We start from the raw sequence: 56,750 nt of genomic DNA, 5'->3' as shown, positions 1-56,750 counted from the left end.
CTATTTCCCCGACACCAACGTACTGATCACCCGGTTCTTCACCGAGGACGGCGTCGGCGAGGTGCAGGACTTCATGCCGGTCACCTCCGACGGCGCGGCCGGCACGGGTGAGGCGGGCCGGCACCGGCTGATCCGGCGCGTGGTCTGCGTCCGCGGCACCGTACCCTTCCGCGTGCTGGTCGCCCCGCGGTTCGACTACGGCGCGGCCCCGCACACCCTGCGCACGATGGGCGGCACCATCGTCTTCGAGTCCGCCGAGCGGTCCCTGGCGCTGATCTCCACGGTCGACCTGGAGTACGACGACCGGGACGCGCGCGGCGACTTCAAGCTCGGCGAAGGCGAGTCGGCGGTGTTCGCCCTCGACCAGCTGGGCGACGCGGTGGCCCCCCGCGGCTGCGCCCACGCCGAGGCCGAGCACCAGTTCAACGCCACTGTCGCCTACTGGCGGAGCTGGCTGCACCAGTCCCGCTACCGGGGCCGCTGGCGCGAGATGGTGCACCGCTCCGCGCTGACCCTGAAGCTGCTCACCTACGCGCCCACCGGTGCCATCGTCGCCGCCCCCACCACCAGCCTGCCCGAGCAACTCGGCGGCGAGCGGAACTGGGACTACCGGTATGTGTGGGTGCGGGACGCCGCCTTCGCCGTGTACGCGCTGCTGCGGCTCGGCTTCACCGGCGAGGCGGAGGCGTTCATGCGCTTCCTGACCACGCACGTCAGTCCCTGCGACACGGACAGCTCCGCACCGCCGCTGCAGATCATGTACGGCATCGACGGCCGCCCCGACCTGCCCGAACGCGAGCTGCCGCACCTGGAGGGCCATCTGGGCTCCGCCCCGGTCCGCGTCGGCAACGCCGCCGCCGACCAGCTCCAGCTGGACATATACGGGGCCCTGATCGACTCCATCTACCTCTACGACAAATGGGCCCAGCCGATCTCCAGCTGCCAGTGGGACGACGTGTGCAAGCTGGTCGACTGGGTGTGCGCGCGCTGGGACCAGCCCGACGAGGGCGTGTGGGAGACCCGCGGCGGCCGCAAGAACTTCACGTACTCGCGGCTGATGTGCTGGGTGGCCATCGAGCGGGCCATCCGCCTCGCCAACCACCGCGGCCTGCCCGCCGAGCTGCCCCGCTGGCGGCAGGCCCGCGACGCGATCTACCGGCGGATCATGGACCGCGGCTGGTCGGAGCGGCGGCACGCCTTCGTGCAGTACGAGGGCGGCGACGTGCTGGACGCCTCGCTGCTGATGATGCCGCTCGCCAAGTTCGTCGCGCCCACCGATCCCAAGTGGCTGTCCACCCTGGACGCCCTCACCGAGGACCTGGTCTCCGACTCCCTGGTCTACCGCTACGACCCGCAGGCCAGCCCCGACGGACTGCGTGGCGACGAGGGCACCTTCTCCATCTGCTCCTTCTGGTACGTCGAGGCGCTGGTGCGGGCCGGCCGGCTCGACGAGGCCCGGCTGGCCTTCGAGAAGATGCTCACCTACGCCAACCACCTCGGCCTGTACGCGGAGGAGATCGGCCGTACCGGGGAGCAGCAGGGCAACTTCCCGCAGGCGTTCACCCACCTGTCCCTGATCAGCGCCGCGTTCAACCTCGACCGCGCCCTCGGCTGACGATCGGGTCGGTGTGTCCGCAGGTCGTACGGGTACCCGGAAGTCTCCGAAAGGGTAACGACGCAGGGTCGACAGAAGGAGGAGACCCCGTATGACCAGCTCCAGTGAGACAGGTGGCATCACCGGTACCCGCGACAAGAACTACGACCTCATCTGGTACGTCGAAGCGTGCCTGGACAACGCCCTGCGCCTGGAGACGTACATCCAGGACGCCGAACGCGACAACGACCGCGAGCTCATGGACCTGTTCCACAAGGCTCAGTCCGACAGCCGCAAGGGCGCCGAGATGGGCAAGCAGCTGCTGCGCGATCGGCTGAGCGCCTGATCGACTCCTCCGCTCAGGCGAACCGGGAACTCGGGACGGGCCCGGCGGAGCGTACGCACGCCCGGTCGCCGCGCAGCCAGGTGCCCTGGACGGCACCGGCGAACGCGGCGAACCGAGCGTCGTCGTCCGCCGGGCCCGCGCCGTCCCCCGGATCGGCGGCCGGGCCCGCGGCGGTCACCTCGGCGGCGATCTCCGCCGCTGGGCGGTCGTCGGCCGGGCCCAGCAGCTCGCGTGCGCCTGCAGCACCTGTCCGGGCGCGCGTTCGAAGAGCTGTCCGACGATCTCCGGGCCGCCGTCGCGCGCCGCCAGGCCGTCCAGGTCGTAGGCGACGACGACCGTGTTCGTCCGGCCGGGGCCGTGAACGGCTCGGCGGGCAGGTCCAGCACCTCGGTAGCTTCCAGCAGGGTGCGCAGTCGCAGCAGCCCGCGCAGACAGCCGCCGGGGGTTTCCTGCAGCCACGCATAGCGGCCGTGCATGTCCGCGTCGAAGCCGTACGGCGACACGGTGCCGAGGACCGTGCCGACGATCACGTACTGCCAGCCGCGCAGATCGGTCAGGTCCAGCGAGGACACCCGCTCGGCGTCGGCCGCCCGCTCCAGCTCCCGCAGCGCGAGCGGTGATCCGTCGCTGCGCCGCAGCGCCTCGCGGAGCGCGGGGACCGCCAGGCAGGACACGCCGCGTTCGACGCAGGCATGCCCGAAGTCGTAGAGGACCTAGGGGCGTTCGGGGTCGGCGGTGAGGGCCGGGCGCGTCCCCGGAATCCAGGCACTCCCAGGCCTTGAGGAGCTCGGGGGACTTCGGGCGGCGATTTCTGCGCCCGCACAGCTCTACGGCAGGGGCTGCTCCGCCCAGATGATCTTGCCGTCGGGGGCGTACCGGGTGCCCCAGCGCTCGGCGAGCTGCGCGACGAGGAACAGACCCCGGCCGCCCTCGTCGGTGGTCGCCGCGTACCGCAGATGCGGCGAGGTCGTGCTGCGGTCGGACACCTCGCAGATCAGTGTGCGGTCGCGCAGCAGCCGTACCCCGATCGGGCCGCGTCCGTAGCGGATGGCGTTGGTGACCAGCTCGCTCAGGATCAGCTCCGTCGTGAAGTCCAGCTCTGCCAGGTCCCAGTCGGTGAGCTTCCGGGTCACCGCGGACCGCACCTCGGAGACCGCCGCCGGGTCGGACGGCACCTGCCACTCGGCGACCCGGTCGGGGCCCAGCACCCGGGTCCGGGCCACGATCAGCGCCACGTCGTCGTCCGGCCGGGCCGGCAGCCGGTCCAGCACCGCGCGGCAGGTCTCCTCCGGCGAGCCGCCCGGCGTGCTGTGCAGGGCGCCGCTCAGCAGGGCGAGACCCGTGTCGATGTCCCGTTCCCGGTCCTCCACCAGACCGTCGGTGTACAGCACCAGCCGGCTGCCCTCCGTCAGGTCCAGTTCGGCCGCCTCGAACGGCAGCCCGCCCAGACCCAGTGGCGGCCCGGCCGGCACCTCCGGGAACTCCACCCGGCCGTCGGGGTCCACCAGGGCGGGCGGCGGATGACCGGCCCGGGCCACGCTGCAGCGCCGCGACACCGGGTCGTACACCGCGTACAGACAGGTCGCCCCGGCGATCGACGCGGAGCCGTCCGCGGCGGTCTCGTCCTGGTCGATCCGGCCCACCAACTCGTCCAGCAGACTGAGGAGTTCGTCGGGCGGCAGATCCAGCGCGGAGAAGTTGTGCACCGCCGTGCGCAGCCGGCCCATGGTGGCCGCCGCGTGCAGCCCGTGCCCCACCACGTCCCCCACCACCAGCGCCACCCGGGCACCGGACAGCGGCAGCACGTCGAACCAGTCGCCGCCCACCCCGGACTGCGCCGGCAGATAGCGGTAGGCGATCTCCAGCGCGCCCTGCTCCGGCAGCGAACGCGGCAGCAGACTGCGCTGGAGCGTGACCGCCATGCTGTGCTCGCGCGTGTACCGGCGGGCGTTGTCGATGGACACCGCGGCCCGCGCGACCAACTCCTCGGCGAGCGCCAGCTCCTCGGAGTCGAACGGCTGCGGCTTCTCCGAACGCCAGAAGTTCGCCACGCCCAGCACCAGGCTGCCCGCCCTGAGCGGCACGGTGATCAGCGAGTGGATGCCGAACGCCAGGACCTGGCCGGTGCGCTCGGGGTTCTGCGCCCGCCAGCCGGGCGCCTCGCGCAGGACGGGCTCCAGGACCGACTGCCCGGTGGTGAGGCTGCGCGCCTGCGGCGAGGTGGCCACGAACCGGATCCGTTCGTCGACCGGATACAGCGGGGAGTCCTTGCGGATGCCGGCGCAGGCGGCGCGCCGCAGCGCCGTGCCCGGCTTCGGCTCCTCGCCGTGCAGGACCGCGTCGAACAGGTCCACGGTCGCGAAGTCCGCGAACCGGGGCACCGCCAGCTCGGCCAGTTCCCCGGCGGTACGGCTCACGTCCAGGCTGGTGCCGATGCCCACCCCGGCGTCGTACAGCATGTTCAGCCGCTCGCGCGCCACCTCCGCCCGGCCGGACAGGGCGCGCAGCTCGGTGGAGTCGCGCAGCGTGGTGACACTGCCGGCCGGGCCGCCGCGGACGTCGGTGGGGCGCTGGTTGATGGCCAGCAGCCGGTCCTTGACCAGGTGCACCTCGTCCGTGGCCACCCGGCCCGAAGCCAGCAGCGCCGCCGTCTCGTCGTCGAGGCCCAGCTCCAGCACGCTGAGCCGCTCGGCGTCCTCGGGCAGGTCCAGCAGCCGGTGCGCCTCGTCGTTGGCGAGCAGCAGCCGGCCGCCGGCGCCGACGATCAGCACGCCCTCCCGGACCGCGTGCAGCACCGCGTCGTGGTGCTCGTACATCCTGGTCATCTCGTACGGGCCCAGGCCGTGGGTCTGGCGCCGCAGCCGTCTGCTGACCAGGGCCGTTCCCGCGGTGGCCAGCGCGAGCGCCGCCGCTGCCGCCGCGAGCAGCAGGGGCAGCTGCTGGTTGGCGGCCCCGCCCACGTGCGCGGTGGTGATCCCGGCCGACACCAGACCCACCACCTTGCCGGAGGCGTCCTTCACCGGCACCACCACCTGCACCAGTGGTCCTATGGTGCCGTTCACGTGCTCGACGACCGTGCCGCCGGCCACCGCCGGGGCGATGGTGCCGACGAACTTCTTGCCGATGCGGTCGGGTTTGGGATGCGTGTAGCGGATGCCGTCGGTGTTCATCACGACGACGAAGTCCACGCCGGTCGCCTTGCGCGTGGCCTCGGCCTTCGGCTGGAGGAGGGCCGTCGGGTGCGCGGAGCGCAGCGCGGCCGCCGTGCCCGGCGCGTTCGCGAACGACTGGGCGACGGAGAGGGAGCGGTTCTGTGCCTCCAGGTCGGTGTCGCGCCGCACCTGGAGCACCTGCGCCACCACCGCCGCGACGATCAGCAGCAGCACGATCACCACTTGGAGCACGAACACCTGTCCGGCGACGCTGCGCCCGGTCACCGCCGACCGCAGCGCCCCGGGCGCGCCGCCGTTCCCGCCCGGGCCCTGCGGCCGCGCGCTCTCCGAGGCGCGCGGGGACTCGGAAGGACGGGGCGGCCGAGTCGCGTTCCGGCCGGACAGTCGCACCATGTGCCCATGTCTACACTGCCCGGCCCCGTCCGGCGAGACTGTCACCCGAGGCGACCGCAGCCGATCGGAGTGGTGCGATTCGCTCACCGGTGGCGTACGGGGGTCGAACGGCGGGCGGCGAGCAGCAGCGCCACGTCGTCGGGGCGGTCCGTGGCGTGCCGGGCGGTGGCCGTGAGCCGGTCGGCGACCCCGGCCAGCGACCGTCCGCCCCGGCGCCCGGCGGCGGCTCCGGCCCTGGCGAGCGCCAGCCGCAGCGCCTCGATGCCGTCGTCGATGTCCGCGCCCGGCCGCTCCACCAGCCCGTCCGTGTACAGGGCGAAGATCGCGTCCGGCTCCAGCAGCAGCTCGGCCACCGGGTACCGGGCCCGCGGATCCACCCCGAGGACGACACCGCCGGGGACGTCCAGCAGCCGGGTCCGGCCCTCGGGCGAGCGCAGCAGCGGCGGCGGATGTCCCGCCCGGGCGATCCGGGCACGGCCGGTGGCGGGGTCCAGCCGCAGATAGCAGCAGCTGGCGAACTGACCGGGGTCGAGGTCGATCAGCAGGCGGTTGGTGCCGCTCAGCACCTCGTCCGGCGGACGGTCGCCCAGCGCGAACGCGCGCACCGCACTGCGCAGCTGCCCCATGGTGGCCGCCGCCTGCACCCCGTGCCCCTGCACATCACCGATCACCAGCGCGAGTCCGTCTCCCGCCTCGACCACGTCGTACCAGTCACCGCCCACGTCCATGCCCTGCGTGCCCGGCAGATACCTGCCCGCCGTCTCCACCCGTGGATGCGTCGACAGCCGGCGGGGCAGCAGGGCCTGCTGCAGCCCGCGGGCGAGGGCCGCCTCGCTGTCGTAGCGCTGTGCCCGTTCCATGGCGTGCGCGATCAGCCCGGCGAGCGCGGTGAGGACCGTGCGCTCCTCGGTGCTGAAGCTGCGGGTGCAGTCGAAACCGAGGATGCACGAGCCGACCGGCCGGCCGGAGGCGATCAGCGGCAGGAAGGCCCGCGCGCCCTCCGGCGCGTCCAGCGGGATGCCCGGGTAGGCGGCCGCCAGCTGCTGCATCGACTCGAAGAACAGCGGCCGGCCCGTGGTCAGGCACTCCACGCCCGGCAGCCGCGCGTCGAGGCCGATCCCCTCGAACGGATCCAGGAACCCCTGCGGGAAGCCGCTCTCCCAGGCGAGAAAGAAGTGCCGTTCCTGGAGCAGATAGATGGCGAGGCACCCGCCGCCGAACGCGGGCAGCAGCTCCCGCACGACCACCGCCGACACCTGCCGGGCGGTCACGGCGTCCGTCAGCGCGATGGCCAGGGTGATCGGCCGGTACAACGGCGCCATCGAGCCGCCGATCGTCACCGGGTCCTCCGGGACCTGCGCCTCGACGGCAGGCCCGACCGGTGGGTCCATGCGGCTGGCCGGGACGAGCGTGCAGCTCAGCAGGTCCTCGCCGCAGTGCACCGACACGGCGAGCCACTCGCCCGCACCGGGCTCGCCCCGTCTCCCGGCCGGGCGGCGCACATGGAAGTGCACGGGCCCCGGGGACAGCAGCGCACCGCGCAGATGGTCGTCGTACGGCGCACCGGCCAGCCACGGCATCGCCTCCCACAGGGGGCGCCCGAGCAGCCACTCCCGGCCCTGGCCGACGAGCCGGGCCGCGGCCTCGTTGACGTACACGACCATCCCCAGCCGGTCCAGGCAGAACACGCCCTGCGGCAGCAGGTCGGCCGCGCCGTCCGCGGAGGCGGCGGGCCCCGGAGCGACCACCACGCCGACGATCTGCTCCGCGGCCCCGCTCTCCGCCACGGGCCACAGGTCCAGCAGCCGCTGCGTGCCGTCCCGCGCCCGCAGCCACAGGGGTGCGGCGGGCGGTTTCCCGGCCGCGGTGGCGCGCAGCGCGGCCAGGACCAGGTGCGTGTCGTCCGGGGCCAGCGTGTCCGCGAGCGCCGTGTCCGTCCACTCGAAGTCCTTGAGGGGCAGGCCGAGAAGGGAGTGCAGCCGGTCGTCCGCGTACACCGCGCGGGTCACAGGATCCCAGCGGAACCGCGCCACGACGGGCCGCGCGGGACGGCTCGCGGGCGGCCGTACGCACAGCGGCTCACCGTCCCAGACCACCGCGCGAGGGTCGCCGTCGGCGAGGCCGAGCAGCTCGGCGCCCAGGCCTTCGGCGAGCCTGTCGAGCAGGTCCCGGTCCAGCAGCTCGTCCGCGGTGTCCGCCGTCGCCTGGCGCAGCACCATGAGCACGCCCAGCGGCTCGCTGCCGCCCGGCACCGGCACGTGCACCGACCCGAACGGGAAGGGCAGGCTCGCCGCGAACTGCGGATACCGGCGCACCGTCTCGGCGGCGTTCGCCAGCATCACGGGTACGCCGAGGCGGTAGGCGTCGGCGACGGGGAAGGGCCCGTCGACGTGGAGTCGCCACCAGGGCCGGAACAGCGGGCCGGGCAGTCCCGCGAGCGCCGCGAGGCGCAGCAGGCCCGGGGTGCCGGAACGCAGATACACGGCCGCCACCCGGCCGCCGGACGCACCGAGCGCGCCGGTCGAGGTCTCGGCCAGCAGCGCGGCAAGCCGGGTCCGCGTACGGACCGGCTGCTCGCCACCGCTCCCAGTCATCGCCCCTACCTCGTCCCGTGCGCCTTCGGGTGGATGACACAGCAAGAATGCGCCAGAAGGACCGTGCGACGCACCTGGGAGGGGCGGGGAAACAGGGAGTGTGCCGGGCGAGGCGGGGAGGGCGGTGTTCCGGTGCGTCATGCCGGGGCCGTGTACGGGCCCCGCTGACCGGGCCGCCCCGGGGCAGAGACAGCGCCTGCGCAGCGATCCGGGCCGCCGCCGAGCCCCGGTGGGACGACGTCACCCCGGCCGCGGGCATCGCCCGACAGCACGAGGACGCCGGCCCGCTCGGCCGACCGGTCGTGCCGGTCCCGGACGGCCCGCGGGGCCCGGCTCCGGGCTCCCGGTGTCCAGCGGACGCAGCTTCAGATGACCGTCCACCCGGGCGGCCGCCCTGGTCGGCGTCCGGCGGCCCGGACGCGGTCCGCGGCGTACTCGGCGCAGGCGAGGTCCTCCTCGGCCCGGCCGCCGACCCCGGTGACGACGAAGGTCACCGTCCCGGGCCGGGCGCGGCGCAGCACCTCGGCGGTCGCACCGGCCACCACGAAGCCCGCGCACGGCAGCAGCCCGGCGTCCGCCACGGCCGGCGCCCCGGCGGGGGTCCTCTGCACGACCGTACGGCCCCGCACGTCCGGCGAACGCAGCCGCCGCGCGGGCGAGTTGGCCCACCGGAACGCCCACGCGGCCACCGTGAACGCCCGCATCACTCCATGATCAGGCCTGCACCGGCCGTTCAGGACCCGTCCGGGCCGGGCGGCAGCGGCCGGGCGGCGCGCAGGCCGCGCAGCGCGAGCGGCAGGACGGCGATGTCGTCCAGGTAGACGGGGTCGGGCAGCAGGTCGGTGGGCAGCAGCAGATAGCCGACCGTGCCCCAGAACACCCAGCGCGGTCCCGTCGGGAGTCCGGCCCGCCGCAGCGCGCGCCGGGCGCGCACCAGCCGTAGCAGCACACCGAGGGCGACGGCGAGCAGCACCGCCGCGAGGACGGCGCCGGTCACCACCAGGGCGGTGGAGTCCATCCGGCCTGCCTCCGGGGTCCGACGGGACGGCTACGACGACCGGTCCGTGCCGTCGGCGGCCCCCGCGCCGCCGTTCTCCGCCGCGGGCCCGGCCGCCGGCGATGCGTCCGGTGCGCCGTCCGCCGGGCCCGCCGACGGCTTCTGCGCGGCGGGGGCCGACTGGCGCTGGCCCTTGGCGGTGATCCTCAGCCGGTCGAAGGTCCGGGTCAGCTGCTGCAGCGCACCCGGCGTCCGGGACGCGGGCCGCTGTGGCGGAAGGCTGGGCGCCGGGACGTCACGGTAGGCGGCGAGCGCCTCCAGAGCCTGCTCGGCGGCCTCCTTGTACAGGTCACGGGACTTGGTCATCGCCTCCAGCGCCTCCGCGTACCGGGCGACCAGCTGCCGTTCACGCTCCAGCTCCTCCTGGAGCGTCAACAGGGTCCAGTGCTCCCGCAGGTCGGTCAGCGCCTCCTCGACCTCCCGCGGCAGCGGCCGGGGCAGGGCGACGAAGTGCCGCAGGGCCGCGAAGAGTTCGGCGGGCTCGGAACCGTCCAGGAAGACGCTGCGCACGGTGTGCTCACGGCTGTCGTAGCCTCCCGGAGCCGGATCCGGGGGCAGCAGCACCGCGCCGCCGCGCGGCACCTCGACGCCGAGGGCCTTGAGCGCCCAGTTCACGGCACGGAACTGGTGCGGCGCGGCCCGGTGCTCCACCACCCGGTGCCGGAGGCCCGGCGGCAGCAGCCGCGTCAGCGGCAGCCTGCCCTGCTCGTCCGGGGTCATCGCCTCGTGCACGACGACATTGAGGCACCACGCCTCGCGCGCCGCTTCGCGCAGCCTGCGCCGCATCTCCTTGTCGTCCGCGGGCAGCGCGTTGACCTGCCGGAGGCGCAGCCCGGTCACGGTGGCGTGGTGGTCCCAGGAGCCGTCCTCGCCCGCCGCGCCCTCGGGCCAGAAGAGCGTCGCCGGGGAGGGCCATGCCTCGTCCCACGGGCGCTCCGCCTCCGCGACGAGCCGCCACTCCTGCCCCGGCCGCCGGTCCTCCTGCCTCACGAGGGTGAGCCGGGCCCGCACCGTCACCGTGCCGGCGACCCGCCAGCGCGCCTCGAACACGCGCCGGGCCGCGTCCTCGGGCACGGGGGGTTCGGCGAAGTCGTCGATGTCGCCGCTCTCCTTGTGCCGGCGCAGAGTGCGCCGGACGACCTCCTCGGGGGCGGGACCGGTGTGACGGCCACGGGCCGCCCAGAGGGTCTGCGGGACGGTGGCGCGGTCGGCGCTGGAGTTCGACATGAGCCAATCTGCTGATGGGGGCGGGTGCGCCTCCCAGTATCACCGCTCGGCGGGGCACCACGGCGTCAGGGGCCGGGTGGCGGCGTGGTGGCGGGGGCTGCACGCCCCCGCGCACGGGACGCGCGCCGTACACCCGGGGCGCTTGGGGCACGCCTCGGGCGGCCGTCGTTCACACGTGGTCGCGCCCCCCTGCGGTCCCCACAATGGTCCGGCGAACGGGGCCCGCCCGCCCATCCGCTCAGGGGCGGACCCCGTTCTTCGAGCGAGCGGACGCGGTTCTCGCACCGAGTCGGCGGCCCTGCTCGATATATATCGGCAGCCGATATATCATGGCGGCATGACAGCGAAGAGCATGACCCGGGCGGCGTTCTTCGTCCTCACCGCGCTCGCCGACCGGCCCCGGCATGGCTACGGCATCCTGCGGGAGGTGGCGGATCTGTCCGAGGGAGGGGTGCAGCTGCGGGTCGGCACGTTGTACGGCGTGCTGGACCGGCTCACCGCGGACGGCCTGATCGTGCTGGACCGCGAAGAGGTCCAGCAGGGCCGGCTGCGGCGCTACTACCGGCTCACCGACGACGGAGTGGCCGCCCTGGACGCGGAGGCCGAGCGGATGGCCGCCGGTGCCGGAGCGGCCAAGCGGCGCATCGCCGAGGGCCGCCGGGCCGGCGCCCCCGCCCGCCCCGCCGCCGGCCCGGCCGGGCTCGAACCCCCCACCGCACCCGGACTCGCGGGAGGCTTCGCATGACCACGCTGCTGGAGACCCGCTACCGCACCGTCCTGCGCCTGCTCCCCGCCTACTACCGGCGGGAACGGGAGGAGGAGATGGTCGAGACGTACCTGGAGGACCTCGACCGCGACACCCAGGACCAGAGCCGGCCCACGCTCGGCGAGGTGACGAGCATCGCCGCCCTGGCGGTGCGCAGCCGCCTCGGCGCCGCCGGGGCACCCCGGCGCTATGTCCTGCTCGGCTCGGGCACACGGCTCTTCGCGCTGGCCGCCGTGCTGCTCCTGGCGGCCTCCGCGGTCGTCGAGCCTGTGCTGCGGCTGACCTGGTTCTTCACTCGCGGCGGCGCCGAACGGCGGCTGTTCCTCGCGGACTTCACCGACCACGGGCTCCTCGCCGGGACGGTCGCCGTCGCCCAGTGGATCCTGCCGCTCGGCTGGACCGTCGCCTACTTCGCCCTCCTGCACGACCGCCGTCGCCTCGCCCGGATCGGCGCCCTGGTGGCCGCGGTGCCCAGCCTGTGGCCGCTGGTCCGCTCGCTGACGGGGGAGACGGTCGTCACGGAGCCGGCGTTCGTCGTGACGCTGGCCCTGCTCGCCTGGCTGCCCGCCGTCGCGCTGTGCGCCGCCCATCACCGTGACGCACCCCCGGCCCGGCTGCCCGCCGGCACCCCCGGTCTGGTCTTCATGGCGGCGTGCGTGGTGACGGGCGCGTCCCTGGTCCTCCTGCCCACCGCCGACGATCTGGTGTGGGGGCCCGCCAACTGCTTCCTCGTCGGCGCCCTGGCCCGCCTGCTGTGGAGCGCCCGCCGTGGGGCGAGCCTCGCTCCCGGCGACGCCCTCGCCCTCGCCGCGCTCGGTGCGCTCCTGCTGGCCGCGCGCGTCGCGGCCGTCCACCCGTGGCTCCGGGTGCCCGGGGCCGGCGTGTACACCGGCGGCGGTCTCGCCCAGACCGCCGCGCTCGCCCTGCTGACGGTGCTCCTCGCGGTGGCCGGCCGCCGCGAACTGGCGGCACGCTGAGCCGCGTCGGGGTCGTCCAGCGCCCGTAGGCGGGTGCCGTCCCACGGGGACACCGGCTGCGAAGGGCCCGCGTGGGCGGGGGACGGGGAGCCCGTCACCGGCACGCCCGGGCGGAACCGGTGGCCGTGGACGTGGCCGGGTCCGGGTCCGGGGCCACCGCACTCCTGCGCGGTACGGCGAGAGGCCGGCGCATCGGCGCGCCGGCCCCTCGCCGAGCCTTGCGGAGTCCCGGACCTACGCCCCGCTCTCCCGCAGCATGTCCTCGCGCTCGACGATCTTCTCGCGCTCACGGCCCTGCGGTTCGCCCAGGGCGCGCTCGGCGGCGTCCAGCTTGTACCAGCCCTCCCAGGTGGTGAACCGGACCTCGCGCTCGGTGAGGAAGGCGTCCACCGCCTCCGGGTCGGGCGAGGCCGGGGTGTGCAGCCGGCCGCCCGCGTAGTCGTCCAGCAGGTTGGCGACGGTCTCGTTGGCGTCGCCCTTGGTGTGGCCGATCAGACCGATGGGGCCGCGCCGGATCCAGCCGGTGACGTAGGTGGACTGGAGGTGGGCGCCGCCCTCCTCGACGACCCGGCCGCCCTCGTCCGGGACGGTGCCCGAGTCGATGTCCCAGGGGAGCTTGGGCAGCTTCTCGGAGAGGTAGCCGACCGCGCGGTAGACCGCGGTGACGTCCCAGTCCTTGAACTCGCCGGTGCCCTTGACGTTTCCGGTGCCGTCGAGGGCGGTGCGCTCGGTGCGCAGGCCGACGACCCTGCCGTCCTCGCCGAGGATCTCCGCCGGGGACTCGAAGAAGTGCAGGAACAGCTTGTGCGGCCGGTCGCCGGTGTCGCGGATCGCCCAGTTCTCCAGGGTCTTGGCGACCATGTCGGCCTGCTTGTTGCCGCGCCGGGTCGCGATGGAGCCCTCGTCGTAGTCGATGTCCTCGGGGTCGACGATGACCTCGATGTTCGGCGAGTGGTCCAGCTCGCGCAGCTCCATCGGGCTGAACTTGGCCTGGGCGGGGCCGCGCCGGCCGAAGACGTGGATCTCCACGGCCTTGTTGGCCTTCAGGCCGTCGTAGACGTTCGGCGGTATCTCGGTCGGTAGCAGCTCGTCCGCGGTCTTCGCGAGGATGCGGGCCACGTCCAGGGCCACGTTGCCCACGCCGAGGACGGCGACCTTCCCGGCCTCGAGCGGCCAGGTGCGCGGCACGTCGGGGTGGCCGTCGTACCAGGAGACGAAGTCGGCGGCGCCGTAGGAGCCGTCCAGGTCGATGCCCGGGATCGACAGCTCGCGGTCGGCCATCGCACCCGTGGAGAAGATCACCGCGTCGTAGAAGGCGCGCAGGTCGTCCAGGCTGATGTCGGTGGGGTAGTCGACGTTGCCGAACAGCCGGATCTGCGGCTTGTCGAGGACCTGGTGCAGGGCGGTGACGATGCCCTTGATGCGCGGGTGGTCGGGGGCGACGCCGTACCGGATCAGGCCGAACGGGGCGGGCATCCGCTCGAAGAGGTCGATGGAGACGCCGGGGTCGGCGGCCACCTCGGACTTGAGCAGGGCGTCGGCGGCGTAGATCCCGGCGGGGCCGGCTCCGACGATGGCTACCCGCAGGGGGCGCGGCATGATCAGGTTCCCTTCGCGTCTGAATGGGCGACTTGATCAGGAAGCCTAAACTAAGGCAGACCTAAGTTGGTACAGGGGTCCCGTCTATGACCCCATAAGTGGATCTTATGACTTGCCCAGCCTTGCCTTATGGTCCGGGGTGTTCCCCTTGGGCGGCCGGTGCCCGAGCCTGGCCCAGGGACTGAAGGAATCGGCCGGGAAGGCGGGGCGGGCATGGGCGGACGCGCAGGGGCGACCGTGGCGGTGACGGGCGGCAGCGGCTTCGTCGGCAGTCATCTGGTACGACGCCTGCTCCAGCGGGGCTACCGGGTCCACGCCACCGTACGCGACAGGGCCGACGCGGCGAAGGTCCGGCCGCTGTGGGAGATGCAGGAGACGTTTCCCGGTCGACTGGAGCTCTACGAGGCCGACTTGCTCACAGACGGCACCTTCGACGCGGCCTTCCGTGACTGCGCGGTCGTCTTCCACGTGGCCTCGCCGTTCCTGATGCCGGAACAGATCGAGGACGGCCGACGGGACGTCGTGGACCCGGCGCTGCTGGGCACCCGCAACGTCCTGGCGGCGATCGAGCGGGCCCCCGAGGTGCGGACGCTCGTGTTCACGTCCACCGTGGGAGCGATCTTCGGCGACTACGCCGACGTGCTCGCCATGGACGGCCAGGTCCTCTCCGAGCGGTACTTCAACACCACCAGCACCGCCGAGAACAACCCCTACCACTACGCCAAGACGCTGGCGGAGCGTGCCGCGTGGGAGGCCGGGGCGGCGCAGGACCGCTGGCGCATGGTGTCGGTCAACCCCGGGCTGGTCCTGGGGCCTTCGGTCACGCCCGCGTCCGACTCCGGCAGCCTCTTCCTGCTGGACGAGCTGTTCCAGGGCTCCTTCTGGTACGGCGCACCGGACTTCAGCTTCACCACGGCGGACGTCCGCGACGTGGCCGACGCGCACATCGCCGCCGCCGAGAACCCGGCCGCGCACGGGCGGTACATCGTGGCCGCCGAGACCATGACGTCGTTCCACGAGATGGCCCGCATCGTCCTCGCCCGCCACCCCCGCGACCTCCGGCTCCCGCGCACCAGGCTCCCGCACTGGCCGGTCCGCGTCCTGGGCCCCGCCTTCGGCCTCACCCAGGACTACATCCGCAGGCACCTCGGCATCCGTTTCCGCGTGGACAACAGCCGCAGCATCCACGAACTGGGCCTGACCTACCGCCCGTTGGAGGAGACCCTGCTCGACCACTACGAGAGCCGGCGCGCACACCGGCGCCGCGGCCGACCCGGCCACGGTCGTCCCGGCCACGGTCGTCCCGCTCGTCCCGGTCCGCAGGCCGCTCAGGCGGGCCGCACGATCCGGTGGATCGCCGACTCCCCGGCGCCGTAGACCGACTCCTCGCGTATCGACGCTCCCGGGCCCGGCGCGTGCACCATCATGCCGCCGCCGACATGGAGGCCCACGTGCCGGTCGTCGTCGAAGAAGAGGACCAGGTCGCCGGGCTCGATCCCGGCGAGGGTGACCGGCGCACCGGCGAGCGCCTGCTGGTACGCGGCCCGCGGCAACTGGACCCCGGCGGCCTTCCAGGCGGCCTGGGTGAGGCTGGAGCAGTCGTACGAGTCCGGCCCGGTCGCACCCCACACACACGGCTTGCCGATCTGCGCCCGCGCGAACGCGATGGCCTTGGCGGCCCGCACGGCCCGGGGCGACTCGGGGACGGCGGTGAGGGACGCGGTGTCGGTCACCGACGTCAGGGTGGTGGGCGAGGCGCCCCAGGCCGGCATCGCGGTGGCCGTCGCACCGGGTGACGCCTCGTACGGCTGCTGCCACTGGGCGGTCGCGGGGTCCGGGGAGGGGGGCTGCGCGGGTGGCGCCGGCGGTATGGCCGTAACCGATTCCGGCAGCATGGCCGCAACCGGCGCCGACGGTGCGGCCACGACGGTCTCCGGCGGTGCCACCGTCATGGGCGCGGCTTGAGCGGCCGCGGCGGCCGTGGTGAGGCGGGCGGTGTACCGGGTGATCAGATCGCTCGCCGCGGCCAGCTTGCGCTGGTTGTTCGCCTTGGACGCGGCGGGGGAGGGGCGGCTCGGAGCGGTGGGGCCGGGCAGTGCCCACGGGTCCTGAACCGGGGCGCCCTGGGCGGCGGACAGCGAGGTCACCGGGAGGACGGCGGTCTCGACGGGACCGGGGCCCGCTGGTGGCACCGTACCGAGACCGGCCGGTTGCACCGGCCCCAGGCCGGCCGGCTCCACCGGTCCGAGACCGGCCGGCCCCACCGGATCGAGGCCGGCCGGTATTCCGCCCGTATCCGGACCCGTCAGGGCTGCCGCGCCGGGTAGTGCCAGGCTGCTCCCCGCGCTCGCGCCGGCCGCACCTGTTCCGTCGAGGGCCGTCAACTCTGCTCCGCCGCCGGTCAGTTCGGGACGGCGTGGCGCGGGGAGTGCGGCGCGTCCGCTTTCGCGCGCCGCGAGGGCGAGACTCTCCGGATCCGTCGACCGGCCGGCCGCCAGCTCGGCCACCGTGCGCTCGATGGCGCGCTCCAGGGCGGGCCGTCGAGTGGACGGGCCCATGCCCAGGGCGCCCGGCGCGTCGCCCGGAAGGCCGCCACCCATCCGCTCCCAGGCGCGGCCCGGGGCCGCCGCAGGGCGGTCGGGCAGGCGGTCGGCGGGCAGCACCGCGGGGACGGTCGGGCCGAGCTTGGCGCGTGCCCCGTCGAACCACTGCCGGGTGATCGCGTCGAGCGCGGGATCCGATCGCCGCCCCGGGCGTTTGGCCAGCGGGACGCCCCGTGAGCGCGTCACCGAGGCCACGGCCCGGGTCACGTTGTAGTTCCCGGTCGCGTTCTCGGCCTGGTCGTATAGGGAGTCGACCCGCTGCCGAACCTCGTCCTGGGCCACCTCGTCGCGGCTCTCCGGCGCCATGGAAGACACGCTCCTTCCTTGCCTCACGGGGCGGTTGGGCCGTTGCGTCCGGCCGGTCGAGGGCCGGGCGGCCTCGCGTCAACCTAGCCAACGTGTGTACCTCGTGTGAAGGTTGAGGCGCGAAATGTCCGATACGTATTTGTGATGTTCGTGGTGACGTTCGAAGGGGAAGGGGCGAGTGCCGCGTTTTCCTGTGAGGTCCCGGTGAATCCGCGATTCCGTTGAACACATCCGTGCCGCCCTCCGTATGAGGCCGGGGAGCTCCATGCCCGACCGGCGCACACACCACACTGGGGACGACCTTGGCACGCAACAGGCGCAGACGCCCGACCCGCACACGACGCGCGACCTTCGCGGCGATCGCCCTGATGCTGGGCGGAGGCGGCCTTGTCGCGGCCAACGTCTACGCCTCGGCGACGGAGAGCTGGGGCGACGGATCCGGCACGAACGGAACCGGACACGTGCTGTCCGCGCGCATGACGACCATCGACTGCCCCGATGTCGGCAGCCGGCTGACCGCCGTGCCGGACGCGGCCCGTCCCGCGGTGGACCGCGAACTCGCCCTGCTGGACCGGCAGACGGCCGAGGCGTACCGGCAGCTCCAGCAGTCGGGGCAGGCCGGCGGGCAGAACTCCGGCCCGGTCGACGGCACCATCATGAACCCGCTGAAGGACCAGCGGGCCGCGGCGATCGGCCGGATCACCGACGCCATCGACCGGGCGGGGGAGCGCCCGCAAGGCCTGGACGACCTGGCCGCCTGCACCCTGCGCCCCGGCAGCGACGGCGCGGGCGACGGCAGCCAGTCCACCGCCCCCCAGCCCACCGCCGCCCCGACCTCGGCCGCCCAGCCGGGCGGCGCCGGGCAGGGCGGTAACGGACCCGTCGTCTCCGACTACGCGGACATCACCTCCGCACCACCCGCCGCGTCGAATCCGCCGCAGCAGGCCGACGCCTCGCGCGGAAGCTTCACCTCCGACTGCGGTGTCAACGCGAACGGCCTGTTCAACTCCGACAACGTCATCGTCGCCCCCGGTGTCTCCAACGGCGCCCACCACTTCCACGACTACGTCGGCAACCAGGGCAACAACGCCTTCGCGAGCGACGACGACCTGGCGAACGCCGGCACGAGCTGCGTGGACAAGGGCGACAAGTCCTCGTACTACTGGCCGGTGCTGCGCCTGCAGAACGGCACCCAGGAGCGGGACGCCGGATCCCCGGGCGGCGGCACGGAGGGCAACGCGGGCCGGATCGTCACGCCCCAGCAGGTCACCCTGACCTTCACCGGCAACCCGCTCGGCAAGGTCACCGCCATGCCCCGCCTGCTGCGCATCATCACCGGCGACGCCAAGGCCTTTGTCAACGGGCCAGGCAACGCCAACGCCTCCTGGAGCTGCACCGGTTACGAGAACCGGCAGCTGAAGGACAAGTACCCGCTGTGCCCGCCGGGCAGCGACGTGGTGCGCAGCTTCCGGTTCCAGAGCTGCTGGGACGGCCGCAACATCGACAGCGCCAACCACCGCACCCACGTGGCCTTCACCGCCCCCGAGGGCTCCTGCCCGGCCGGCTTCCGCCCCATTCCGCAGCTGGTGGAGCGGATCGTCTACGACGTCAAGGCGCCGAGCCTCCAGGACGGCGGCCGCACGGTTCCGCTCTTCGCGGTCGACTCCTTCCCCGAGCAACTGCACAAGCCCGTCACCGACCACGGCGACTTCATCAACGTCTTCGACGAGAACCTGATGAGCCAGATGGTCGACTGCATCAACTCCGGCCGCACCTGCGGCCCCGGCGGCGACAACCCGGGTACGACGGCGTCGCCCACGCCGGGTTCCGGCTCCGGTACGACGGCCGCCCCGGGCTCCGGTACGACGGACCAGCCCGGCGCCACCGCCGGCGCCACCTCCGCTCCGGCGCCCTCGGCCACACCGCCCGGCGCGCAACCGAGGACCGACGCGACGATCACACCGGACCGCCACACGACCACCCCGGACAACGGCACGGCCAAGCAGCACCGCCGCACCAGGCGCAACCACACCGCCAAGCAGGACGGTTCCACCGAACCGGCGCCGTCCACGGCCACGTCCGCCCCCGGGCTCACATCCTCGCCCACCCCGTCCGGGGCGGCCCAGCCCGAACCCAGCCGGTCCACGTCCGCCCAGGCCAGCCCCGCCGGGTCCGTCCCGCCCGCCACCGCACGGCCCCAACCGCAGGGCACGAAGGCCGCGCTCGCGGAGACCGGGACCCACCTGTGGCCCGCGGCGCTCGGCATGCTGCTCGCCATGTCGGGCCTGGTCATGCTGCTTCGCGCCCGGCGCCTGCGCTACTGACGGCGTCCGGCCGACGGCAACCGGCCGGGCGGCGGTGCTCAGGTCAACTCGAGTGTCCGCTTGGCGAGTTCGTACGCGGGCCGCATCGCCTCGTGCTCCTCGGTGTCCATCCCGCCGAGGTGCAGAGGTACTCCACCTCGACGCCGGTCAGGCCGCCGCTGGTTGTGAAGGAGTGGTACTTCTGCTTGCTGACGTCGTCCTCCGCGGCGACGAACTCCCGCAGCACGCTGCCCGCGTCGGCCTTCTGTGCCGTGCCGGTCCACACGCGCAGAAAGCCGATGTGGCCCGCCGGCTTGGCGTCGATCTCGCAGGCAGCGGTGACCGACCCCTGGCGCAGGAACGCGTCGGGGAGCGACCCGCGCACGTCGCCGGCGGAGCCCTTCGGCGCCTTCGACGGCTCCGCTTCGGCGTCGATCGCCTTGGCCTTCCAGTTCTTGGCGATGTCGAAACGGACGGGCAGTTCGCAGGCCGAACCGGCCGCGCCGACCGGACCACCGCTCGCCGCCGCCGTTTCCCCGGCCCCTTCGCTGCCGGCGGCCGGGGACGCGCTCGAGGCGTTCCTGCCGTCACTCTCCACCGACTTCGCGCACCCGCCGAGCAGCGTCGCGAGCGCCATCGCCGCGACCACCGCGCCCCGCAACTGTGACCGAGGGCACCGACAGCGCCGAGCGCGTTGTCCCGCGGGGACGGCCCGGACCCCGGTCAGCCGGAGTCGAGCGGCTTGCCGTAGACCGTGGTGCTGTGCCGGACCGTCATCCCCAGGCGCTCGTACAGCGAGAGCGCGCCGGTGCCGGAGTGCGTCCACAGGGTGCAGGCCGGCCTGCCGCGGCGGTGGAAGGTGCGGAACGCCTCGCACAACAGCGCGCGGGCGATGCCCCGGTCGCGGTGGTCGCGCCGTACCGCGACCCGCTCGACGTATCCCTCGTCGTGGCCCGGAACCTCCAGCGACAGCACGGCTCCGACCAGTTCGCCGCCGGCGAAGGCGAGTGGTGACGCCGCCGGCAGGAAGGTGGCGCGCTCGACGGTGTGCCGCGCCCACTCCGCGTAGCTCTTCCGCCGCGGCTGCCACTCGTCGAACGCGTCCTCCGTGAGCTGGTACGCGGCCCTTTCGTCGCCGTGCCGGAACGGTCGTACGGTGACGCCCGCCGGCGGATCGGGCACCTCGGGTTCGCCCGGCAGCGCGATCTCCAGCAGCCACTCCGTGACCAGCCGGGAGTACCCGCCGGCCCGCAGGAGCGCGGTCGCGGCGCCGTCGGCGTCGGGGACCGTCTGGGCGAGCCGGTCGCTGCCCGCTCGCCGGGCCCTGGTCTCGGTCCAGGCGAGCAGCGCGCCGCCGAGGCCCCGGCCCCGGTGACCGGGGTGCACATGCACCCTGGCCCGCCGCCCCTTCACCCAGCCATAGCCGGCCGGTGCCCCCGTGCCGTCGTGGACGAGCAGCGTGTCGTCCTCCGGCCGCAGACCGGGCAGGGTGAGCTCGGCGGTGATCCGGTCGGCGCCGGTCACGGCACGGCCGTGCAGCACGCGTTCGCATGCGGTGACCAGACCGTGGACCGCCTCCACATCGGCGGTGGTCGCCGGCCGCCACCGGTAACCGGCCGGCAGGCGCTCCGGGCGGAGGCCGGCCTCTGGTGCACCCGCGCTCGTCACGGCAGCCCCTCCGTCCTCTTCGTGCCCAGCCTCTACCCCGCCGCGCCGCCCGCCACGCCCGCCGTTTGCGAGGCGCCGCGGGGGCACGGCAGGGTGCGGGGTGTGCCTACCTTGCTGATCGTCCATCACACCCCGTCGCCCACCTGCCAAGCGCTGTTCGAGGCCGTCGTCTCCGGCGCCACGGCACCGGAGATCGAGGGCGTCCGCGTCGTCCGCCGGGCCGCACTGTCCGCGACCGCCTCCGACGTCCTGGAGGCCGACGGCTATCTGCTCGGTACACCGGCGAACCTCGGGTACATGTCCGGCGCGCTGAAGCATTTCTTCGACCAGATCTACTACCCCTGCCTGGACGAGACCCGGGGGCGGCCGTTCGGCTACTACGTCCACGGCGGCAACGACGTCACCGGCGCCGTCCGTGCCATCGAGGCCGTCACCACCGGCCTCGGCTGGCGCCGCGCGGCCGACGCGGTGACGGTCACCGGCGCGCCCGGCAAGGCCGACACGGAGGCGTGCTGGGAACTCGGGGCCACGGTCGCGGCGGGGCTGATGCCCGGGGCGTGAGGCGCCGAGTGAGCACGGGAGCCCCGCGGGCGGCCACCGCAGCGATCTTCGTACGGTCACGCGCGGTCACCGGCGTGGGTTCCGCTGCCTGGACGGATGAAGGTGCGGGCGTGGTGTCCCTGGCCGACGATGGGACCGGGATCGCGCCCCTCCGGTGCGGCTGAACCTTGTCATGTGTCGTACGTCGTAGAGCGAGGGAGCGTCGGATGCGAGCGGACGGCCACGCACCCGGACGGCCCGCGCCGGACGGCCGGGACGCCGGAGAACTGCTGCGCCGGTGCGCACGGGACGTGGTGGACGTCGCCGAGGGCATCCGTGCGGTGTCCGCGCGCACCGGCACCGCGCTGTGCGCGCCGCCCCTGACCGCCTCCGCGCGCCGCCGTCCCCGTACCGGCCTCGCCGCCCGGTGGGCGCTGCTGCGGGCCCTGACGCACACACAGGGGCTCGGCGGCCCGGCGATCACCGCGCCGAAGGGCATGGGCCAGGTGCTCGGCGCCGCCGGTGCGGTACTGGGCCGGGAGAGCCTGGCCGCGCTGGTCGCCGTCACCTCGCTGCGCCTGAGGATCGCCGCCGTGCTGGTCGACCACCCCGAGTTCGAACGCGACCCGGGCATGCGCCGGCTGCTGGAGGCCGTCACCGCCGACCGCGACCTGGAGGCCGTACGGGCGCTGCGCGCGCTGTTCCGGGACCGGGGTGCCCAGCGGGCCCTGTCCGGGCTGGCGCCGCTGATGGCCGAACTGGTCGCCATCCGGGCCCTGCTGGACGAGGACCCCAAGCACGACGAGACCGGCTGGGCGCTCGCGGCGGGGCGCGAGGTGCCCGCCGGTCCGCCGCACGATCCGCTGAAGGACACGGACCAGGGGCAGGGCGCGGCCGAGGCCGTCGACCTCACGGACCAGGAGAAGCAGTTCATCGCCACGGAGGGTTCGTTCCTCGGGTTTCTGCGCAACATCGAGGTGCTGTCCACCGACGGGCGGATCCTCGTGCAGAACGTGCGCGGTCCCGACGGTGTCGTCCGCTATGTCGTCCAGGTGCCCGGCATGGCGCCGGGCCGGCCGCGCAGCGACGCCCCGCAGGACTTCGTCGGCGCCTGGCGCAACCTGATCATGACCGACTCGCCCTACACCCGCTCGATCCTGCGCGCCCTGGCGGACTACGGCATCCCGCGCGGCGCCGACCTCGCGCTGATCGGCCACGGCGAGGGCGGGCTCGCGCTGATGAACCTCGCCCAGGACGAGGAGTTCTGCCGCACCTACCGGGTCACGCACGTCGTCGCCGTCGGCTCGCCGGTCGACGACAAGAAGCCCGCCGACCCGCGCACCTGGGTCGCCGCCATCACCAACCAGCACGACATCGTGGCCGTCCTGGACGGCCGGGACGCGGGCTCCGCGTTCGACCCGCACCCGCACTGGTACGCGGTCGACTACACCGGGCCCACCCACGAGTTCCCGCTGTGCCACATGCTCCGCGAGTACATCGAGCACCTGCGCACGGTCATTCCCGAAGCCCGCGAGGACGTCGACGCGGCGCTCACGCCGTACCGCGGGCCGATCGTGCGCACCCAGGCCTACCAGCTCAAGGACCGCGCCCACCCGCCCGAGGGCTACCCGTTCCTCACCCTGCCGACCACCTCGATCCCGACGACGGCCGGCCCCGTCGACGTGCCGGTGCGCTACTACGACTCCTCCGCCGTCCACCTCTGCTTCCCCGTCTCCGCCGACGCGGCGCGCCGCCTGCTGCCCGGCGTCACCCCGCCGACGCCGAGCCGGCTGGGCCGACGGGCCCTCGCCGTGCTGTCGCTCCACGAGCACCGCTGCTCCACGATCGGCCCGTACACCGAGATCGCCCTGTCGGTCCTGGTCGACGACCTGTGGCGGCCCCGCCCGTACGACATCGGCGCGGACCTGCTGCGCCGGGCCGACCTGCGCCGCACCGGCCGTTACGTGCTCTCCCTCGCCGTCACCAGCGACGAGGCCCGCGTGGTCGCCCGGGAGATCTGGGGCCAGCCCGCGATGCGGACCACCGCCGAGGCCGACCTGATGGGCCGGAAGATCGCCGTACGGTCGGGGGACCTCGGGCTCACCGTCGAGGGCCGGCTCGGACCGGGCATCCGCTGCCCGGAGGCCGACTGGCCCCTCTACGGCCGCCGGGCCGAGAGCACCGTACGCACCCTGGTCCGGGCCCACGGCAGGCTGCGGCTGCACCCCGGCACCGGCGTGCGGCTGCGGCTGGACACCGCGGCCGCCGAACCCCTCGCCGGGCAGCTGCGCCGGCTCGGCCTCGACCGGGCCCGGCCCCTGTTCGTCCTGGCCTGCCCCCAGTTCATGCTCCATCGCAGCGCCGGCACCGTCCTGCCGCGCTGAATCCCCCCTGCCCCTACCCCAGTCGAGTGGGAGCCGCCATGGTGACCGAGACCCCCCGAGCGACCACGGCCTCGGCCGACGAACTGCTCGCGCACGCCGACAGCTTGCGGGCCGACGCCGACCTCATGGACGGCTACGCCCGTCAGCTGCTCGCCACGGCGGCCACCCTGAGCGGCTGCCCGGCGGCGCCCGGCTGGAGCCGCCCCACCCTGGAGCAGCAGGCCGCCGCCTGCACCACGGCGGCCCGGCAACTGCGCACCGCCGCCGCGGCGTTGGACACCCACACACGAGCGGGGGACCGGGACTGAACCCGCTCGGCGAGCGGCCTCAGGGTTTGCGGGCCACCCCCACGTACACCGGCTGCTCCTGAAGGACCCGCGTTCCCGGCTCGGGGTGCCAGCGCGTGGCCGCTACGACGCCCGGTTCGCACAGGTCCAGGCCGTCGAAGAAACGGCTCACCTCGGCGTGCGAGCGCGCCCGGACGTGGGTGCCGCCGGCGCGGTAGACGGCCGCGATCCGTTCCCAGACCTCCGGGTCGAACTCGGCACCGGCGTGGGAGAGCGTCAGAAAGCTGCCCGACGGCAGCGGCTCCAGCAGGGTGCGGACGACACCGTGGGGATCCTGCTCGTCGGTGACGAACGGCAGCAGCGCGATCAGCGAGAGGCTCACGGGCCGGCCGAGGTCCAGATGTTCCCGGGCGAACTCCATGATCCGCTCCGGCTCGCGGACGTCGGCGTGCAGATAGGCGGTACGGCCCTCGGGCCTGCCCTGGAGCAGGGCTTCGGCGTGCCGCAGCACGATCGGGTCGTTGTCGACGTACACCACCCGGGCGCTCGGGGTGACCTCCTGGACGACCTGGTGCAGGTTCGGCTCGGTGGGGATCCCGGTGCCCACGTCCAGGAACTGGTCCACGCCCTGACGGGCGACGAAGCGGGCGGCCCGGTGCATGAACTCCCGGTTGGCCCAGGCCGCGTCCTTGGCGCCCGGGAAGAGCTCGAGCACCTTGCTCGCGGCCTCGGCGTCGACGGCGTAGTGGTCCTTGCCGTCCAGGAACCAGTCGTACATCCGCGCCGAGTGCGGCTTGCCGGTGTCGATCCGCTCGGGGCTGAATCCGGTGTCTGTCACGTCTGTCGGCTCTCCGTCAGGGGTGGGGGGTGATCGGGTGGTCGTCAGCGGCAGCGAGAGGCCGCCGCGCTGTGGTGGCGGTGCCAGACGGCCGCGACCACACGGCCGTCGGGCAGGGTGTGCCGGGTCGGCCCCTCGTCCGGTACGAAGCCGGCCCGGGCCAGGGCCCGCCGGCTCGCGGTGTTCCCGGGCTCCGCACCCGCCCGGACCGTGCTCAGTCCGGCATGAGTGTGCGCGAGAGCGGCGCCCGCCCGGAACAGCTCCGCGCCCAGGCCCTGGCCGCGGCAGGCCGGCGCCAGCCAACCGCCCATCTCGCCCGTGCGGTGCTCCAGTTCGAGGGCGCCGGCATAGCCGAGGTCCGACCTGCGCACGCACACGAGCAGCAGGGGATCGTCCGGGCCGGGTGCGTACGGCTGGGCCAGCTTCCGGGGCACCCGGCGGCCGTCGTCGCCGGCCGGCCGCCAGGCGAGCAGGGCCTTGCGGGTGCCAGGATCGGGCAGCACCCGGTCCGCCTGGGTGCCGAGCCAGTGCTGCGCCTCGGCATCGGCGCAGGCGGCGAGCGCCGCCGCCACGTCCAGCCGGGTCCGGGGTGTGAACAGCAACAGCCGTTCGGTGGCCAGGACGTGCCGGCCGGCCTCGGGCCCGCACCGCCCGGGCACGGGAAGCCCGTCCGTGGCGGCCCGCCTCCGGCGGATCACCGACCAGACCATGCACACCCCCGAGGGAACGGCTCGCGCGACGACCCGGAACCCGTGCGGACGCCGAGCCCCGACGGATGCGGACCTCCCGCACCGGCGGCGAATGTACCGGGGTTCGGGGGCTGGTGGGGGGTGCGCAGGGGTGGTTTCGGCACGGGAGGGCGGGGAGCGACGCGGCGGGGCGGTGGCGTGGGCCGGGGCAGTGCCGGGGGTCAGCGGCCTTGTTCCCGGGAGCCCGGCTTGGGGTGGGTGCGGGTCCAGGACGGGTCGGCGGACGGCGCCGGGGCGGGAGCGGGAGAGGCGGCGACGAGGTGCATGGGCATCCTTCGGACTGGTGGGGGATGGTCCGTTGGCGGTCGAGGGGGGGAGTGGCGGGCGTGGTCTCAGCCGTCGTCGTACGGCAGCTCCGCCCAGACGACCCGGGCGCGCCCGCCGGACTCCGGCGTCACGCCCCAGTCGCGGCTCAGCGCGTCGACGAGGAAGAGCCCGCGCCCGTGCTGGTCGTCGGGTCCCGGGCGGCGCGCCGCCGGCAGCGTGGGGCCGCCGTCCTGGTCCTCGACCTCGATCCGTATCAGGTCCGCCGTACCGTGCAGCCGGCAGGCGATCCGTTCGCCGGCCGCGTGCACAAGGGCGTTCGTGACCAGCTCCGAGGTCACCAGGACCGCGTCGTCCCGGGGGCCGTCCGGCACGCCCCAGGCGGTCAGCAGGTCATCTACGACACGCCGGGCCGTGCCGACGGCCGTCGGCTGCGCGGCCAGGTCGAACGCGGCGGCCGAGCGGGCGAGCGGGTCCCCGGAGGCGAGCCGGTCGGGGCCGAGGGGCCCAGGGAGTCGACCGGGACGCCCGCCTCCGGGTGGTCTCGGGCCGCCGGCGGGGACCGGCGGTCGATGCGCATGGTCCGGGGCGTCCGGGGCGGGGTGGGGGTGGTCCCCGGTGTCCTCCCGGGCGGGGCGCGGGCGGTCGTCGGTGTCGCCCGACGCCGGGCGTGGGCGCTCCCGGTCCGAGGCTCGGTCCGGGGCGTCCGTCGCGTCGGCGCAGGGGTCTGGTCCGTCAGCGGCGTACGCCCACCCGTGTCGGCGTTCCGCGCCGTCCAGGCTGCGGTTTGGCTGGTTTGCGCCGTGCAGGGGCGGGTGTGGGCGGTGGGCACGGTCCGGCGTCGGGTCCCGGTGGTCCGCGCTGTCCGGAGCCCGCTCTGAGCGGCTCGGGTTGTCCGGAACCCGGTCCGACCGGCTCGCGTCGTGCGGTGCCGGGTGTGGTCGGTCCGCGTCGGTGGGGGACCGGTACGGGTGCTGTATGGAAGCGGAAGTCGGGTCCGGGCGGTCCCCGGCCCGGGGCCGGCGGGGTACCGCCGGGAGGCGCAAGGAGCCGGGAGGCAGGGGTGGTCGGGCGGGGCTCCGGTGCTCGGGTGGGTCGTGGAGCGGCTGGGGGACAGAGGGCGGAGCCATCGCCGTGCGCCTTTCGTCCGGCCTCGCGTGGGGGGTGTGGGGGTCGGCCGACCGCGCGCAGCAGACGACACGCCTCCCACGAGGCCGTGGTGTGGCCCGGTCTCCCCCAACCCGGCCGTGGCGCCTGCTCCTTGGGTCGGCCGGAGCAGTGGTTCCACTGTGGCATCCGCCAACGACGCCTCGCAACCGGCAAGTTGAAATTTGCAAGTGGCGAAGTGCATGCTGCTTCGGCCGGAACGTGATCGAATGGGCCCGGAGAGCGATCGTGCGCGACAGTGTCCCAATGACCTGGTGAGGGGGTGTGGGGCGTGACCACGGAGACCGACTGGGGAGGCGCCCCCTCCGTCCTGCGCATGATCCTCGGCCGGCAGCTGGAGGAGCTGCGCACCCGGGCCGGCCTCAGCTACGCCGAGGCGGGCGCCGCCATCGGGGTCAGCCACTCCACCATCCGCCGCATGGAGGCCGCCAAGGTGGCCCGGCTGCGCCTCGCGGACGCCGAGAAGCTGCTCCAGGTCTACGGCGTCACCGACCAGGACGAGATCGACACCTTCCTGAAGTCCGTGCGTGAGGCCAACAAGCGCGGCTGGTGGCACACCTACCGCGATGTGATGCCCGACTGGTTCGCCGCGTATCTCAGCCTGGAACAGGCCGCGTTGCAGATCCGCGCGTACGAGAACCAGTTCGTGCACGGCCTGTTGCAGACGGAGGACTACGCCCGGGCGCTGCTCGGCGCCGAGAACCCGCACGCCTCCGCCGAGGCCACCGAACGCCGGGTCGCGCTACGCATGCGCCGCCAGGAACTGCTGGCCCGCGAGGCGCCGCCGCGGGTGTGGGTGGTCATGGACGAGACGGTGCTGCGCTGGCCGGTCGGCGGGCCGCAGGTGATGCGGGCGCAGATCGACCACCTCGTCGAGGTGAACCGGCTGCCCCATGTGACCCTGCAGCTCATGCCGTTCGCCCACGGCCCGCACCCGGCGATGCGGGCGGGCGCCTACCACCTCTTCCGGTTCAGAGCCCGCGAACTGCCCGACATCGTGTACCTCAACGGCCTGGTCGGGGCCGTCTACCTCGACAAGGCGGACGACGTCGTGGTGTACCGGGAGGCGCTGGACCGGCTCGGCGCCCAGGCCGCACCCGCCCGCAAGACAGAGGCCCTGCTCGGCGCGATCCGCAAGGAGCTGTGACGAACCCGCTCGTACGCAAGCCCCCCACCCCGACCCGAATGGGAGACACGGCGTTGCCCGACAACGGATGGCCGGCCGACCGCATCGACACCGAGAACGCCCACTCCGCCCGCATCTACGACTACATCCTCGGCGGCAAGGACTACTACCCCGCCGACAAGGAGGCCGGTGACGCCATGTCCAGGGAGTGGCCCGCGCTCCCGGTCCACATGCGCGCCAACCGCGACTGGATGAACCGCGCCGTGCGCTGGCTCGCCGAGGAGGCGGGCATGCGCCAGTTCCTGGACATCGGCACCGGCATCCCCACCTCGCCCAACCTGCACGAGATCGCCCAGGCCGTGGCCCCCGAGTCCCGGGTGGTCTACGTCGACAACGACCCGATCGTCCTCACCCTCTCCCAGGGCCTGCTGGCCAGCGCGCCCGAGGGCCGAACCTCCTACATCGAGGCCGACTTCCGCGATCCGGCGGCCATCCTGGACGCGCCGGAACTGCGCGAGACCCTGGACCTGGACAAGCCCGTCGCGCTCACCGTCATCGCCATCGTCCACTTCATGCTCGACGAGGACGACGCGGTCGGTGTCGTACGCCGCTTGCTGGAGCCGCTGCCCCCGGGCAGCCATCTGGCGATGTCCATCGGCACGGCCGAGTTCGCGCCCGAGGAGGTGGGCCGGGTCGCCCGTGAGTACGCGGCCCGCAACATGCCGATGCGGCTGCGCACCCTCGACGAGGCCCATGAGTTCTTCGAGGGCCTTCAGCTGGTCGAGCCGGGCATCGTCCAGGTCCACAAGTGGCGGCCCGACGGCACCGGCGAGCAGAACATCCGCGACGAGGACATCGCGATGTACGGCGCGGTCGCCCGCAAGCCCTGACCGGACGGCCGGCGAGCCCGGTCGGCCACCGCCGGGCCCCGACAGACCAGGGGCCGGGGTCCGCACCCACCTCCCGGACCCCGGCCCCGCCCTTTTCCCGCACAGCGAGCCGGGCTGCCCCCCGGCCCGCTAGCGTGGGCCCATGTACGCCACCCGAGCCTCCCGGCGCGTGCAGGCGCCCCCGCACGCCGTCTACCGGGCCCTGACCGACGCCGACGCGATCGCGGCCTGGCGGGTCCCGGACGGCATGACCGCCCGCGTCCACACCTTCGAGGCCCGGGAGGGCGGCCACTTCCGGGTCTCCCTGACCTACGACGACGCGTCCGCCACGGGCAAGTCGGGCGGGCACACGGACACGTACCACGGCCATTTCGCCAGACTCGTGCCCGGCGCGCTGGTGGTGGAGGTGTTCGAGTTCGAGACCGGTGACGACGCCGTAAGGGGGACGATGACCATGACCACCACGCTCACCGCGGCCGACGGCGGCACCGACGTGGAGATCCTGCACGAGGGCATCCCCGACGACATCCCCCGCGAGGACAACGAACGGGGCACCCGCATGGCCCTCGACAACCTCGCCCGGCTCGTCGAAGGGCCGCACGCCCGCCGGCCGTCCGAGGCGGAATGACCGAAAGGACGCGGAGAAGCGACCGGAATTCGGCACAACCGTCCGGCGGCCTCATGTTCCGGGACCGAAGTGGGAAAAAGCCGAGGGGAAGCGGAACCGGCGCGAGGGAAATGAGGTCTTAAAGGCCGTCGACGGCCGGGATCAGCCCGGTCGTAACGAAACCGGGGGAATGAGACCTATGTCCGCGCGTAGTCGCACAACCCTGATCACCGCCGTCGCCCTCACCGGCGGCCTCACCCTCGCCGCCGTCACGCCCGCCCTCGCGGGAGCCGGCGCCAGCCACACCACCCGTGCCTCCGCCGTGTCCTCCGCCCAGGGCGACCCGCGCAACGCCACCCAGCACGTGGCCGACTTCTACGGCGCCTACATCGACGCCGTCTGGTCCACCGACGACAGGTCCGCCGGCACCGCCGCCAAGGCGCTGCGTGCCTTCTACCTCTCCGGCGCCGAACAGAGGAAAGTCGCCGCCTTCGAGAAGAAGGAGCACGCCGACGGCATTCTCTTCGCGCAGGACGTGCCGGTGAAGTGGCAGGTGACCTACACCGGTTCCGGCGCCGGACACGCCACCAGCCGGGTCACGCTCACCTGGGGTGACGGGCCGCACGCCGAGGTCAGCCGGATCGACGTCCGGTCCGACCTGAATACCCTGAAGATCACCGACCTCAGGTCGGTCCGCTGACCGGGGGGCGTGCGGCCCCGCCCCGCCCCACTCGGGGCGGGGCCGCACGCCCGTCCGACAGCAGGGGCCGTGCAGCGCGCGTGCGCCTCGGCCACCATCGCCGCGTCGGAGGCACCCGTGGAGCCGCACCGGGGTGACCCCGATGGCCCCTTCCTCAGCCGTGCCGGAGGCTGTCCGCGTCGGCGGCCCGGCCATGGTGGTGGCGGCGGCGGTCGACGGCCGTGCGGTGCAGCGCGATCAGCGCGGCGTCGTCGCCCAGCCGGCCGCCCACATGGGTGAGCAGATCGCGCCGCACGTGGTGCATCAGCGCCTCGGGGCTGTCGTCGGTCCAGCGCACGACCCGCTCGGTGAGCGGATAGAACCGGCCGCGGGCGTCCCGGGCCTCCACCACGCCGTCGGTGTACAGGAGCAGGGTGTCACCGGGCTCGAAGGAGAACACGTCCAGCGTGCGCTCCGTGCTGCTGTGCACCCCGAGCGGCGGGGACGGGTGCAGGCTCGGGACCGTGACGGCGTGGCCGGGGCTCAGCAGCAGCGGCGGCGGATGGCCGCAGCTGGTCATCCGGGTCACCGGATCCCGGTCCGGGATCTCCACCAGCAGCGCCGTGGCGAACCGCTCGCCCGCCTCCTCCGGCGGGTCCAGTTCCTCCGCGTAACGGGTGACACTCTGCTCCAGCTGGGCGGCCAGCTCGGCGAGCGTCATGTGCCGGTGCGCGCTCTCCCGGAACGCGCCGAGCAGCAGCGCCGCCTCGCCGATGGCGGACAGGCCCTTGCCGCGCACATCACCGATCAGGACCCGTACCGAGCCGTCGCACCGGGTCGCCGCGTACAGGTCGCCGCCGATCTGTGCCTCGTCCTCCGCCGCCAGATACAGCGAGGCGATCCGCAGCGGGCCGATCTGCTCGGGCAGCGGCCACATCAGCACGTGCTGCGCGGCCTCGGCGACCGTGCGGACCTGGGCCAGCTGGGCCTGACGGCGCTCCCGCAGGGCGCTGTAGATCACCAGCATCACCGTCAGCACCGCGAGGGTGATGATCTGCACGATGTGGTTCATGGTGCCGATCCCGCCGTGGGTGAAGCCGATGAGGACCTGTGCGGCCAGCGCCAGCCCCCCGACGGCCGCCGTGGTCCGGGGCCCTGCGAAGGAAGGGGTGATCGCGGGCGCGATCACCAGGGCCGGGCCGAGGTGGACGCTGGTGGGGGCACGCATGTCCACCATCGTGATCACCACGATGAGCAGGATCGGGAGCAGCAGCAGAGCGTGTGCCGACTGCCACGGCTGCCGCGGACCCGCACTGAGCCGGGGCCTCATTCCTACAGGGTGCGCCTGTGCGGGACGCGATGCACGTGAGTACCGCCGCGGGGCCGGTGACACGGCAGCCGGCGGAGCGGTACGGGGGCGAGGCCCGCGCGTGCTGCCCGGGCACTCCGCCGCAGGTCGGGACGGGCGGGCCGCCGAGAACCGGCGGGCCGTACGCCGTGTCGGTGCGATCGCGCCGGGTACCCGTACGACCCCCGGGTCCGAACCGGCCGACCCGGGCGTGCCGGGGCCGCGAACGGAGATGCCATGACGCACAACGGGGAGGGCACCGCCCCACTCCGGCGACCGGAGGTCACCGAGCTCCGCCTCGCCGGGGGCGGACCGGACCAGCCCGTCGCGCCGTCACCGGGACACCCGGGGCAGCCGGAGCTGCCGCAGGACCGCAGCCAGGCGATCCTGGAGGCCACCAAGGAGATCGGCGCCCTGCTCAAACGCGCCGGCCACCCCTTCGCGCTCGCCGGCAGCGTGGCCGTCTACGCCCACGGCGGCAGCCGTTACCTCCAGCACGATGCCGACTTCTGCGTGCTCTCCGACGACGCCGAGGCGGTGGTGGCCACCCTGCGCGAGGCCGGCCTCCCCATCCGGACCCCGCCCGAGGACTGGCTGCTGAAGACCACCTGCCGCGGGCAGAACGTCGACATCATCTTCTCCCTCGCGCACCAGCCCGTCACCAAGGACATGCTGGAACGCGCCCATGTCCTGCCGGTCGACTCGGTGCTGATGCCCGTCCTCTCCCCGACCGACCTGATCCACAGCCTGATCAGCGCCTTCTCGGAGCACTACTGCGATTTCGGGGCCGTCCTGCCGGTGGCCCGCGCCGTGCGCGAGAAGGTCGACTGGGACGAGCTCCGGGCGGCCTGCGGCGACCAGCCCATGCCGGCTGCCTTCCTCTTCCTCCTCGAACGGCTGAACGTGATCGACCCCCAGGAGGGGCAGCCATGACCGACACGAGCCCGCCGCCCCCGTCGGCGGCCGGCAACCTGGACTACCGCGTCGCGCACCTCGCCGAACGTCTGGCCACCGGGGACCTCGGAGAACTCGGCGTACGGCTGGAACTGCGCGGCGACGCCATCCTGCTGACCGGCACCGTGCCGTCCAGCCAGTGCCGGGACGACATCTGCCACATGGCCCGCGAGGAGCTGGCGGGGCACCCCGTCCACTGCGACATCCTCATCGCCGGGACCTCCTCGCCCGACCACGGAGAGGACCTGACATGATCCGCGTCGCGGCCGTAGGGGACATCCACATGGCGCCCGAGAGCCAGGGCACGCTGCGTCCCTCCTTCGAGACGCTGCCCCGGTGCGCCGACGTCCTGCTGCTCGCCGGGGACCTCACCCGGCACGGCACGACCGAGGAGGCCGCCGTCGTCGCACGGGAGATCAAGGACCTCGGGGTGCCGGTCGTCGCCGTCCTGGGCAACCACGACCACCATGACGAACGGCCCGAAGAAGTCGCCGCGACCCTGCGCGAGGCGGGCGCCTACGTCCTGGAGGGCCAGGCCGCCGTCGTCACCGCCGGCGAGGCCCGGATCGGGGTCGCCGGGACGAAGGGCTTCGGCGGGGGATTCGTCGGACGCTGCGCCGGGGAGTTCGGCGAACCCCTCATGAAGGAGTTCGTCCGCTACAGCCGCCAGTGCGCCGATGGCCTGCAAAGTGCCCTGAAGGACCTGGCCGACCGGAACTGCGACGTGCGGATCGCCCTGACGCACTTCTCACCCGTGCCGGACACCCTGGCCGGGGAGCCGGCCGAGATCTACCCGTTCCTCGGCAGCTATCTGCTCGCGGAGGCCATCGACACCGCGGGCGCCGACCTCGCCGTGCACGGCCACGCCCACGCCGGCACCGAGCACGGCATGACCAGCGGCGGCGTCCGCGTACGGAACGTCGCCCAGCCGGTCATCGGACAGGCCTTCCACGTGTACAACCTGCCGGGCCACGGGGAGCACACACAGGGGTGAGCCCACGGGCGGCTGAGGCGGCCGGACGGCGCGGTGCCGCGCTGTGCACGATGACACCCACACCGGGGCAGCATCCGTCGGACCGGCGGCGCCGCAGGGCACGAACCTCCGGCCGAGCAGGCGGTGAAGGGGCCAAAGGCCGTTTCCCGTACGTCACTTGAGCCGCGCGTGCCCTTCCTCACCGCCACCGGTTTGCCGGGCGCCGGTCCTGGCTACGCGGTCGGCAGCAGACCGTGAAGCCCCGCCGAAGGAGGCCGTTATGCACGACGAGCGCCGCGGCCGCACGGTCGTGCCGGACTCCCGGTCGCGCTCCGGAGCGTTCGGTCACCGTTTCCCGCGCACCGGCACCGAACCGGCCACCGCACGCAGCGCCCTGCGGCTGCGCCAGTTGCTGTCCGCCGTCTTCCTGCCGCTGTTCGCCGCGGCGACGGCCGGCTTCGCCATCTGGGCGGCGCGCTCCGGTCCGGGCGACAGCCCTGGCGGCGGCCCGCTGACCGTCCTCGCGGTGGTGTGCGGTGTCCTCGCACTGGCGGCGGCGCTGGATCTCGCGGTGGTCACGGGACGGAGGCGGCGAGAACGGCACACGGACCCCGCAGAGCCCCGCCCCCACCCCTGAACCGGACCCCACAGAGCCCTCCTCCCGCCGCAATCGCCGGGAGGAGGGCGCGGTCGGCGCCCAGCTCGCGCAGGGGCCGCTTCCAGTTCCTCGCCCCCGAGACCACCGACCTGGACCTCGCGACGGCAGCCCGCACCGCCACGCGCCCCGGCATCGGTGAGTGCGCGAGACGCCGCACGTGCAGCATCCCGTAAGGGGCGGCGCTCACCGATTGACGGCCCTCATCCCGGCCTCGTCATACCGCTCACCCGCCGCCGCAGGCAGCTCCGCGTCGATGCGGGCCAGATCGTCCTTGGTCAGCTCGATACCGACCGCACCGGCGTTCTGCTCCAGGTAGCTGCGGCGCTTGGTGCCGGGGATCGGCACCAGGTCCTCGCCCTGGGCCAGTACCCACGCGATGGCCAGCTGGGCCGGCGTCACGTCCTTCTCGGCGGCGATCTCCTTCACCTTGGCCGCCAGCCGCAGGTTCGCCTCCAGGTTGGCGTCCGTGAAGCGCGGGTTGTTGCGGCGGAAGTCGTTCTCGTCCAGCTCGTCCGGCGAGGTGAAGCGGCCCGCGAGGAAACCACGGCCGAGCGGGGAGTACGGCACGAAGCCGATGCCCAGCTCCCGGCAGGCCGGCAGCACCTCGGCCTCCACGTCCCGCGTCCACAGCGAGTACTCGCTCTGCACGGCGGTGATCGGGTGCACGGCGTGTGCCCGCCGGATGGTCTCCGCGCTCGCCTCGCTCAGCCCGATGTGCCGCACCTTGCCCTCGGCGACCAGCTCGCCGAGCGCGCCGACGGTCTCCTCGATGGGCACGTTCGGGTCGACCCGGTGCTGGTAGTACAGGTCGATGTGGTCGGTGCCCAGCCGCGTCAGCGATCCGTGGACCGAGCTGCGCACGTGCTCGGCGGATCCGTCCTGCCGGCCGACGGTGCTCATGTCGCCCGGCACGGCGTCGTCCATCCGGTAGTTGAACTTGGTCGCGAGCACATACTCGTCGCGGTGCCCGCGGATCGCCTCGCCGACCAGTGACTCGTTGGTCAGCGGGCCGTACACCTGCGCGGTGTCGAGGAAGTTGACGCCCAGTTCGAGGGCCCGGCGGATGGTCGCGATGCCCTCCTCCCGGTCGGCGGAGCCGTAGAAGGCGGACATGCCCATGCATCCGAGGCCGATGGCCGATACCTGGAGGTCCCGCAGACTGCGCTTCTGCATGTGATGTCCCAGCCTTTCCTGCACATTCGACGGTCGTTTCGTACGGCGCACGGGTCGGTGCCCTCGCGTGCCGTACGTCTGCGACGCTACGAGTTGGAGCGCTCTCCAAGTCAAGCAACGCTCCGGGCCCGGCCAGGAATGCAGCCGCACCGGCAGCTCGAACTGGTCGTTCTGGCCGGAGGGCACGAGGGCGCGCTGCTCCGGACGGGTGCAGAGGTTCACGACGGGCGCGACCGTCCGCTGCATGGTGGAGGCGATCTCCTCCGGCCGAGGTGACGCGAGATCAGAGGGCGGGCACGGCGAGGTGGATGTCCGACAGCCGGTCCGGGACGTCCTCGATGCCGGTCGCCGTGGCCGAAGGAGAAGCGCGCGTTGTTGCCGCCGTCCCGGCCCTGCCGAGCCGTGATGAACTGGCCGTCATCACAGGGGAGTTCGTGAGGGCGGCTCCGGCACCGCGGGCACGGGCGCCCCGCCGAGCCGTTGAAGGGGCCTGCTTTGGAGGACGGATCCGAGGGGGCGGAGGTTGCCTCTGAGGCCCGGATTCCGCCGATTCGGACCTGTGGGTCTTCCCACACCCCCACGCATCCGCAAAGGATCTTGACGACCGCCTCCCGGCTCGCTGAACTGTCACCGATCGGGTCTCACCACCACAGAGACCCACACCGGGGGAGGGACCGGGCGCATGTCGGAACGACAGCGGCGCAAGCAGCAGGTGACGATGACGCATGTCGTGATCGCACTCACCAGAACCGAGGCACGCACCGGCGGCTGAACGCGCGGGCGCCGCGACCCGCACGCGGGGGTGGGCCGGCCGGGAGAGATCCGTACATCTATACGATGGCGGCCGATACGGGTGGATGACCGAAAAACACCCCGCGGCCGGAATACCGGGATCGGGGTGAAGGGGGCGATGCACATGACGGGGGAGCCGAAGGCGATGGGCTGCCGTGCCTCATGACGACTGAAGCGCGCACAGAGTGGTGCCGCGCACTGCTCGCACGGCTGGTCCGGTTCACCGGGCGCACGCTGCGGGGCGAGTGGCACGCCATCGTCGTCGAACCGGTACGGCGCCTCACGCGGCGCGGACTGTCCGGGCTGCTGCTGGGGTTCGTCGCCGCGTTCGGCGTCATCTTCTTCCACGCGATCGCCCAGCACCCGCTCGGCGCGGTGTGGGTGACCCGGCTGGGCGGCGTCAGGGCCGACCTGCCGCTGTGGCTGTCGCTGCTGCGCACACCCGTGTCGCTGTACGTCCCGGCGCTCGATCTGCCGGTGTGGGCGGGCATCACCCAGCTGTTCCTCGCCTTCGCCTGGGCCGAACTGGCCCTGGGCCGGGCCCGGACGCTGGCGATCTCCTACGCCACCACCCTGGCCGGCACGCTCACCGCGCGCGTGATGATCGCGCTGGGTCCCGGCTGGGGCGGCTTCGGGCTGCCGCACCAGTACGCCGAGGTGCTCGACACCGGACCGTCCGCGGCCGTCGTCGGTCTGTTCACCTATCTCTCGGTGGTGAAACGGGCGCCCGTGGTGTTCACCCTGACCGGCGGCTCGATGGTGTGGGAGTCCATCGCCGTACCCAACCTGGCCGGCCGCGAGCACCTGATCGCGGTGGCCTCGGCGATCGTCCTCGGCCTGCTGCACGGCCGCCGTGCACGACTGCGGAACCTTCTGCGGGCCGTTCCGCGGTCCCTGCTGCCCGTCCGTGACCGCGGACCCGCGCCCACGGAACCACCCACGGTCCCCGTCCCCGCCCCCGCACCGCCCCGGACCGTGCCCGTGCCGGCGAGCGTCGAACGGCCGCGGACCGGGGCGCAGGAACGGTCGCAGGACACGGCGATGACCTCCCTGGAGTGCTGATCGAACCCTGCTCGTGCCTGTGGCGCCGCCCACCCCGTCAATGTGATGGTTTTCGCACGTCGACACGAGCGGCCACCCCCTAAGGTTGCCGCGAGGTACGGCAGGGCGTGGCTGACACCATGGTGTTCGTCGCCGACAGGCAGCTGAAGGGAATCCAGGATGTTCCGCAAGGTGCTGGTCGCCAACCGTGGAGAGATCGCGATCCGCGCGTTCCGGGCGGGCTACGAACTCGGCGCGCGCACCGTCGCCGTGTTCCCGCACGAGGACCGCAACTCGCTGCACCGGCTGAAGGCCGACGAGGCGTACGAGATCGGAGAACCCGGGCATCCTGTGCGGGCATATCTGTCCGTCGAGGAGATCGTGGGCGCCGCCCGCCGGGCCGGCGCCGACGCCGTCTACCCGGGCTACGGCTTCCTGTCCGAGAACCCCGAACTCGCGCGCGCCTGCGAGGAGGCGGGCGTCACCTTCGTCGGCCCGAGCGCGGCCACCCTGGAGCTGACCGGCAACAAGGCCCGCGCCGTCGCCGCCGCCCGGGCCGCCGGCGTACCCGTGCTCGGCTCCTCCCAGCCCTCCACCGACGTGGACGAACTGGTGCGCGCCGCCGAGGAGATCGGCTTCCCCGTCTTCGTCAAGGCCGTCGCGGGCGGCGGCGGGCGCGGCATGCGCCGGGTGGAGGACCCGGCCCAGCTGCGCGAGTCCATCGAGGCCGCGTCCCGGGAGGCCGATGCCGCGTTCGGCGATCCGACCGTCTTCCTGGAGAAGGCCGTCGTCGACCCGCGCCACATCGAGGTGCAGATCCTCGCCGACGGCGAGGGCAACGTCATCCACCTCTACGAGCGCGACTGCTCGCTCCAGCGCCGCCACCAGAAGGTCGTCGAGCTGGCTCCCGCCCCCAACCTCGACCCCGAGGTGCGGGAGCGGATCTGCGCCGACGCGGTGCGCTTCGCCCGCGAGATCGGCTACCGCAACGCGGGGACCGTCGAGTTCCTCCTCGACCCCGCCGGCAACCACGTCTTCATCGAGATGAACCCGCGCATCCAGGTCGAGCACACCGTGACCGAGGAAGTCACGGACGTGGACCTGGTCCAGGCCCAGCTGCGGATCGCCTCCGGCGAGACCCTCGCCGACCTCGGCCTCGCCCAGGACACCATCACCCTCCGCGGCGCCGCCCTGCAGTGCCGTATCACCACCGAGGACCCCGCCAACGGCTTCCGCCCGGACACCGGCCGGATCAGCGCCTACCGCTCCCCGGGCGGCTCCGGCATCCGCCTGGACGGCGGAACCACCCACGCCGGTACGGAGATCAGCGCGCACTTCGACTCGATGCTGGTCAAACTCACCTGCCGCGGCCGGGACTTCAAGGCGGCCGTCGGACGCGCCCGGCGTGCCGTGGCCGAGTTCCGCATCCGCGGTGTGGCCACCAACATCCCCTTCCTGCAGGCCGTCCTGGACGACCCGGACTTCCAGGCGGGCCGGGTCACCACCTCCTTCATCGAGCAGCGCCCCCACCTGCTCACCGCCCGCTCCTCCGCGGACCGCGGCACCAAGCTGCTCACCTACCTCGCGGACGTGACCGTCAACAAGCCGCACGGCGAACGCCCGGACCTGCTCGACCCGGTCACCAAGCTGCCGCCGCTGCCGGCCGGCGAGCCGCCCGCCGGCTCCCGCCAGCTGCTGGTCGACCTCGGCCCCGAGGGCTTCGCCCGCCGGCTGCGTGAGTCGCCGACGATCGGTGTCACCGACACCACCTTCCGCGACGCCCACCAGTCCCTGCTCGCCACCCGCGTGCGCACCAAGGACCTCCTCGCCGTCGCCCCGGTCGTCGCCCGCACCCTGCCGCAGCTGCTCTCCCTGGAGTGCTGGGGCGGCGCCACCTACGACGTCGCCCTGCGCTTCCTCGCCGAGGACCCCTGGGAGCGGCTGGCCGCCCTGCGCGAGGCGGTGCCCAACATCTGCCTGCAGATGCTGCTGCGCGGCCGCAACACCGTCGGCTACACGCCGTACCCGACCGAGGTGACCGACGCCTTCGTGGAGGAGGCCGCAGCCACCGGCATCGACATCTTCCGGATCTTCGACGCCCTCAACGACGTCGGCCAGATGCGCCCCGCCATCGACGCCGTACGGGAGACCGGCACGGCGATCGCCGAGGTCGCCCTCTGCTACACCGCCGACCTCAACGACCCCGCCGAGCGGCTGTACACGCTCGACTACTACCTGCGGCTGGCCGAGCAGATCGTCGAGGCCGGCGCGCACGTCCTCGCGGTCAAGGACATGGCCGGGCTGCTGCGCGCCCCCGCCGCCGCCAAGCTCGTCTCGGCGCTGCGCCGCGAGTTCGATCTGCCCGTGCATCTGCACACGCACGACACGGCCGGCGGCCAGCTCGCCACCTACCTCGCCGCGATCCAGGCGGGCGCCGACGCCGTGGACGGCGCGGTGGCCTCCATGGCCGGTACGACGTCCCAGCCGTCGCTGTCGGCGCTGGTGGCCGCCACCGACCACTCCGACCGTCCGACCGGGCTCGACCTGCAGGCCGTCGGCGACCTGGAGCCGTACTGGGAGGGCGTGCGGAAGATCTACGCGCCCTTCGAGGCGGGCCTCGCCTCCCCGACCGGGCGCGTCTACCACCACGAGATCCCCGGCGGCCAGCTGTCCAACCTGCGCACCCAGGCCGTCGCCCTCGGCCTCGGTGACCGCTTCGAGGACATCGAGGCCATGTACGCCGCCGCCGACCGGATCCTCGGCCGTCTGGTCAAGGTCACCCCGTCCTCCAAGGTGGTCGGTGATCTCGCCCTGCACCTGGTCGGCGCCGGTGTCTCGCCCGAGGACTTCGAGGAGACGCCCGACCGGTTCGACATCCCGGACTCGGTGATCGGCTTCCTGCGCGGCGAGCTGGGCACCCCGCCCGGCGGCTGGCCCGAGCCGTTCCGCACCAAGGCGCTGCAGGGCCGGACCGCGCCCAAGCCGGCGCCCGAGCTGTCCGCCGAGGACCGCGAGGGTCTCGCCAAGGATCCGCGGGCCACCCTCAACCGGCTGCTGTTCGCGGGCCCGACACGGGAGTTCGACACGCACCGGCAGGCCTTCGGCGACACCAGCGTGCTGGACAGCAAGGCGTTCTTCTACGGCCTGCGCCCGGCCAAGGAGTACGCCGTCGACCTGGAGCCCGGCGTCCGGCTGCTGATCGAGCTGCAGGCGATCGGCGAGGCCGACGAGCGGGGCATGCGCACGGTGATGTCCACGCTCAACGGCCAGCTGCGGCCCATCCAGGTCCGCGACCGCGCCGCGGCGTCGGACGTGCCGGTGACGGAGAAGGCCGACCGTGCCAACCCCGGCCACGTGGCGGCGCCGTTCGCCGGTGTGGTGACCCTGGCGGTGGCCGAGGGCGACGAGGTGGCCGCCGGTGCCACCGTCGCCACCATCGAGGCGATGAAGATGGAGGCCACCATCACCGCGCCGAAGGAGGGCCGGGTGTCCCGGCTGGCCATCAACCGCATCCAGCAGGTGGAGGGTGGCGACCTACTGGTGGAGCTGGCCTGACACGGCGCCCGGCACCTACCCGCTCGCCGGCGCTCAGTCCCAGAGCGGGTAGGTCATGACCTGCTTGAACCCATCGGGCCGGTCATCGGCGTAGGTGAGGGTCATCCGCGTGTAGTGCTGCACGTGCGGATCCTTCTTCCAGGCCTTGGGTTCGTCGAGCCGGACGGTCACCCGGTAGCCGTGGAAGCGGCCGGCCGCGCAGTACGGCTTGCAGTCGTTGACCATGTTCACACCCCTGGCCGTCGCCTCGTCCGGGCTCCACTGCGACCAGTGGAGCCCGATGAGCCGGCTGTTGCCGTCGCCGCAGGCCAGGATGAAGTCGGTGGGGCGGACGTTCTGCTGCCACATGCAGTCGACGAGGACGGGGCGCGGGGTGTCGGCCTTGACGGCCGCTGTCGGCGGACTCGCCGATGCCGGGGTCATGGCCGCCGGCAGAACGGCGCCCGCTGCGAGGGTGACCGCCGTTGCCCACACTGATCCGCGCATGGTCGCTCCCACCCGTAGTGCTGTGTCCGACCGCGTGCAACCGACGCTACGACCGTACGGCCGATTGCACCAGTCGCGCAGGTCGGGCGGCGTGTCACCCGTGGGCGACGGTCAGGCCGTAGAACGCGACCCGGGCGCCGTTGGTCGTGCTGTCCGAGGAGGACTGGTTGTAGGAGCCGGCCTTGAAGTACTGCTTGTACTGCTGGAACGACGACGGGATGCCGTAGTGGGTGGTGGTGCCGTTGACGGTCAGGTCGACGGTGTTCCCGCCGGAGACGGCGATGGTGTAGCTCCACGTCTTGCCGACCGACACGTGCCCCACGGCGTGCGCGGTCTGCCCGCCGGACGGCGAGTTCTCCGTGCCGAGGACGATGTCGCCGTTCGCGTGGTAGTACAGCTCGAGCAGCGGCTTGGTGGAGGAGCCGCCGCTGCCGAGGTGGATCTGCCCGACGCACACGTTCTTCGTCACGGACACCACCCGCAGGGTCGCGCTCATCCGCTGCGAGCCGGACAGCGCCCAGTCGGCGGCGCTGCCGTCGCGGTTCATCTCGCGCAGCTCGGAGCGGGCGTAGTTCGAGTTCGGCGTGGTGACGCCCTTCTCGGGCGCCCAGAAGGTCATCGCCCCGTCACGGGTGTCGGTGTAGAAGTACGCGTCCTGGTAGCCGTTCGGGCCCTGGAGCCGGGACGACGGGATGGTGGTGGGGCTGCCGGGGGAGCCGACGGGCTCCTGCAGCTCCCAGACCGACAGGTCGAAGTTGCCGCCGGGGGCGACCCGCGGGTCGGCGGCGATGGCGCTGGGGCTGCCGAGGAGGGCGAGGGCCAGGGCGAGGCCCGCGGTGGTCGGCACCGCGAGGAGCCGGGATCGGGTCATGTGGGGGTCCCTTCTGCGAACCGAAGGCCGGACCGGCGGATGCGTTCAGCATGATGAACGCTGAATGCATCCTTGGTCACTGGTGACCCGAGAAGCTAAAGGTCTGAACCAAACACGTCAAGTGGTCCGGCAGGTGTTCAGCAGGCGCCCTCGTCCTGCCACGGCCCCCATTCCGAGGCGCCCGGCACCTCGTTCTGGGTCCACCACTTGGCCTTCCAGTTGTGCTTGTTGTACGAGACCTCGTTCCCCTGCGTGTACACCGCCGTGGAACTCCACGCGGACTTGCAGGAGGTGGGCGTCGGTGTGGGGGTCGGTGTCGGTGTGGGGGTGGGCGGGGTGACACCGGCGAACTGCACCGAGTACTTCGCGAAGTCCCAGGAGTTCTGGGTGACGCTGGAGCACGTCCCGGACGTACGGCCGCCGTTGTCCGGCGGGCTGCACTGCCGGTCGCGGTTCAGGGACCAGAACGTGAAGCGGTCCATGTTGTGGCTCGTCGCGTAGTCGAGCACCGTCTGGAAGTCGGCCTGGGTGAAGTACTCGCCCGAGTCGCTGCGGCCGTTCATGCCCGAGAAGCCCTCGTGGGCGTACGCCGTCGCCTGGTCCCAGCCGAAGGTCGACTGCAGGATCGAGTTGAAGTTGGTCAGCGCGCTGGTCTGGCTCGCCGCCCCGTTGAAGCCGCCGTCGAACGGCATGATGGAGAAGTTGTTCGGGGTGAATCCCTGGGACTTGGCCTCCAGCAGCAGCTGCTTGCCGAACCAGCCGGTGCCGTCCGCGGTGCCGGCCGTCGTCACCGAGACGTACAGCCCCGGGTTGTTCTGCTGGAGGATCTTGGCCGCGCCGATCTCGTTCCTGATGGCCGCGGTGTTCTCGTACTCCGGCTCCTCCAGATCGAAGTCGATGGCGTGCAGCCCGTACTTGGTGATGACCTGCTGGTAGGCCGCCGCCGTGGACGCGGCGTCCGCGCAGGCCTGGCCGAGCTTCGTGCCGCCGTAGCCGCCGATGGAGACCGAGACGTCACCGCCCTTGGCGCGGATCGTGCCGATCATCGACTGTACGGCCGTGTCCGAGGAGACGGGCGCGGTCCCGCCCCAAGTGGGCGAGCAGCCGCCGCCGTTGGGGGCGAGGACGAAGGCCAGCTGGAAGGCCTTCAGGCCGGTGGCGTCCATGATGGCGGCCGGGTCCGGCGGGTCGTTGTCCAGCGGCATCAGATAGGGGGCGGCGGCGTACCAGCGGTTGCTCAACGCGCTCGTCGCGCCCGAGGCGCTGTTCGCGACGAGCGCGGTCGTGCCCGCCGCGGCGAGCGTGACGGCCGCCGCCGCGCCCAGACATGCCCGAAGACGTCTCACTGCGTGCCTCCAGAGGGTGGGGGTGGGGAGGTCCCCCGGGCGGGGAGCCCCACCCTCCGGGAGCTGTTGCGGTCACGTCAATAAGTTGGACTAGACCAACGCGCTCTTTGGACTAGACCATACGATTCCTTTACCTCCCGTCGACCAGTCGCACCGTGAAGGTCCGGTCCAGTGACAGGCTCGCCGTGGTGACGGTCGTGACGTGCGTGCCGGCGTCGTACGACCAGTCGGAGGCGGGCAGCCGGCGGCCGTTCAGGAGGACCTGGGCGGGTGCCGAGTCGCCGTGCACGGTGAACCGGTATGCACGGGCGTCCACCTTGCCGGCGTAGCCGCCCCTGCTCGCGCCCACCGAGACGGTCGTCCCGCCGTCGTCGGAGTGCAGGGACACCCGCTGGGTGGCGGCGGCGCCTTGGGCGAAGTCGCGGGTCACCCCGTCGTCCTCGTAGAGCGTGTAGTGGCTCGTGCCGCGGGCCGCCGGATACAGGTCCCAGTCCAGCTCGTGCCGGTCGCGGGTCTGCCAACTCGTCGTCCCCTTGGGCCACATCGGCACGATCGCTCCCTCGCGCACGAACAGCGGGAGCGTGTCGAGCGGGGCGCGGTAGCCGTTGAGCGTGGTCGGCCCCTGGAAGGTACGGCCGGTCCAGTAGTCCGTCCACGTGCCCTTCGGCAGGTAGATGCCGTCGCGGGTGTCGGAGTCCTGGTACACCGGCGCGACGAGGAGGTCGGGGCCGGAAAGGAACTCGTACTTCGCCTGGTCGGACAGCGTGTTCGGGTCTTGCGGGTACTCCAGCCACAGCGGACGCACCGCGCCGACACCGGTCTTCGCGGCCTCGGCGGAGAGTGTGTACATGTACGGCAGCAGCCGCTCCTTCAGCTGCAGGTACTTCCTGTTGACGGAGGTGTACGGCTCGCCGTCGAGCCAGGGCTGCTGGTCGGCGGGCTTCTTGGTGGTCAGGTCGGTCGCCCAGCCGTCCATGGTCATGATGGCCGGCAGGAACGCCTTCCACTGCAGATCGCGGGCGTACATCTTGGCGTCGTGGCGGTAGATGCTGCCCACGTCACCGGTGTCGTAGGCGATGCCGGACATGGTGGCCCCGGCGTAGGCCGGGATCTGCCAGCGGATGTAGTCCCAGGACAGCTTCTGGTCGCCGCTCCACAGCACACCACAGCGCTGTGCGCCCGCCCAGGACACCGGCAGCCACACGAAACCGCGCGCGTCGCTGTTGTCCTCGATCCCCTTCTTGGCGGCGTCGCACGCGTCCAGCGCGAACTTGTAGCCGTTGCCGACCCAGGCCACGTCCAGCTTGGCCACCCGCTGGCCCGCCTTGACCTGGTCGGCGAGCTTGTCGATGCCGTCCTGCGTCCACAGGCCGAGCTGGGCGTGGTGGTCGCGCAGGCCCTGTGCGGTCTGTTCCAGGTTCTCGTACCCGCAGCCGTAGCCGTCGTTGACCAGCATCCAGCCGAGCGGCATCTGGTGCTCGGTGTATCCGTCGGCGATCTTCAGCGCGTCCAGGGTGTGCCGCTCGCCGCGGTTGGCGTTGTGCAGATAGCAGTCGGAGTCGCCGGGTTCGAGGCCGTACACCGGGGGCATGAAGGGCCTGCCCACCAACGCCGTGTACTTGCCGATGACCTGCTTGGCGTCACCGAGGAAGTAGTAGGCGTCCAGGCGCCGTTCCTGCTGACCGGTGGTCACCGGCGAGCCGAAGGTGTACACGCCCGGTGCGAAGGTGTTGCGGAAGACGCCGTAGCCCGCGCTGGAGAGGTAGAACGGCTGGGAGTTGTTGTAGCCGCCCTCGTTCCAGTCGAAGCTGTTGGCCACGTACATCGTCTGCCCGCGGTGCGAGAAGCTGCCGTTCTGCTCGCCGCCGCCGAAGTACTGCTCGTCCGCGCCCCGCACCAGGCTCTGCCGCATGCCACCGGTCGACCAGCGCAGCGGCTTGTCCTCCTGCCAGATCCGCGTCCGGTCGTCGGGCCTGTACAGCCCGAAGCGCAGCGGCTGCTTGTACACGCGCAGGACCGCCTGCGGGGAGCGGATGCCGTAGTAGTCGCCCGCGTCGAAGGAGGAGGTGTGCCGCTCGGGGGCGGGCTCCTTGCGCACGATGGCGGTGCCCGCCGGATCGCTGAGCGAGCCGGACGGGTCGGCCTGCAGCCGCAGCCGGCCTCCCGTCAGGAAGCCGGCCTGCGCGGTGAGCTGCCCGGCCCTGATGGTGTACCTGCCGTCGCCGCCCGAGAAGGACGTGAGATCGCCGGCGTCCGTGGTGGCGGGCAGGTACGCGGTGCCCGTGAAGGAGTTGTCGTGCACGTCGTACGGCACGACCACCACGTGGTACGTCCCCGACGCCCGCGGGATCACCGTGGCCTCCGGATCGGCGGTGCCCGCGCTGGACGCCACCTGCGTGCCGTGGTCGTCGTAGACGTACAGGTCGAAGTCGTCGGAGGGCTTCTCCCACTTGACCGCCAGCGGGACGCCGCCCTCGGGGTTGTCGTCCCAGTATCCGTCCGGCACCGAGACGGTGAGGTCGAAGCGGTCGCAGACCTTGTTGTCCGGGTCGGTCGCGGCGTCCGGGCAGCTCTCGGTGCCCCCGCCGGTGCCCTTGGCGTAGACCGGGCTCTGCCAGCTGACGCTGCCGTGGGCGGGGTCGAGCACGGCGCCGGTGGTGGTGGCGGCCCGGGCGGGCACCGGGGCGGCGAGCAGGGTTCCCGCCAGGGCGGTGGCCAGCCCCAGTGGTACCCAGGCGGACCACGGCACACGGTGGCGCAGTCTTCGCGGTCTTTGCACGGCGGAACAGCTCCCCTCGCAGCACTGCGGACTGACTGTTCTTGCTCTTGATGCTCACAAGCGCTCGAAACGAGCGTCAATCGAGCAACTTCAAGCAGGAAGACTCGAGGCTGACGCAGGTTCATGTCAAGACCGCGGGCCGGAGCGCCGCCGTGCGGGCGCCGCCCGCCGTCCGCGCCTCCGGGCACACCGTGCCGGGCAGTGGACGACATGCCGTACCGCCTTTCGTGGTTGGAGCGTGCGCGTACGGCGGGCGAAGTCGGCGCGGGAAGCACCAGACTTGTCACGATGTCGCCGGACCCGTGGCGGATCATCCGTCGCCTGAGGCACCCTTGACAGTGTGCGTACTGTTTCGCGACGTTTGAGCAGTCGCGTGCGGAGGGGATGCGGCGCACATCGGAACCAGTGGGAGGACGCGCTCGGCGCGTCATGGGGGGAGCGGTCGCCCATGCGATCCATGAGCCATGATCCACACGCCTCACACGCCTCACCGGCCTGTGCCGCCTCGGGCACACCGTTCGCGGAGCCTGTGGAAGGGCGGTCGAACTGAGGTGGAGATCACCATCCACAGACCCGGCGAGCTGACGCCCGAACTGCGCCGGGCCTGGCACCGCGCGATGGACGAGTCGCCCGAGTACTCCAATCCCTTCCTCGCACCGGAGTTCGCGATCGGCGTCGGCCGGTACCGGCGCGGGGCCCGGGTGGCGGTCCTGCGCGAGGGCGGGGAGCCCGCCGGGTTCTTCCCGTACGAGCGAGGCCCGTTCGGTGCCGGACGGGCCATCGGGCTCGGACTGTCCGACTGCCAGGCCCTCGTGCACCGGCCGGGGGTCACCTGGAACGCCGGGGAACTGCTGCGGGCCTGCGGGCTCAGCATCTTCGAGTTCGACCATCTCGTCCAGGAACAGCGGCCGTTCGCGCCGCACATCACGGGCACCTTCGCCTCGCCGGTGATCGATGTGAAGCCCGGCGACGGCGGTTACCCGGAGTGGCTGCGCGCCACCTACCCGGGCCTCGCCAAGACCACGCTGAAGAAGGAACGCCGGCTCGGCCGGAACGTCGGCGAGGTGCGGTTCGAGTTCGACGAGCGCGACCCGGAGGTCCTGCGCACGCTCATGCGGTGGAAGTCCGCGCAGTACCGCAGGACCGGCCGCATGGACCGGTTCTCCCGGCCGTGGATCGTCGGCCTGGTCGACCATCTCTTCCGCGTCCGCGAGGAGCACTTCACCGGGGTGCTGTCCGTGCTGTACGCGGGCGACCGGCCGGTCGCCGCCCACTTCGGCCCCCGCTCGAGCACCGTGCTGGCGGCCTGGTTCACCGCCTACGATCCCGAACTGCAGTACTACTCACCGGGGTTGATGATGCACCTGCGGACCGCCGAGGCGGCGGCCCGGCACGGGGTGACCCTCGTGGACCTCGGGCGCGGCGACAAGGAGTACAAGGACTGGCTCAAGACCCGCGAACTGCGGGTCGCCGAGGGCTTCGCGGCCCGTCCGCACCCGGTCGCGCTGGCCCAGCGGCTGTGGCGCAGACCGGTGCGCGGGCTGCGGAACACGGTCAACGCCCATCCGCAGCTGCGCGAGCCGGCCGACCGGCTGCTGAAGACGATGGGCAGGGTGCGCAGTCAGGGCATCGCGGCTTCCCCGGCCGCCCGGAGGAATCGCCTTCCGGAGCGGTAGCTACTGGCAGGTGCTCGTCAAAACTTCACCAAGCGGCGGACGTTTTCACGCCAACGTGATCGGGTCTCCTGCGTCAGCAGTGTCGCTGCACCCTGGGAGGTCCTTGGTGTCCGTACCAACCCACAGAAGACGGTGGTTCACCGTCTGCGCGCTCACCGCGTCCGCCGCACTCGTCGCGATACCCCCGTCCGCCGCCTCGGGCCGGTCGGTGAGCCCCTTCGGTGTCCGGGCCCTGGCCCAACTGGCCAAGGAACGCGAGCAGTCGGTGGGTGCGATGTCCCCGCACGTGGCGGCGGACGGCGACGGCGGCAACGAGGCCGACGAGATCGCCGAGGGCGCGGACCAGTACGCCGAGGCCCGCACCTCGCCCGGTGTCGTCGCGCCGGGCGCGTACGGCGCCGCCTGGCGCGGTCTCGGCAACCTGAAGTCCACGGGCGGCAGTTGGCGCAATATCACCGATCTGCCGTACAACTCCGACGATCCGCGCTACCGCGACATCGACTCCAACTCCAGCGGTGGCGGCGGGAACGTCACCGGCCGCATGGCGGCGGTGGCCGCCGCCGACGACGGTTACGTCTACGCGGGCAGCGCCGGCGGCGGGGTGTGGCGTTCGCGCAGCGGGGGCGGACACTGGCAGCCCATCAGTGACCGGCTGCCCGCCCAGTCCACCGGCGCCCTCGCCCTCGACGGCGCCGGCCGGCTGTGGCTGGGCACGGGTGAGGCCACCACCAACGCCGACGCCTACCTCGGCAGCGGCGTCTACGTCCTCACGCACCCGCACCACGGCACCTTCTCCACGCGCAGCCGGGTCGGCGGCGACGAGCTGGAGAGCACCACCATCCACGAGCTGCGCTTCGGCGGCGACACGGTGTGGGCGGCCACCAGCAAGGGCGTGTGGAGCCACTCCACGAAGCAGCTGAGCGGCCCCTGGAAGCTGGAGTTCGCGCCCAACCCCGACTTCCTGCCGGGTGGCGCGAAGGCCGACGACCCGAACGCCCCGTACAAGAACATCGCCAACGACATCGCCATCGACCCCACGGACCCCTCCAAGGTGGTCCTGGCCGTCGGCTGGCGCAGCGGCGACGACTACAACGGCTTCTACACCAAGGCGGGCGGCGCCTGGACCCGGATCACCAGCGGCCTCGGTGACCTCCCGGCCGACGCCGGCAACGTCGGCAACGTCACCTTCGCCCGCTCCGCCGACGGCTCCCGCTACTACGCCATCGACCAGTCCCCGGAGCAGCTGAGCACCAACCCGGACAGCGGCCTGGAGGGCATCTACGTCTCCAAGTCCGGCTCGCCGACCGGCCCCTGGACGAAGATCGCCGACTACAAGGGCCTGGCCGCCGACAACTCGGCGCTCACCACGGCCGGTTACATGCCCGGCGTCCAGGCCTGGTACAACCAGTTCCTCGCCGTGGACCCGGCCGACCCGCAGCACGTGTACGCGGGCCTGGAGGAGGTCTACGAGACCAAGGACGGCGGCGCCGACTGGTCGACGGTCGGCCCGTACTGGAACTTCACCTTCTCCTGCTGGAGCATCGACCCGGCCAAGCAGACCGGTGACTGCAACCCGACCACCCACTCCGACCAGCACGGTGTGGCGATCGGCCGCTACCACGGCAAGAGCTTCGTCTACGTCGGCAACGACGGCGGCGTCTACAAGCGCCCGGTGAACGGCTCCCAGGACGCCTCCGGCCACGCCACCGACTGGACGTCCCTCAACGACGGCACCATCGACACCCTGCAGTACTACTCCGTCGGCATCGGCAAGGACCTCGACCACGGCGGCCTGTCCGTCACCGGCGGCCTGCAGGACAACGGCCAGTCCATCCTGCGGGGCGACGACAAGGTCATGGGCTCCAACTTCGGCGGCGACGGCGGCGACACCCTCACCGATCCCGCCAACGGCTGCAACATCGCCCAGGAGTACGTCTACCTCGCCGTCCAGGTCACCCAGAACTGCGCCGTGAACGACGGCAGCTGGGCCACCGACCCGAGCAAGGCCACCTCGTACTCCGTCGCCCCGCCCGACAACGCCACCAGCGAGGCCCGCTTCATCGCCCCGCTGGCGGCGGACCTGAAGGACGGCAACACCTGGGTCGCCGGCGGCCGGCACATCTGGGTGCAGACCCACGGCTACGCCATCCGCAGCGGCACGGAGTGGACCAGCGTCCACGACTTCGGCGCCGGCCGGGTCGCGACCGCCGTCGCCGCCTCCGGCGGGAAGATCTACGCCGCCTGGTGCGGCCCCTGCAACAACCAGGGCTTCGCCCGCGGCATCGCCGTCGGCAACGCGGACGGCACCGGCTGGCACGACATCAGCCTGCCCGTCGACGGGACCGTGCCCAACCGCTACCTCAGCGGCTTCGCCGTCGACCCGAAGAACGGCGACCACGTCTTCCTCACCGTCAACGGCTTCTCCCGGCACTGGACCGAGGGCCCCGGCGCGGGCGTCGGCCACGTCTTCGAGTCCACCGACGGCGGCACCACCTGGAAGGACATCTCGGCCAACCTGCCCGACGTGCCCACCAACTCCGCGCTGGTGACGGCGGACGGCGGGCTCGCCGTCGCCACCGACCTCGGTGTCGTCCACCGCGCGCCGGGCCGCACCACCTGGCAGCGGATCGGCAGCCTGCCGGCAGTCGCCGTGCTCCAGCTCAGGACGAGCCCCGACGGCGGCACGCTGTACGCCGCCACGCACGGCCGCGGGATCTACACCGTCAAGGTGTGCGACCTGCGCTGACCGCCCCGGCTGAAGCAGGAGGGGTGACTCCCGGACCCGGGGGTCACCCCTCCTGTGCGTACGGCACGACGCTCACGACGGGGCCGCAGACGGCAGACGCCATATCGCGGCACCTTCTCATCCCGCCCCTCCCGGCGGAGCGCCGCGTACCGCCTTGCCGACCTCGGTGCGCAGTGCCACGAACCCGGGCAGGCTCCGGGTGCTGAGCTGGTCCCGTTCGCGGGGCAGGTCCACCGGCAGGTCGCGGACGACGCGGGAGCCGGGCCCAGGGGAGAGGACCACGACGCGGTCGCCGACGTACACGCTCTCGTCGATGTCGTGGGTGACGAACACGATAGTCGTGTCGTTCGTCCGGTGCACTTCCAGCAGCAGGTCCTCCAGGTCCTCGCGGGTGCCCGCGTCCAGCGAGCCGAACGGCTCGTCCATGAGCAGCAGGGAGGGCCGGCAGACCAGGGCGCGGGCGATGGCGACGCGCTGCTGCATGCCGCCGGACAGCTCGCGGGGATGGCGCCGGGCGACCCCGTGCAGACCGACCCGTTCGAGGATCGTCTCGGCCTCGGCCCGGCGGACGGCGCGGGGAAGGCCCCGGCGGCGCAGCGGCAAAGCCACGTTGTCGCGGACGGTGAGCCAGGGCAGCAGCGAGCGGCCGTACTCCTGGAAGACGACCGCGAGCCGCTCCGGTACGCCGCTCACCGCTGTCCCGTCGACCGTGACGGTGCCCTCCTGCGCGGGCAGCAGCCCGGCGATGGTGCGCAGCAGCGTGGACTTGCCGCAGCCCGAGGGCCCGACCACGCTGAGGAGCTGACCGTCCGGCACGGTGAGGCTGATGCCGTCCAGAACGCGGGTGTCGCCGAAGTGCCGGCTGACGGAGTCGAGGCGCAGCATCCCTCACCCGGCCCAGGGCTCGTACAGGGTGCCCGCGCTGCCGGCGACCCGCAGGTGCAGCAGGAAGGGACCCGAACCGTCGCCCAGGCCGAGGGCGTCGTCCAGCGCGGCCGGCAGCTCGTCGGGGTGTTCGGCGCGGGCCGCGGGGCAGCCGAGGGACTCGGCGAGGGCCGCGAAGTCGATGCCGGTGATGTCCGTGCCGGGGACGGGTGCGATCCCGATCCGGCGGCCCAGCGCGCGGACGGCCGCGTAACCGCCGTTGTCCAGAAGGGCGTAGGTGACCGGAGCCGCATGCCGGGCCGCGCTCCACAGGGCCTGCACCGAGTACAGCGCCGAGCCGTCGCCGACCACGCACACCACCCGGCGCCGGTCGGCGAGCGCCCGGCCCACCGCGAGGGGCAGGCCCCAGCCGAGCGCCCCACTGCCGGTGGTGAGGAAGCCTCCGCCCGACTCGACGGGCACGCGCGCGTGCAGGGTGTCGCGGTGGCTCGGCGCCTCCTCGACGAGAACCCGGTCGCGCGGCAGCCGGGCGCGCAGCAGATCGAAGAACAGCTCCGGGGTGATGCGCGCCTCGGCGCGGGCCGGGGCGGGGGACGGCCGGGGTGGTGGCGGCTCGCGGTCGGGCTCCTTCAGCAGCCCGGCCAGCCGTTCCAGGGCGGGCCGCAGGGTGGTGACGATGCTGGTGCCGGTGGGCAGCCAGGCGGCCTGGCCGGGGTCGCAGTCCAGGTGGAACAACTCGGTGCCGGGCGCGAGCGGCGGGCCGCCGTCCGCCACGTGATAGGTGAACACCGGCGCGCCGAGCGCGACCACCAGGTCGTACGGCGCGAGGCGCGCGGCCAGTTGACGGGCGAGGGGCGGCAGGAACCCCTGGAACAGCGGATGCGACTCGGGGAAGCCGGAGCGGCCGGAGAGCGGGCTGATCCACACCCCGGCCCGGATCCGCTCGGCCAGCGTCCGGACCTCGTCCAGCGCGTCCTCGTCGTCCACGCCGGGCCCCACCACGAGCGCCGGGCGCGCGCACGCCTCCAGCCGGGCGGCGAGCGCGTCGAGGGCGTCCGGGGCGGCCGTGAACGCCGAGTGCACCGTGCGGGGCGTGACGGGTTCGGCGGGCCGGTCCCAGTCGTCCTCCGGCACGGACACGAACACCGGTCCGCGCGGATGCGTCATCGCGATCCGGTACGCCTCGGCGAGCACCGCCGGCACGTCCTCCGCGCGTTCCGGCTGGCGGGCCGACTTCACGTAAGGGCGCGGGAACAGGGCCGGTTCGTCGGCGCCGAGGAAGGGCCGCAGCTGGATCAGCGAGCGCGCCTGCTGGCCCGCCACGATCACCAGCGGCACCCGGTCGCGGAAGGCGTTGAACACGGCTCCGAGCGCGTGCCCCACCCCGCCGGCCGAGTGCAGGCTGACGAACGCGGCCCGCCGGGTGCCGAGCGCGTGCCCGGCCGCCATGCCGACGGCGACGGACTCCTGCAGGCCCAGGACGTAGGTGAAGTCGTCCGGCCAGTCGCGGAACATCCGCAGTTCGGTGGAGCCCGGATTGCCGAAGACCGTGGTCATGCCGGTGTCGCGCAGAAACCGTACGACCGCCTCGCGCACCGTGGCCGTCGTCATGCCGTCCTCCCTGCGGACGAACCGGGGCCGACGAGCCGCTTCTCGACCGCCAGCAGACCGGTGTTGAGGAGATACCCGAGCGCGCCGAGCAGCAGCAGCGCCGACCACACCGTGAGCAGGTCGGAGCGCGTCTGGGCGTCGGTGAGCGTGAAGCCGATACCGTTGTCACTGCCCGGCAGCAACTCCGAGAACACCATCAGGATCAGGCAGAGCGACAGGCTGAGCCTCAGCCCCGCGAAGATCCGGGGCAACGCCGAGGGCACGATCAGGAACCACAGCCGTTCGGGTGCCGTCAGCCGCAGCACGGCCGCCACCTGGACCCGCAGCGGGTCGGTGGCACGGGCGCCCTCGGCCGAGTTGATCAGCACCGGCCATACGGCGCTGAACACGATCGACGCCACCTGCATGGGCGTACCGAAGTCGAAGACGACGACGAACACCGGCACCAGCGCGGGTGGCGGCACGGCCCGGGCGAACTGCAGCACCGGGTTGCACAGCGCGTACGCCCGCCGCGAGCGGCCCACCGCGATGCCCAGGGTGGTCCCGGCGACGGCGGCGAGCGCGAACCCGGCCGCCATCCGGCCCAGGCTCGGCAGGATGGTGTCGACGGCGGCAGGGGTGAGGAACAGATGGCCGGCCGGGCCGGAGAACCACAGGTCGCGGGCGTGCCGGGCGATCCGCAGCGGCGGTGGGAAGTACACGCTGCCCTGGGCACGGGCGGCCAGCTCCCAGCAGGCGACGGCGACGAGCAGCACCGACCAGCGCAGCACGAAGGGTACGGCGGTGGCCCGGGGCGGGCCGGGCGCGAATCCGGGCCGTGCGCTGCCCTGTGTCTGTGTCATGGCCCGCTCCGCCGCACCTTCCCCGCCTCCGGGCGGGGTTCCTGCGCCCAGGCGAACAACCGCCGCTCCGCTCCGACCAGCACGCCGTTGACCACCAGCCCGAGACCGCCGGCCCACACCACTCCGGCCAGCACGTCCCGCGTGCCGTCCGTCTCGGTCTGGGCCTGGGCGATGAAGATGCCGAGGCCCTGGCCGAAGCCGGAGAGGATCTCCGTCGCGACGGCCAGGATCAGGGCGACCGCGGCCGAGATCCGCACACCGGCGGCGATGAACGGGGCGGTGGCCGGCAACTCCACCCGCAGCAGTACCGCGAGCCGCCCGAACCCGAAGGCACGCAGGGTGTCCTTGGCCAGCGGGTCGGTCTCGCCGAGGCCGTAGACGGTGTTGAACAGCACCGGCCAGAGCGAGGCGTACGCGATCAGCGTCACCTCCGTCCGAGTGCCCGACCCGAGCAGCAGCGACACCAGCGGGATCAGCGCGACGGACGGCAGCGGCCGCAGAAACTCGATCACCGCCCGTACGGCGGCCTCCGCCACCGGGACCGCGCCCAGCAGCAGCCCCAGCGGTACGGCGATCGCACAGGCGAGCCCGAGACCCAGTGCCCACGCCCGCAGCGTCACCCCGATCCCGTCGAGAAAGGTGGGATCACCTGCCAACCGGGCTGCGCGGGCCAGGACTTCGGAGGCGGGCGGCAAGTAGCTGCGCCGTACGATCCCGGCGCGGGCGACCGCCTCGCAGATCCCGAAGGCACCCGCCGCGCCGAGCAGACCGAGCAGCAGTTCCTGACGCCGCGTCATTTCACCAGCAGGGGTGCCGGATCGACGTCCTTCGTCAGCAGCCCCTGGGCACGCATGAGCCTGATGAGCCGGCGCAGGGGGGCCGGGTCGGCGGTCGCCGGATAGGCGGGCAGGTGGATCGACCTGGCCTGGTCCGCGGTCACCTTGGCGTACTTGGGCAGCTCGGTGCGCACCGCTCCCGGATCCCCGGCGGCGAGCTTCGAGGCCGCCTCGACGGCACGCCGGAAACCCGCCGCGGCCTTCGGGTTCTTCTTCACGAAGTCGGCGGTGGTGACGTACCCGCTGGCGGGCAGGCCCCGTGCCGGCCCCGAGCCGGCGTCCAGCAGCACCCGCGCGCCCAACTCGCCCTGGATGGCGGTGTCGAAGGGCTCGACGGCGTGGGCGGCGTCCACCTGGCCCCGCTGCAGGGCGGGGCCCATCTGCGGGAACAGGATCTGCCGGTAGACGGGCCGTCCGGCGCCCTGGGCGTCCAGGATCGCGTTCAGGGTCAGGGACTGGATGTTGTTGAGGACGGCGACGGCGACCTTCTTGCCCGCGAGGTCGGCGGGTTTCCTCAGTGCCGAGTCCTTGGGGACGAGGACGTCCATCATGTGCGGGGCGATCCGGACCCCCTCGGCGAGGATGCGCAGGTCCAGGGTGCCCTTCTCGTAAGCCTGGAGGTAGGTGACGTAGTTCGCGCTCGCGATCACGTCCACCTGGCCCTTGAGCAGCGCGGGCAGCGCCTGGATGCTCTGCTGCACGGGCTGGATGCGCACGTCCAGGCCCTCCTTGGCGAACAGCCCGCGGTCCCGGGCCAGATAGAGGGCGGCGGAGTCGGTGAGCGGCAGCGCCGCCACGGTCAGCTGCTGCCGTCCGTCACCGGAGTGCGACGTGCCGCCGCTGTCACAGCCCACCAGGACCAGCGCCGCCGCGGCGACGAGCGCGGCGAGGCGTTTCGTTCCCGTCATTCCCTGTCGTGATCGACGTAAAGGCATACCGGCATGCCTACCCCGCGATTGTCATGATCGCTACAGATCGGGGGTGGGTTTCGGGGCCTTTGGAAAAATACGAACGGAGCAGGGCGGCTCGGTGAAGTGGCGGGCCCTGTTGGGACGTGCTGACGGCCGGGACGTGTTGCCGGAGATCAGTCGGCGGGCCGGAACCGGAGCGCCGACCAGGTGTCGTCGATGGCGATCTGCCGAACGGGCCGCACACCGTGCTCGGACAGCGCGGCGGCCAGGGTGTCGCGGTTCAGGTCCGTCCCGAGCTTCCCGCCCTTCGGGTAGGCCACCCAGGCGAGGGCATCGCGCCGCGCGGCGGCGAGCGCCGCCTGCGCATTCGCCCCGAGAAGGTCGCCGGAGGCGGTGACGAAGGCGATCACCGCATCGGCCGAGGTCGCGTCACCCGCGGTCTCGGCCTCCAGCTGGACGTCGACGGGCCTGCCCAGGACCGCGACACTCTGACCGGGCTTGATCTGCAGCTTGCTGATGACGGACACCCCCTGATCCTGCCATCTCAGGTGCGGCACCGCGCGCAGGTGAGGCCGGTTCTCCGTCTCCGGGCCGGACTCCTTCGCACCCTGCCCGGATCAGGCCGGCGGGCCGGCGACGCGCAGGGGTGTCGCGCAGGGGGCTGCGGGGGTGTCGGTGGCGCCGGTGACGTCCGTCCACCAGTCGGCGCCGTCCTCGATGTAGCGCAGCAGCACGCCCTCGCGGATCGCCCAGGGGCAGACGACGGCCCCGCGCAGCCCCATGAGCTTGAGCGCCGTGTGCCCGACCACCGCTCCGGCCAGGCTCTGCCCGGCGCGCGGCGCGGAGATCCCGGGCAGCTGGGCCCGCTCGGCGGCGGGCAGGGCGGCGAGGGTGCGGACCGCCTCGCGGAGGTCCCGGCAGCGCATCTCCCGCTGCACGAACGGGCCGTGGCGTCCGGGTGCCGCCCCGCACAGGCGGCCCAGCTGCTGGAACGTACGGGAGCCGACCGCGGCGGTGCGCGGCCGTTCCCAGCGGATCCGCGAGGCCACGTCCCGCAGCTCATGGCGGATCCGGCGGCGCAGCTCCTTCAGTTCCTCCGGCCCGGGCGGGTCCTGGACCGCGAGGTACTC

At 73.0% G+C, this 56,750-nt stretch carries 48 protein-coding genes and 1 pseudogene (2 of these 49 running past the window's edge); 22 read left to right on the top strand and 27 right to left on the bottom strand.

The window, feature by feature from the left end; translation table 11 throughout:
• Both ACWDEN_RS04950 and ACWDEN_RS04945 read left to right on the top strand, forming a co-directional pair.
• Positions 1-1,615, top strand: partial view of a glycoside hydrolase family 15 protein gene (locus ACWDEN_RS04950; RefSeq protein WP_351619410.1) — the 3' portion only. 236 nt of this gene lie to the left of the window's left edge; 1,615 of the gene's 1,851 nt are visible here — the last part of the coding sequence; the start codon falls outside the window, past its left edge; it ends in the stop codon at positions 1,613-1,615.
• Positions 1,616-1,706: 91 nt separating this feature from the next.
• Positions 1,707-1,940: a hypothetical protein gene (locus ACWDEN_RS04945; protein ID WP_228618240.1), complete on the top strand. Its 234-nt coding sequence runs from the start codon at positions 1,707-1,709 to the stop codon at positions 1,938-1,940.
• Between the two features lie 13 nt (positions 1,941-1,953).
• On the opposite strand, the gene ACWDEN_RS04940 is transcribed toward ACWDEN_RS04945, so the two are convergent.
• Complete coding sequence (locus ACWDEN_RS04940; protein ID WP_450857249.1) at positions 1,954-2,118, bottom strand: hypothetical protein; 165 nt, start codon at positions 2,116-2,118, stop codon at positions 1,954-1,956.
• A 296-nt stretch (positions 2,119-2,414) separates the two neighbouring features.
• On the opposite strand from ACWDEN_RS04940, the gene ACWDEN_RS04935 reads away from it, so the two are divergent.
• Positions 2,415-2,648 (top strand): hypothetical protein, encoded by a 234-nt coding sequence (locus tag ACWDEN_RS04935; protein WP_450857247.1) that lies wholly within the window; start codon positions 2,415-2,417, stop codon positions 2,646-2,648.
• A gap of 119 nt (positions 2,649-2,767) precedes the next feature.
• Here ACWDEN_RS04935 and ACWDEN_RS04930 read toward each other — a convergent pair whose 3' ends face one another.
• From ACWDEN_RS04930 to ACWDEN_RS04910, 5 genes are all read right to left on the bottom strand, one after another.
• Complete coding sequence (locus ACWDEN_RS04930) at positions 2,768-5,506, bottom strand: SpoIIE family protein phosphatase (protein ID WP_450857245.1); 2,739 nt, start codon at positions 5,504-5,506, stop codon at positions 2,768-2,770.
• A gap of 83 nt (positions 5,507-5,589) precedes the next feature.
• Complete coding sequence (locus tag ACWDEN_RS04925) at positions 5,590-8,100, bottom strand: SpoIIE family protein phosphatase (RefSeq protein WP_450857243.1); 2,511 nt, start codon at positions 8,098-8,100, stop codon at positions 5,590-5,592.
• 365 nt (positions 8,101-8,465) lie between these two features.
• Entirely contained in the window at positions 8,466-8,804 is a 339-nt protein-coding gene (locus ACWDEN_RS04920) for a hypothetical protein (protein ID WP_450857241.1), read from the bottom strand.
• A gap of 29 nt (positions 8,805-8,833) precedes the next feature.
• Complete coding sequence (locus tag ACWDEN_RS04915) at positions 8,834-9,118, bottom strand: DUF1232 domain-containing protein (RefSeq protein WP_450857239.1); 285 nt, start codon at positions 9,116-9,118, stop codon at positions 8,834-8,836.
• 30 nt (positions 9,119-9,148) lie between these two features.
• Positions 9,149-10,384 carry a hypothetical protein gene (locus tag ACWDEN_RS04910; RefSeq protein ID WP_450857237.1) on the bottom strand — a complete coding sequence of 412 codons (1,236 nt, stop codon included), beginning with the start codon at positions 10,382-10,384 and terminating at the stop codon, positions 9,149-9,151.
• 352 nt (positions 10,385-10,736) lie between these two features.
• Between ACWDEN_RS04910 and ACWDEN_RS04905 the strand changes: the two genes are divergently transcribed.
• Positions 10,737-11,129 (top strand): PadR family transcriptional regulator, encoded by a 393-nt coding sequence (locus tag ACWDEN_RS04905; protein WP_450857320.1) that lies wholly within the window; start codon positions 10,737-10,739, stop codon positions 11,127-11,129.
• Entirely contained in the window at positions 11,126-12,127 is a 1,002-nt protein-coding gene (locus ACWDEN_RS04900) for a hypothetical protein (protein ID WP_450857235.1), read from the top strand. The genes ACWDEN_RS04905 and ACWDEN_RS04900 overlap by 4 nt, the downstream gene beginning before the upstream one ends.
• A 234-nt stretch (positions 12,128-12,361) precedes the next feature.
• Here ACWDEN_RS04900 and ACWDEN_RS04895 read toward each other — a convergent pair whose 3' ends face one another.
• On the bottom strand, positions 12,362-13,726 hold the full coding sequence (locus ACWDEN_RS04895; RefSeq protein ID WP_450857233.1) for an FAD-dependent oxidoreductase: 1,365 nt from the start codon (positions 13,724-13,726) through the stop codon (positions 12,362-12,364).
• Between the two features lie 213 nt (positions 13,727-13,939).
• Here ACWDEN_RS04895 and ACWDEN_RS04890 point away from each other — a divergent pair, with 213 nt between their 5' ends.
• The gene (locus tag ACWDEN_RS04890) at positions 13,940-15,103 is read left to right on the top strand and encodes an NAD-dependent epimerase/dehydratase family protein (RefSeq protein ID WP_450857231.1); all 1,164 of its coding nucleotides are present in this window, start codon (positions 13,940-13,942) and stop codon (positions 15,101-15,103) included.
• Here ACWDEN_RS04890 and ACWDEN_RS04885 read toward each other — a convergent pair.
• Positions 15,055-16,635, bottom strand: a complete 1,581-nt coding sequence (locus tag ACWDEN_RS04885) for a C40 family peptidase (RefSeq protein WP_450857229.1) — start codon at positions 16,633-16,635, stop codon at positions 15,055-15,057. The genes ACWDEN_RS04890 and ACWDEN_RS04885 overlap by 49 nt on opposite strands.
• A gap of 368 nt (positions 16,636-17,003) precedes the next feature.
• Between ACWDEN_RS04885 and ACWDEN_RS04880 the strand changes: the two genes are divergently transcribed.
• On the top strand, positions 17,004-18,959 hold the full coding sequence (locus ACWDEN_RS04880; RefSeq protein ID WP_450857318.1) for a DUF1996 domain-containing protein: 1,956 nt from the start codon (positions 17,004-17,006) through the stop codon (positions 18,957-18,959).
• Positions 18,960-18,997: 38 nt separating this feature from the next.
• Here ACWDEN_RS04880 and ACWDEN_RS04875 read toward each other — a convergent pair.
• Both ACWDEN_RS04875 and ACWDEN_RS04870 read right to left on the bottom strand, forming a co-directional pair.
• Positions 18,998-19,575, bottom strand: a pseudogene (locus tag ACWDEN_RS04875) (lipoprotein).
• An 86-nt stretch (positions 19,576-19,661) separates the two neighbouring features.
• The gene (locus ACWDEN_RS04870) at positions 19,662-20,606 is read right to left on the bottom strand and encodes a GNAT family N-acetyltransferase (RefSeq protein WP_450857227.1); all 945 of its coding nucleotides are present in this window, start codon (positions 20,604-20,606) and stop codon (positions 19,662-19,664) included.
• Between the two features lie 102 nt (positions 20,607-20,708).
• Between ACWDEN_RS04870 and ACWDEN_RS04865 the strand changes: the two genes are divergently transcribed.
• The 3 genes from ACWDEN_RS04865 to ACWDEN_RS04855 all read left to right on the top strand — a co-directional run bounded on the left by ACWDEN_RS04865 (position 20,709) and on the right by ACWDEN_RS04855 (position 23,838).
• Positions 20,709-21,167, top strand: coding sequence for a flavodoxin family protein (locus ACWDEN_RS04865; RefSeq protein WP_351622010.1), 459 nt, complete (start codon positions 20,709-20,711; stop codon positions 21,165-21,167).
• Between the two features lie 206 nt (positions 21,168-21,373).
• Positions 21,374-23,530, top strand: a complete 2,157-nt coding sequence (locus ACWDEN_RS04860) for an acetoacetate decarboxylase family protein (protein ID WP_450857225.1) — start codon at positions 21,374-21,376, stop codon at positions 23,528-23,530.
• Positions 23,531-23,568: 38 nt separating this feature from the next.
• Positions 23,569-23,838 carry a hypothetical protein gene (locus tag ACWDEN_RS04855; protein ID WP_450857223.1) on the top strand — a complete coding sequence of 90 codons (270 nt, stop codon included), beginning with the start codon at positions 23,569-23,571 and terminating at the stop codon, positions 23,836-23,838.
• 19 nt (positions 23,839-23,857) lie between these two features.
• Here the strand turns inward: ACWDEN_RS04855 and ACWDEN_RS04850 are convergent, their stop codons facing one another.
• The 3 genes from ACWDEN_RS04850 to ACWDEN_RS04840 form a co-directional block, all read right to left on the bottom strand.
• A complete protein-coding gene (locus ACWDEN_RS04850; RefSeq protein WP_351622003.1) occupies positions 23,858-24,655 on the bottom strand; it encodes an SAM-dependent methyltransferase in 798 nt (265 codons plus the stop codon).
• Positions 24,656-24,699: 44 nt separating this feature from the next.
• Positions 24,700-25,353 (bottom strand): GNAT family N-acetyltransferase, encoded by a 654-nt coding sequence (locus tag ACWDEN_RS04845; protein ID WP_351622000.1) that lies wholly within the window; start codon positions 25,351-25,353, stop codon positions 24,700-24,702.
• A gap of 383 nt (positions 25,354-25,736) precedes the next feature.
• On the bottom strand, positions 25,737-26,798 hold the full coding sequence (locus ACWDEN_RS04840; RefSeq protein ID WP_450857220.1) for an ATP-binding protein: 1,062 nt from the start codon (positions 26,796-26,798) through the stop codon (positions 25,737-25,739).
• Positions 26,799-27,106: 308 nt separating this feature from the next.
• On the opposite strand from ACWDEN_RS04840, the gene ACWDEN_RS04835 reads away from it, so the two are divergent.
• From ACWDEN_RS04835 to ACWDEN_RS04820, 4 genes are all read left to right on the top strand, one after another.
• The gene (locus tag ACWDEN_RS04835; RefSeq protein WP_351621994.1) at positions 27,107-27,982 is read left to right on the top strand and encodes a helix-turn-helix domain-containing protein; all 876 of its coding nucleotides are present in this window, start codon (positions 27,107-27,109) and stop codon (positions 27,980-27,982) included.
• 53 nt (positions 27,983-28,035) lie between these two features.
• Positions 28,036-28,851, top strand: coding sequence for an SAM-dependent methyltransferase (locus ACWDEN_RS04830; RefSeq protein WP_351621991.1), 816 nt, complete (start codon positions 28,036-28,038; stop codon positions 28,849-28,851).
• 142 nt (positions 28,852-28,993) lie between these two features.
• A complete protein-coding gene (locus tag ACWDEN_RS04825) occupies positions 28,994-29,479 on the top strand; it encodes an SRPBCC domain-containing protein (RefSeq protein ID WP_351621988.1) in 486 nt (161 codons plus the stop codon).
• Between the two features lie 178 nt (positions 29,480-29,657).
• Positions 29,658-30,158 carry a hypothetical protein gene (locus ACWDEN_RS04820; RefSeq protein ID WP_351621985.1) on the top strand — a complete coding sequence of 167 codons (501 nt, stop codon included), beginning with the start codon at positions 29,658-29,660 and terminating at the stop codon, positions 30,156-30,158.
• A 154-nt stretch (positions 30,159-30,312) separates the two neighbouring features.
• Here ACWDEN_RS04820 and ACWDEN_RS04815 read toward each other — a convergent pair whose 3' ends face one another.
• Positions 30,313-31,467, bottom strand: a complete 1,155-nt coding sequence (locus ACWDEN_RS04815; RefSeq protein WP_351620593.1) for a PP2C family protein-serine/threonine phosphatase — start codon at positions 31,465-31,467, stop codon at positions 30,313-30,315.
• A gap of 255 nt (positions 31,468-31,722) precedes the next feature.
• On the opposite strand from ACWDEN_RS04815, the gene ACWDEN_RS04810 reads away from it, so the two are divergent.
• The 4 genes from ACWDEN_RS04810 (at position 31,723) to ACWDEN_RS04795 (ending at position 34,049) form a co-directional block, all read left to right on the top strand.
• Complete coding sequence (locus ACWDEN_RS04810) at positions 31,723-32,418, top strand: nucleotidyltransferase family protein (RefSeq protein WP_351620590.1); 696 nt, start codon at positions 31,723-31,725, stop codon at positions 32,416-32,418.
• Positions 32,415-32,693: a hypothetical protein gene (locus tag ACWDEN_RS04805; protein ID WP_351620587.1), complete on the top strand. Its 279-nt coding sequence runs from the start codon at positions 32,415-32,417 to the stop codon at positions 32,691-32,693. The genes ACWDEN_RS04810 and ACWDEN_RS04805 overlap by 4 nt, the downstream gene beginning before the upstream one ends.
• Complete coding sequence (locus ACWDEN_RS04800) at positions 32,690-33,433, top strand: metallophosphoesterase family protein (protein WP_351620584.1); 744 nt, start codon at positions 32,690-32,692, stop codon at positions 33,431-33,433. The genes ACWDEN_RS04805 and ACWDEN_RS04800 overlap by 4 nt, the downstream gene beginning before the upstream one ends.
• Positions 33,434-33,692: 259 nt before the next feature.
• Positions 33,693-34,049: a DUF6343 family protein gene (locus tag ACWDEN_RS04795; RefSeq protein WP_450857216.1), complete on the top strand. Its 357-nt coding sequence runs from the start codon at positions 33,693-33,695 to the stop codon at positions 34,047-34,049.
• Positions 34,050-34,253: 204 nt separating this feature from the next.
• Here ACWDEN_RS04795 and ACWDEN_RS04790 read toward each other — a convergent pair whose 3' ends face one another.
• Together ACWDEN_RS04790 and ACWDEN_RS04785 are read right to left on the bottom strand one after the other, a co-directional pair.
• Positions 34,254-35,243, bottom strand: a complete 990-nt coding sequence (locus tag ACWDEN_RS04790; RefSeq protein WP_351620582.1) for an aldo/keto reductase — start codon at positions 35,241-35,243, stop codon at positions 34,254-34,256.
• Between the two features lie 283 nt (positions 35,244-35,526).
• On the bottom strand, positions 35,527-35,664 hold the full coding sequence (locus tag ACWDEN_RS04785; RefSeq protein ID WP_351620579.1) for a hypothetical protein: 138 nt from the start codon (positions 35,662-35,664) through the stop codon (positions 35,527-35,529).
• A gap of 533 nt (positions 35,665-36,197) precedes the next feature.
• Here ACWDEN_RS04785 and ACWDEN_RS04780 point away from each other — a divergent pair.
• The gene (locus ACWDEN_RS04780) at positions 36,198-37,097 is read left to right on the top strand and encodes a hypothetical protein (protein ID WP_351620577.1); all 900 of its coding nucleotides are present in this window, start codon (positions 36,198-36,200) and stop codon (positions 37,095-37,097) included.
• 159 nt (positions 37,098-37,256) lie between these two features.
• Positions 37,257-40,631, top strand: coding sequence for a pyruvate carboxylase (locus ACWDEN_RS04775; protein WP_450857213.1), 3,375 nt, complete (start codon positions 37,257-37,259; stop codon positions 40,629-40,631).
• A gap of 33 nt (positions 40,632-40,664) precedes the next feature.
• Here ACWDEN_RS04775 and ACWDEN_RS04770 read toward each other — a convergent pair whose 3' ends face one another.
• From ACWDEN_RS04770 to ACWDEN_RS04755, 4 genes are all read right to left on the bottom strand, one after another.
• The gene (locus ACWDEN_RS04770; RefSeq protein ID WP_450857211.1) at positions 40,665-41,117 is read right to left on the bottom strand and encodes a hypothetical protein; all 453 of its coding nucleotides are present in this window, start codon (positions 41,115-41,117) and stop codon (positions 40,665-40,667) included.
• A 94-nt stretch (positions 41,118-41,211) separates the two neighbouring features.
• A complete protein-coding gene (locus ACWDEN_RS04765) occupies positions 41,212-41,988 on the bottom strand; it encodes a polysaccharide lyase family 7 protein (RefSeq protein ID WP_450857209.1) in 777 nt (258 codons plus the stop codon).
• A gap of 137 nt (positions 41,989-42,125) precedes the next feature.
• Positions 42,126-43,334: a carbohydrate-binding protein gene (locus ACWDEN_RS04760; protein ID WP_450857207.1), complete on the bottom strand. Its 1,209-nt coding sequence runs from the start codon at positions 43,332-43,334 to the stop codon at positions 42,126-42,128.
• Positions 43,335-43,464: 130 nt separating this feature from the next.
• The gene (locus ACWDEN_RS04755; RefSeq protein ID WP_450857205.1) at positions 43,465-46,083 is read right to left on the bottom strand and encodes a TIM-barrel domain-containing protein; all 2,619 of its coding nucleotides are present in this window, start codon (positions 46,081-46,083) and stop codon (positions 43,465-43,467) included.
• 581 nt (positions 46,084-46,664) lie between these two features.
• On the opposite strand from ACWDEN_RS04755, the gene ACWDEN_RS04750 reads away from it, so the two are divergent.
• The gene (locus tag ACWDEN_RS04750; RefSeq protein WP_351620562.1) at positions 46,665-47,789 is read left to right on the top strand and encodes a GNAT family N-acetyltransferase; all 1,125 of its coding nucleotides are present in this window, start codon (positions 46,665-46,667) and stop codon (positions 47,787-47,789) included.
• A gap of 106 nt (positions 47,790-47,895) precedes the next feature.
• The gene (locus tag ACWDEN_RS04745; protein WP_351620559.1) at positions 47,896-50,535 is read left to right on the top strand and encodes a WD40/YVTN/BNR-like repeat-containing protein; all 2,640 of its coding nucleotides are present in this window, start codon (positions 47,896-47,898) and stop codon (positions 50,533-50,535) included.
• 117 nt (positions 50,536-50,652) lie between these two features.
• On the opposite strand, the gene ACWDEN_RS04740 is transcribed toward ACWDEN_RS04745, so the two are convergent.
• The 7 genes from ACWDEN_RS04740 to ACWDEN_RS04710 all read right to left on the bottom strand — a co-directional run.
• Complete coding sequence (locus ACWDEN_RS04740) at positions 50,653-51,420, bottom strand: ABC transporter ATP-binding protein (protein ID WP_351620556.1); 768 nt, start codon at positions 51,418-51,420, stop codon at positions 50,653-50,655.
• Positions 51,421-51,423: 3 nt separating this feature from the next.
• Positions 51,424-53,031, bottom strand: a complete 1,608-nt coding sequence (gene mdlC / locus ACWDEN_RS04735) for a benzoylformate decarboxylase (protein WP_450857202.1) — start codon at positions 53,029-53,031, stop codon at positions 51,424-51,426.
• Positions 53,028-53,873: an ABC transporter permease gene (locus tag ACWDEN_RS04730; RefSeq protein ID WP_351616670.1), complete on the bottom strand. Its 846-nt coding sequence runs from the start codon at positions 53,871-53,873 to the stop codon at positions 53,028-53,030. Before ACWDEN_RS04730 ends, mdlC begins: the two co-directional genes overlap by 4 nt.
• Positions 53,870-54,670 (bottom strand): ABC transporter permease, encoded by an 801-nt coding sequence (locus ACWDEN_RS04725; RefSeq protein ID WP_351616668.1) that lies wholly within the window; start codon positions 54,668-54,670, stop codon positions 53,870-53,872. Before ACWDEN_RS04725 ends, ACWDEN_RS04730 begins: the two co-directional genes overlap by 4 nt.
• Positions 54,667-55,617, bottom strand: a complete 951-nt coding sequence (locus ACWDEN_RS04720) for an ABC transporter substrate-binding protein (RefSeq protein ID WP_351616665.1) — start codon at positions 55,615-55,617, stop codon at positions 54,667-54,669. The genes ACWDEN_RS04725 and ACWDEN_RS04720 overlap by 4 nt, the downstream gene beginning before the upstream one ends.
• A gap of 176 nt (positions 55,618-55,793) precedes the next feature.
• Complete coding sequence (locus tag ACWDEN_RS04715; RefSeq protein WP_351616662.1) at positions 55,794-56,147, bottom strand: hypothetical protein; 354 nt, start codon at positions 56,145-56,147, stop codon at positions 55,794-55,796.
• Positions 56,148-56,237: 90 nt separating this feature from the next.
• Positions 56,238-56,750: the 3' portion of a Ppx/GppA phosphatase family protein gene (locus ACWDEN_RS04710; protein WP_351616660.1), read on the bottom strand. The gene runs 495 nt beyond the window's last position; 513 of the gene's 1,008 nt are visible here — the last part of the coding sequence; the start codon falls outside the window, past its right edge; its stop codon occupies positions 56,238-56,240.

It is taken from the genome of Streptomyces sp. NPDC001153 (assembly GCF_053598315.1).
This window is presented reverse-complemented; position numbering and strand designations above follow the sequence as displayed.

Excerpts from the sequence above, each read along its gene's own strand:
- ACWDEN_RS04905 (WP_450857320.1), top strand. The coding sequence starts at position 10,737 with ATGACCCGGGCGGCGTTCTTCGTCCTCACCGCGCTCGCCGACCGGCCC.
- ACWDEN_RS04815 (WP_351620593.1), bottom strand. The coding sequence starts at position 31,467 with ATGAGGCCCCGGCTCAGTGCGGGTCCGCGGCAGCCGTGGCAGTCGGCA.
- ACWDEN_RS04785 (WP_351620579.1), bottom strand. The coding sequence starts at position 35,664 with ATGACGGCCAGTTCATCACGGCTCGGCAGGGCCGGGACGGCGGCAACA.
- ACWDEN_RS04780 (WP_351620577.1), top strand. The coding sequence starts at position 36,198 with ATGACGACTGAAGCGCGCACAGAGTGGTGCCGCGCACTGCTCGCACGG.
- ACWDEN_RS04740 (WP_351620556.1), bottom strand. The coding sequence starts at position 51,420 with ATGCTGCGCCTCGACTCCGTCAGCCGGCACTTCGGCGACACCCGCGTT.
- ACWDEN_RS04795 (WP_450857216.1), top strand. The coding sequence starts at position 33,693 with ATGCACGACGAGCGCCGCGGCCGCACGGTCGTGCCGGACTCCCGGTCG.
- ACWDEN_RS04720 (WP_351616665.1), bottom strand. The coding sequence starts at position 55,617 with ATGACGGGAACGAAACGCCTCGCCGCGCTCGTCGCCGCGGCGGCGCTG.
- ACWDEN_RS04805 (WP_351620587.1), top strand. The coding sequence starts at position 32,415 with ATGACCGACACGAGCCCGCCGCCCCCGTCGGCGGCCGGCAACCTGGAC.
- ACWDEN_RS04855 (WP_450857223.1), top strand. The coding sequence starts at position 23,569 with ATGGTGACCGAGACCCCCCGAGCGACCACGGCCTCGGCCGACGAACTG.
- ACWDEN_RS04725 (WP_351616668.1), bottom strand. The coding sequence starts at position 54,670 with ATGACGCGGCGTCAGGAACTGCTGCTCGGTCTGCTCGGCGCGGCGGGT.
- ACWDEN_RS04860 (WP_450857225.1), top strand. The coding sequence starts at position 21,374 with ATGCGAGCGGACGGCCACGCACCCGGACGGCCCGCGCCGGACGGCCGG.
- ACWDEN_RS04765 (WP_450857209.1), bottom strand. The coding sequence starts at position 41,988 with ATGACCCGATCCCGGCTCCTCGCGGTGCCGACCACCGCGGGCCTCGCC.
- ACWDEN_RS04730 (WP_351616670.1), bottom strand. The coding sequence starts at position 53,873 with ATGACACAGACACAGGGCAGCGCACGGCCCGGATTCGCGCCCGGCCCG.
- mdlC (WP_450857202.1), bottom strand. The coding sequence starts at position 53,031 with ATGACGACGGCCACGGTGCGCGAGGCGGTCGTACGGTTTCTGCGCGAC.
- ACWDEN_RS04825 (WP_351621988.1), top strand. The coding sequence starts at position 28,994 with ATGTACGCCACCCGAGCCTCCCGGCGCGTGCAGGCGCCCCCGCACGCC.
- ACWDEN_RS04930 (WP_450857245.1), bottom strand. The coding sequence starts at position 5,506 with ATGGTGCGACTGTCCGGCCGGAACGCGACTCGGCCGCCCCGTCCTTCC.
- ACWDEN_RS04840 (WP_450857220.1), bottom strand. The coding sequence starts at position 26,798 with ATGGCTCCGCCCTCTGTCCCCCAGCCGCTCCACGACCCACCCGAGCAC.
- ACWDEN_RS04895 (WP_450857233.1), bottom strand. The coding sequence starts at position 13,726 with ATGCCGCGCCCCCTGCGGGTAGCCATCGTCGGAGCCGGCCCCGCCGGG.
- ACWDEN_RS04935 (WP_450857247.1), top strand. The coding sequence starts at position 2,415 with ATGTCCGCGTCGAAGCCGTACGGCGACACGGTGCCGAGGACCGTGCCG.
- ACWDEN_RS04920 (WP_450857241.1), bottom strand. The coding sequence starts at position 8,804 with ATGCGGGCGTTCACGGTGGCCGCGTGGGCGTTCCGGTGGGCCAACTCG.
- ACWDEN_RS04820 (WP_351621985.1), top strand. The coding sequence starts at position 29,658 with ATGTCCGCGCGTAGTCGCACAACCCTGATCACCGCCGTCGCCCTCACC.
- ACWDEN_RS04915 (WP_450857239.1), bottom strand. The coding sequence starts at position 9,118 with ATGGACTCCACCGCCCTGGTGGTGACCGGCGCCGTCCTCGCGGCGGTG.
- ACWDEN_RS04800 (WP_351620584.1), top strand. The coding sequence starts at position 32,690 with ATGATCCGCGTCGCGGCCGTAGGGGACATCCACATGGCGCCCGAGAGC.
- ACWDEN_RS04775 (WP_450857213.1), top strand. The coding sequence starts at position 37,257 with ATGTTCCGCAAGGTGCTGGTCGCCAACCGTGGAGAGATCGCGATCCGC.
- ACWDEN_RS04890 (WP_450857231.1), top strand. The coding sequence starts at position 13,940 with ATGGGCGGACGCGCAGGGGCGACCGTGGCGGTGACGGGCGGCAGCGGC.
- ACWDEN_RS04885 (WP_450857229.1), bottom strand. The coding sequence starts at position 16,635 with ATGGCGCCGGAGAGCCGCGACGAGGTGGCCCAGGACGAGGTTCGGCAG.
- ACWDEN_RS04925 (WP_450857243.1), bottom strand. The coding sequence starts at position 8,100 with ATGACTGGGAGCGGTGGCGAGCAGCCGGTCCGTACGCGGACCCGGCTT.
- ACWDEN_RS04810 (WP_351620590.1), top strand. The coding sequence starts at position 31,723 with ATGACGCACAACGGGGAGGGCACCGCCCCACTCCGGCGACCGGAGGTC.
- ACWDEN_RS04945 (WP_228618240.1), top strand. The coding sequence starts at position 1,707 with ATGACCAGCTCCAGTGAGACAGGTGGCATCACCGGTACCCGCGACAAG.
- ACWDEN_RS04770 (WP_450857211.1), bottom strand. The coding sequence starts at position 41,117 with ATGCGCGGATCAGTGTGGGCAACGGCGGTCACCCTCGCAGCGGGCGCC.
- ACWDEN_RS04900 (WP_450857235.1), top strand. The coding sequence starts at position 11,126 with ATGACCACGCTGCTGGAGACCCGCTACCGCACCGTCCTGCGCCTGCTC.
- ACWDEN_RS04910 (WP_450857237.1), bottom strand. The coding sequence starts at position 10,384 with ATGTCGAACTCCAGCGCCGACCGCGCCACCGTCCCGCAGACCCTCTGG.
- ACWDEN_RS04880 (WP_450857318.1), top strand. The coding sequence starts at position 17,004 with ATGCTGGGCGGAGGCGGCCTTGTCGCGGCCAACGTCTACGCCTCGGCG.
- ACWDEN_RS04790 (WP_351620582.1), bottom strand. The coding sequence starts at position 35,243 with ATGCAGAAGCGCAGTCTGCGGGACCTCCAGGTATCGGCCATCGGCCTC.